The organism is Streptomyces sp. NPDC093018, from assembly GCF_040684035.1.
Classification (GTDB): Bacteria; Actinomycetota; Actinomycetes; order Streptomycetales; family Streptomycetaceae; genus Streptomyces; species Streptomyces murinus.
Genome location: NZ_JBFBFF010000008.1, coordinates 225417 through 279609, shown reverse-complemented (window position 1 = coordinate 279609; position 54193 = coordinate 225417). Strand labels below are relative to the sequence as shown.

At 71.2% G+C, this 54193-nt stretch carries 56 protein-coding genes (2 of these 56 only partly in view); 40 read left to right on the top strand and 16 right to left on the bottom strand.

Translation table 11 applies throughout. The features are described 5' to 3' along the window. The 13 genes from rpsE to truA all read left to right on the top strand — a co-directional run. Positions 1-578: the 3' portion of a 30S ribosomal protein S5 gene (gene rpsE / locus AB0N90_RS20515; protein ID WP_007494753.1), read on the top strand. Its footprint begins 28 nt before the window's first position; only the last 578 of its 606 coding nucleotides appear in the window; its start codon lies off the left edge, out of view; it ends in the stop codon at positions 576-578. Next, complete coding sequence (gene rpmD, locus AB0N90_RS20510) at positions 578-760, top strand: 50S ribosomal protein L30 (RefSeq protein ID WP_003974250.1); 183 nt, start codon at positions 578-580, stop codon at positions 758-760. The genes rpsE and rpmD overlap by 1 nt, the downstream gene beginning before the upstream one ends. Before the next feature lie 2 nt (positions 761-762). Further along, the gene (rplO, locus tag AB0N90_RS20505) at positions 763-1218 is read left to right on the top strand and encodes a 50S ribosomal protein L15 (RefSeq protein WP_037657572.1); all 456 of its coding nucleotides are present in this window, start codon (positions 763-765) and stop codon (positions 1216-1218) included. Between the two features lie 189 nt (positions 1219-1407). Next, positions 1408-2721 (top strand): preprotein translocase subunit SecY, encoded by a 1314-nt coding sequence (secY, locus tag AB0N90_RS20500; RefSeq protein ID WP_085566122.1) that lies wholly within the window; start codon positions 1408-1410, stop codon positions 2719-2721. Then, positions 2721-3386 carry an adenylate kinase gene (locus AB0N90_RS20495; protein WP_365198488.1) on the top strand — a complete coding sequence of 222 codons (666 nt, stop codon included), beginning with the start codon at positions 2721-2723 and terminating at the stop codon, positions 3384-3386. The genes secY and AB0N90_RS20495 overlap by 1 nt, the downstream gene beginning before the upstream one ends. 103 nt (positions 3387-3489) lie before the next feature. Further along, positions 3490-4326 carry a type I methionyl aminopeptidase gene (gene map / locus AB0N90_RS20490; RefSeq protein ID WP_365198610.1) on the top strand — a complete coding sequence of 279 codons (837 nt, stop codon included), beginning with the start codon at positions 3490-3492 and terminating at the stop codon, positions 4324-4326. A gap of 170 nt (positions 4327-4496) precedes the next feature. Continuing rightward, positions 4497-4718, top strand: a complete 222-nt coding sequence (gene infA, locus AB0N90_RS20485) for a translation initiation factor IF-1 (protein ID WP_004927214.1) — start codon at positions 4497-4499, stop codon at positions 4716-4718. Positions 4719-4778: 60 nt separating this feature from the next. Then, complete coding sequence (rpmJ, locus tag AB0N90_RS20480) at positions 4779-4892, top strand: 50S ribosomal protein L36 (RefSeq protein ID WP_003998809.1); 114 nt, start codon at positions 4779-4781, stop codon at positions 4890-4892. A gap of 191 nt (positions 4893-5083) precedes the next feature. Further along, positions 5084-5464: a 30S ribosomal protein S13 gene (rpsM, locus tag AB0N90_RS20475; protein ID WP_037657579.1), complete on the top strand. Its 381-nt coding sequence runs from the start codon at positions 5084-5086 to the stop codon at positions 5462-5464. A 66-nt stretch (positions 5465-5530) separates the two neighbouring features. Further along, a complete protein-coding gene (gene rpsK / locus AB0N90_RS20470; protein ID WP_003956432.1) occupies positions 5531-5935 on the top strand; it encodes a 30S ribosomal protein S11 in 405 nt (134 codons plus the stop codon). Between the two features lie 131 nt (positions 5936-6066). Further along, positions 6067-7089 (top strand): DNA-directed RNA polymerase subunit alpha, encoded by a 1023-nt coding sequence (locus AB0N90_RS20465; protein ID WP_003966937.1) that lies wholly within the window; start codon positions 6067-6069, stop codon positions 7087-7089. Between the two features lie 161 nt (positions 7090-7250). Beyond that, positions 7251-7706: a 50S ribosomal protein L17 gene (gene rplQ, locus AB0N90_RS20460; RefSeq protein ID WP_365198485.1), complete on the top strand. Its 456-nt coding sequence runs from the start codon at positions 7251-7253 to the stop codon at positions 7704-7706. A 148-nt stretch (positions 7707-7854) separates the two neighbouring features. Further along, positions 7855-8709, top strand: coding sequence for a tRNA pseudouridine(38-40) synthase TruA (truA, locus tag AB0N90_RS20455; protein WP_361676614.1), 855 nt, complete (start codon positions 7855-7857; stop codon positions 8707-8709). A 1-nt stretch (position 8710) separates the two neighbouring features. Here truA and AB0N90_RS20450 read toward each other — a convergent pair whose 3' ends face one another. Then, positions 8711-9607 (bottom strand): hypothetical protein, encoded by an 897-nt coding sequence (locus AB0N90_RS20450; protein WP_365198482.1) that lies wholly within the window; start codon positions 9605-9607, stop codon positions 8711-8713. Positions 9608-9883: 276 nt separating this feature from the next. Here AB0N90_RS20450 and rplM point away from each other — a divergent pair, with 276 nt between their 5' ends. From rplM to glmM, 3 genes are all read left to right on the top strand, one after another. Next, positions 9884-10327 (top strand): 50S ribosomal protein L13, encoded by a 444-nt coding sequence (rplM, locus tag AB0N90_RS20445; protein ID WP_361676607.1) that lies wholly within the window; start codon positions 9884-9886, stop codon positions 10325-10327. A gap of 41 nt (positions 10328-10368) precedes the next feature. Then, a complete protein-coding gene (rpsI, locus tag AB0N90_RS20440) occupies positions 10369-10881 on the top strand; it encodes a 30S ribosomal protein S9 (RefSeq protein WP_010036632.1) in 513 nt (170 codons plus the stop codon). Between the two features lie 194 nt (positions 10882-11075). Further along, entirely contained in the window at positions 11076-12434 is a 1359-nt protein-coding gene (glmM, locus tag AB0N90_RS20435) for a phosphoglucosamine mutase (RefSeq protein WP_361676599.1), read from the top strand. Positions 12435-12527: 93 nt separating this feature from the next. Here the strand turns inward: glmM and coaA are convergent, their stop codons facing one another. Both coaA and AB0N90_RS20425 read right to left on the bottom strand, forming a co-directional pair. Continuing rightward, a complete protein-coding gene (coaA, locus tag AB0N90_RS20430) occupies positions 12528-13496 on the bottom strand; it encodes a type I pantothenate kinase (protein WP_361676796.1) in 969 nt (322 codons plus the stop codon). Positions 13497-13654: 158 nt separating this feature from the next. Continuing rightward, a complete protein-coding gene (locus AB0N90_RS20425; RefSeq protein WP_365198478.1) occupies positions 13655-15202 on the bottom strand; it encodes an FG-GAP-like repeat-containing protein in 1548 nt (515 codons plus the stop codon). A gap of 208 nt (positions 15203-15410) precedes the next feature. Between AB0N90_RS20425 and glmS the strand changes: the two genes are divergently transcribed. Beyond that, the gene (glmS, locus tag AB0N90_RS20420) at positions 15411-17258 is read left to right on the top strand and encodes a glutamine--fructose-6-phosphate transaminase (isomerizing) (RefSeq protein ID WP_365198476.1); all 1848 of its coding nucleotides are present in this window, start codon (positions 15411-15413) and stop codon (positions 17256-17258) included. Positions 17259-17285: 27 nt separating this feature from the next. Here glmS and AB0N90_RS20415 read toward each other — a convergent pair whose 3' ends face one another. Continuing rightward, positions 17286-18077: an SDR family oxidoreductase gene (locus AB0N90_RS20415; RefSeq protein WP_365198474.1), complete on the bottom strand. Its 792-nt coding sequence runs from the start codon at positions 18075-18077 to the stop codon at positions 17286-17288. 214 nt (positions 18078-18291) lie between these two features. Between AB0N90_RS20415 and AB0N90_RS20410 the strand changes: the two genes are divergently transcribed. The 6 genes from AB0N90_RS20410 (at position 18292) to tsaE (ending at position 23729) form a co-directional block, all read left to right on the top strand. After that, positions 18292-18663: a holo-ACP synthase gene (locus AB0N90_RS20410; RefSeq protein WP_085566132.1), complete on the top strand. Its 372-nt coding sequence runs from the start codon at positions 18292-18294 to the stop codon at positions 18661-18663. A gap of 80 nt (positions 18664-18743) precedes the next feature. Then, positions 18744-20174, top strand: coding sequence for an NAD(P)H-hydrate dehydratase (locus tag AB0N90_RS20405; protein ID WP_365198471.1), 1431 nt, complete (start codon positions 18744-18746; stop codon positions 20172-20174). A gap of 313 nt (positions 20175-20487) precedes the next feature. Further along, positions 20488-20670, top strand: coding sequence for a hypothetical protein (locus AB0N90_RS20400; protein WP_365198468.1), 183 nt, complete (start codon positions 20488-20490; stop codon positions 20668-20670). Next, positions 20663-21841 carry an alanine racemase gene (alr, locus tag AB0N90_RS20395; RefSeq protein WP_365198465.1) on the top strand — a complete coding sequence of 393 codons (1179 nt, stop codon included), beginning with the start codon at positions 20663-20665 and terminating at the stop codon, positions 21839-21841. The genes AB0N90_RS20400 and alr overlap by 8 nt, the downstream gene beginning before the upstream one ends. 156 nt (positions 21842-21997) lie before the next feature. Then, entirely contained in the window at positions 21998-23236 is a 1239-nt protein-coding gene (locus AB0N90_RS20390; protein ID WP_365198462.1) for an alpha/beta hydrolase, read from the top strand. Continuing rightward, on the top strand, positions 23199-23729 hold the full coding sequence (tsaE, locus tag AB0N90_RS20385) for a tRNA (adenosine(37)-N6)-threonylcarbamoyltransferase complex ATPase subunit type 1 TsaE (RefSeq protein WP_037657605.1): 531 nt from the start codon (positions 23199-23201) through the stop codon (positions 23727-23729). Before AB0N90_RS20390 ends, tsaE begins: the two co-directional genes overlap by 38 nt. Positions 23730-24509: 780 nt before the next feature. On the opposite strand, the gene AB0N90_RS20380 is transcribed toward tsaE, so the two are convergent. Next, positions 24510-25070: a hypothetical protein gene (locus AB0N90_RS20380; RefSeq protein ID WP_365198459.1), complete on the bottom strand. Its 561-nt coding sequence runs from the start codon at positions 25068-25070 to the stop codon at positions 24510-24512. A gap of 113 nt (positions 25071-25183) precedes the next feature. Between AB0N90_RS20380 and tsaB the strand changes: the two genes are divergently transcribed. From tsaB to AB0N90_RS20360, 4 genes are read left to right on the top strand one after another with little or no spacing between them, the layout of a single operon-like run. Further along, positions 25184-25840 carry a tRNA (adenosine(37)-N6)-threonylcarbamoyltransferase complex dimerization subunit type 1 TsaB gene (gene tsaB, locus AB0N90_RS20375; RefSeq protein WP_365198457.1) on the top strand — a complete coding sequence of 219 codons (657 nt, stop codon included), beginning with the start codon at positions 25184-25186 and terminating at the stop codon, positions 25838-25840. Positions 25841-25857: 17 nt separating this feature from the next. Beyond that, positions 25858-26334, top strand: coding sequence for a ribosomal protein S18-alanine N-acetyltransferase (gene rimI / locus AB0N90_RS20370; RefSeq protein WP_051850281.1), 477 nt, complete (start codon positions 25858-25860; stop codon positions 26332-26334). Next, positions 26327-27415: a tRNA (adenosine(37)-N6)-threonylcarbamoyltransferase complex transferase subunit TsaD gene (gene tsaD, locus AB0N90_RS20365; RefSeq protein ID WP_128791326.1), complete on the top strand. Its 1089-nt coding sequence runs from the start codon at positions 26327-26329 to the stop codon at positions 27413-27415. Before rimI ends, tsaD begins: the two co-directional genes overlap by 8 nt. After that, a complete protein-coding gene (locus AB0N90_RS20360; RefSeq protein WP_365198454.1) occupies positions 27412-27669 on the top strand; it encodes a hypothetical protein in 258 nt (85 codons plus the stop codon). Before tsaD ends, AB0N90_RS20360 begins: the two co-directional genes overlap by 4 nt. Positions 27670-27895: 226 nt before the next feature. Here AB0N90_RS20360 and AB0N90_RS20355 read toward each other — a convergent pair whose 3' ends face one another. The 4 genes from AB0N90_RS20355 to AB0N90_RS20340 are packed head-to-tail and all read right to left on the bottom strand — an operon-like array spanning position 27896 to position 33422. Then, entirely contained in the window at positions 27896-30235 is a 2340-nt protein-coding gene (locus AB0N90_RS20355; RefSeq protein ID WP_365198452.1) for a glycoside hydrolase family 3 N-terminal domain-containing protein, read from the bottom strand. 34 nt (positions 30236-30269) lie between these two features. Beyond that, the gene (locus AB0N90_RS20350) at positions 30270-31142 is read right to left on the bottom strand and encodes a carbohydrate ABC transporter permease (RefSeq protein ID WP_365198606.1); all 873 of its coding nucleotides are present in this window, start codon (positions 31140-31142) and stop codon (positions 30270-30272) included. Positions 31143-31173: 31 nt separating this feature from the next. After that, complete coding sequence (locus AB0N90_RS20345; RefSeq protein ID WP_365198605.1) at positions 31174-32082, bottom strand: sugar ABC transporter permease; 909 nt, start codon at positions 32080-32082, stop codon at positions 31174-31176. Between the two features lie 2 nt (positions 32083-32084). Continuing rightward, positions 32085-33422 carry an extracellular solute-binding protein gene (locus tag AB0N90_RS20340; protein ID WP_365198449.1) on the bottom strand — a complete coding sequence of 446 codons (1338 nt, stop codon included), beginning with the start codon at positions 33420-33422 and terminating at the stop codon, positions 32085-32087. Between the two features lie 105 nt (positions 33423-33527). Between AB0N90_RS20340 and AB0N90_RS20335 the strand changes: the two genes are divergently transcribed. Both AB0N90_RS20335 and AB0N90_RS20330 read left to right on the top strand, forming a co-directional pair. Next, entirely contained in the window at positions 33528-34565 is a 1038-nt protein-coding gene (locus tag AB0N90_RS20335; protein WP_365198447.1) for a LacI family DNA-binding transcriptional regulator, read from the top strand. Positions 34566-34715: 150 nt separating this feature from the next. After that, positions 34716-35717 carry an LCP family protein gene (locus AB0N90_RS20330; RefSeq protein ID WP_365198602.1) on the top strand — a complete coding sequence of 334 codons (1002 nt, stop codon included), beginning with the start codon at positions 34716-34718 and terminating at the stop codon, positions 35715-35717. A 40-nt stretch (positions 35718-35757) separates the two neighbouring features. Here the strand turns inward: AB0N90_RS20330 and AB0N90_RS20325 are convergent, their stop codons facing one another. Then, entirely contained in the window at positions 35758-36993 is a 1236-nt protein-coding gene (locus tag AB0N90_RS20325) for a methyltransferase domain-containing protein (protein ID WP_365198599.1), read from the bottom strand. 91 nt (positions 36994-37084) lie between these two features. Here AB0N90_RS20325 and AB0N90_RS20320 point away from each other — a divergent pair, with 91 nt between their 5' ends. From AB0N90_RS20320 to groL, 4 genes are all read left to right on the top strand, one after another. Continuing rightward, entirely contained in the window at positions 37085-38002 is a 918-nt protein-coding gene (locus AB0N90_RS20320) for a polysaccharide deacetylase family protein (RefSeq protein ID WP_365198444.1), read from the top strand. Between the two features lie 276 nt (positions 38003-38278). Next, a complete protein-coding gene (locus tag AB0N90_RS20315; protein ID WP_365198442.1) occupies positions 38279-38893 on the top strand; it encodes a hypothetical protein in 615 nt (204 codons plus the stop codon). Positions 38894-39212: 319 nt separating this feature from the next. After that, positions 39213-39521 (top strand): co-chaperone GroES, encoded by a 309-nt coding sequence (groES, locus tag AB0N90_RS20310; RefSeq protein WP_037657627.1) that lies wholly within the window; start codon positions 39213-39215, stop codon positions 39519-39521. 122 nt (positions 39522-39643) lie between these two features. Then, positions 39644-41272 (top strand): chaperonin GroEL, encoded by a 1629-nt coding sequence (gene groL / locus AB0N90_RS20305; protein WP_085566147.1) that lies wholly within the window; start codon positions 39644-39646, stop codon positions 41270-41272. Between the two features lie 70 nt (positions 41273-41342). Here the strand turns inward: groL and AB0N90_RS20300 are convergent, their stop codons facing one another. From AB0N90_RS20300 to AB0N90_RS20285, 4 genes are all read right to left on the bottom strand, one after another. Continuing rightward, the gene (locus AB0N90_RS20300; protein WP_365198439.1) at positions 41343-41642 is read right to left on the bottom strand and encodes a hypothetical protein; all 300 of its coding nucleotides are present in this window, start codon (positions 41640-41642) and stop codon (positions 41343-41345) included. A 123-nt stretch (positions 41643-41765) separates the two neighbouring features. Next, positions 41766-42473, bottom strand: coding sequence for an ester cyclase (locus AB0N90_RS20295; RefSeq protein ID WP_365198436.1), 708 nt, complete (start codon positions 42471-42473; stop codon positions 41766-41768). Between the two features lie 89 nt (positions 42474-42562). After that, the gene (locus tag AB0N90_RS20290) at positions 42563-43336 is read right to left on the bottom strand and encodes an SDR family oxidoreductase (protein ID WP_365198433.1); all 774 of its coding nucleotides are present in this window, start codon (positions 43334-43336) and stop codon (positions 42563-42565) included. Positions 43337-43399: 63 nt separating this feature from the next. After that, positions 43400-44068: an MOSC domain-containing protein gene (locus AB0N90_RS20285; protein WP_365198430.1), complete on the bottom strand. Its 669-nt coding sequence runs from the start codon at positions 44066-44068 to the stop codon at positions 43400-43402. An 80-nt stretch (positions 44069-44148) separates the two neighbouring features. Here AB0N90_RS20285 and AB0N90_RS20280 point away from each other — a divergent pair, with 80 nt between their 5' ends. After that, positions 44149-45054: a LysR family transcriptional regulator gene (locus tag AB0N90_RS20280; protein ID WP_085566152.1), complete on the top strand. Its 906-nt coding sequence runs from the start codon at positions 44149-44151 to the stop codon at positions 45052-45054. A gap of 130 nt (positions 45055-45184) precedes the next feature. Here AB0N90_RS20280 and AB0N90_RS20275 read toward each other — a convergent pair whose 3' ends face one another. Further along, positions 45185-45514, bottom strand: coding sequence for a WhiB family transcriptional regulator (locus AB0N90_RS20275; protein WP_361676549.1), 330 nt, complete (start codon positions 45512-45514; stop codon positions 45185-45187). Positions 45515-45894: 380 nt separating this feature from the next. Between AB0N90_RS20275 and AB0N90_RS20270 the strand changes: the two genes are divergently transcribed. The 5 genes from AB0N90_RS20270 to AB0N90_RS20250 all read left to right on the top strand — a co-directional run bounded on the left by AB0N90_RS20270 (position 45895) and on the right by AB0N90_RS20250 (position 51156). Next, complete coding sequence (locus AB0N90_RS20270; RefSeq protein WP_003948568.1) at positions 45895-46506, top strand: response regulator transcription factor; 612 nt, start codon at positions 45895-45897, stop codon at positions 46504-46506. A 502-nt stretch (positions 46507-47008) separates the two neighbouring features. Then, positions 47009-47596, top strand: a complete 588-nt coding sequence (locus AB0N90_RS20265; RefSeq protein WP_085566153.1) for a sigma-70 family RNA polymerase sigma factor — start codon at positions 47009-47011, stop codon at positions 47594-47596. Positions 47597-47735: 139 nt separating this feature from the next. Further along, on the top strand, positions 47736-49238 hold the full coding sequence (gene guaB, locus AB0N90_RS20260) for an IMP dehydrogenase (protein WP_361676546.1): 1503 nt from the start codon (positions 47736-47738) through the stop codon (positions 49236-49238). A gap of 105 nt (positions 49239-49343) precedes the next feature. Then, positions 49344-50468: a GuaB3 family IMP dehydrogenase-related protein gene (locus AB0N90_RS20255; RefSeq protein ID WP_037657642.1), complete on the top strand. Its 1125-nt coding sequence runs from the start codon at positions 49344-49346 to the stop codon at positions 50466-50468. 175 nt (positions 50469-50643) lie between these two features. Next, the gene (locus AB0N90_RS20250) at positions 50644-51156 is read left to right on the top strand and encodes a hypothetical protein (RefSeq protein WP_365198424.1); all 513 of its coding nucleotides are present in this window, start codon (positions 50644-50646) and stop codon (positions 51154-51156) included. Positions 51157-51183: 27 nt separating this feature from the next. On the opposite strand, the gene AB0N90_RS20245 is transcribed toward AB0N90_RS20250, so the two are convergent. Then, entirely contained in the window at positions 51184-52392 is a 1209-nt protein-coding gene (locus AB0N90_RS20245; RefSeq protein ID WP_365198421.1) for a nucleotide sugar dehydrogenase, read from the bottom strand. Between the two features lie 280 nt (positions 52393-52672). On the opposite strand from AB0N90_RS20245, the gene AB0N90_RS20240 reads away from it, so the two are divergent. Then, positions 52673-54193, top strand: partial view of a glycerol-3-phosphate dehydrogenase/oxidase gene (locus AB0N90_RS20240; protein WP_361676535.1) — the 5' portion only. 189 nt of this gene lie beyond the right edge of the window; 1521 of the gene's 1710 nt are visible here — the first part of the coding sequence; its start codon is at positions 52673-52675; its stop codon lies beyond the right edge, outside the window.

Here is a 54193-nt window from a genome sequence, read left to right as displayed (position 1 = left end):
GTGCCGGTGGCGGCGAGCGGCGGGACCGGAAGGGCCGTGACGGCGGCGCTGCTGCCGCCGAGAAGACCGCGTACGTCGAGCGCGTCGTCGCGATCAACCGTGTCGCCAAGGTAGTGAAGGGTGGTCGTCGCTTCAGCTTCACCGCGCTGGTCGTGGTGGGCGATGGTGACGGCACCGTCGGTGTCGGTTACGGCAAGGCCAAGGAGGTGCCGGCCGCCATCGCCAAGGGTGTTGAGGAGGCCAAGAAGCACTTCTTCAAGGTCCCCCGTATCCAGGGCACCATCCCGCACCCGATCCAGGGTGAGAAGGCTGCCGGCGTCGTGCTGCTCAAGCCCGCGTCCCCGGGTACCGGTGTTATCGCCGGTGGTCCGGTGCGCGCCGTGCTCGAGTGCGCCGGTATCCACGACATCCTGTCGAAGTCGCTCGGCTCCGACAACGCGATCAACATCGTGCACGCCACGGTGGCGGCCCTCAAGGGTCTGCAGCGTCCGGAGGAGGTCGCGGCCCGCCGCGGTCTGCCTCTGGAGGACGTTGCCCCCGCTGCCCTGCTGCGTGCGCGTGCCGGGGCGGGTGCGTGATGGCTCAGCTCAAGATCACGCAGGTCAAGTCCTACATCGGCAGCAAGCAGAACCACCGTGACACCCTGCGCTCCCTTGGTCTCAAGGGCATCAACACGCAGGTCGTCAAGGAGGACCGCCCCGAGTTCCGCGGCATGGTGCACACCGTCCGCCACCTCGTGACGGTCGAGGAGGTCGACTGATCATGGCGGAGCAGAACCCGCTCAAGATCCACAACCTCCGTCCCGCCCCGGGCGCCAAGACCGCGAAGACCCGTGTCGGTCGTGGTGAGGCGTCGAAGGGTAAGACGGCCGGTCGTGGTACCAAGGGCACCAAGGCCCGTTACCAGGTTCCGGAGCGCTTCGAGGGTGGCCAGATGCCCCTCCACATGCGTCTCCCGAAGCTCAAGGGCTTCAAGAACCCGTTCAAGACCGAGTACCAGGTCGTGAACCTGGACAAGCTGGCCGCGCTCTACCCGCAGGGTGGAGAGGTCACCGTCCAGGACCTCGTCGACAAGGGTGCCGTTCGCAAGAACAGCCTCGTCAAGGTCCTCGGCCAGGGCGAGATCTCCGTGGCGCTGCAGGTGACGGTCGACGCCGTCTCCGGCTCCGCCAAGGAGAAGATCACCGCCGCCGGCGGTACGGTCACCGAGCTCGTCTGAGTCCTTCGGACGACGCCTCGATGACGTAAACGATCCCGACCGGGGGTACCTCACAATGAGGTATCCCCGGTTGGTCGTTCCAAGGGGGGCATGGTCGCCGGTAAGGTGGCCAACACTGTTCTCACTCGTATTCGTCGAACCTCAGACCGTCACCCTTGACGCAGTTGCGCGGGGGTCGCAGGAGGCACCGTGCTCACCGCGTTCGCCCGGGCGTTCAAGACGCCCGACCTGCGCAAGAAGCTGCTCTTCACGCTGGGCATCATCGTGGCCTACCGCGTGGGTACCCACATTCCGATCCCCGGCGTCAACTACAAGGCCGTCCAGCAGTGCGTGAGCGAGGCCGGGGCCAACCAGGGCCTGTTCGGCCTCGTGAACATGTTCAGCGGCGGTGCGCTGCTGCAGATCACGGTCTTCGCGCTCGGCATCATGCCGTACATCACGGCCAGCATCATTCTTCAGCTGCTGACCGTGGTCATCCCGCGCCTCGAAGCCCTCAAGAAGGAGGGCCAGGCCGGCACCACGAAGATCACGCAGTACACCCGATACCTCACCCTCGCCCTCGCGATCCTGCAGGGCACCGGCCTCGTCGCCACCGCCCGCAGCGGCGCGCTGTTCAGCGGCTGCTCGGTGGCCACCAGCATCGTGCCGGACCAGGCGATCTTCACGACCATCACCATGGTCATCTGCATGACCGCGGGCACCACGGTGGTGATGTGGCTCGGCGAGCTGATCACCGACCGCGGCATCGGCAACGGCATGTCGATCCTGATGTTCATCTCGATCGCCGCCACGTTCCCGTCCGCGCTGTGGGCCATCAAGAAGCAGGGCACCCTGGCCGGCGGCTGGATCGAGTTCGGCACCGTGATCCTGGTCGGCCTGGTCATGGTCGCGCTCGTGGTCTTCGTCGAGCAGGCCCAGCGCCGCATCCCGGTCCAGTACGCGAAGCGGATGATCGGGCGCCGGTCCTACGGCGGTACGTCCACGTACATCCCGCTCAAGGTGAACCAGGCGGGTGTGATCCCGGTCATCTTCGCCTCGTCCCTGCTGTACATCCCGGCCCTGGTCGCCCAGTTCGCGGGCGGCAACTCGGGCTGGAAGCAGTGGGTGCAGACGAACCTCACCAAGGGTGACCACCCGGTTTACATCACTGCGTACTTCTTGCTCATCGTTTTCTTCGCGTTCTTCTACGTGGCGATCTCCTTCAACCCCGAAGAAGTCGCCGACAACATGAAGAAGTATGGTGGCTTCATCCCGGGCATCCGGGCTGGCCGACCGACCGCTGAGTACCTGTCGTACGTGCTCAACCGGATCACCTGGCCGGGTTCGCTGTATCTGGGTCTGATCGCTCTCGTACCGACAATGGCGTTGGTCGGCTTCGGAGCAAGCCAGAACTTCCCCTTCGGCGGCACCAGCATCCTCATCATCGTGGGTGTCGGTCTCGAGACGGTGAAGCAGATCGAGAGCCAGCTCCAGCAGCGCAATTACGAAGGGTTCCTCCGCTGATGCGTATCGTCCTCGTCGGGCCGCCCGGTGCCGGTAAGGGAACGCAGGCCGTCCGGCTCGCTGAGAAGCTGGCCGTCCCGCACATCTCCACGGGCGACCTGTTCCGGGCCAACATCAGCCGGCAGACCGAGCTGGGCAAGCTCGCGAAGTCCTACATGGACGCCGGCAACCTCGTGCCCGACGAGGTCACCATCGCCATGGCCAAGGACCGCATGGAGCAGCCGGACGCCGTGAACGGCTTCCTGCTCGACGGCTTCCCGCGGAACGTCGCACAGGCCGAGGCGCTGGACGAGCTGCTGCGCACCGAGAAGATGACGCTCGACGCGGTGCTGGACCTGGAGGCCCCCGAGGACGAGGTGGTCAAGCGCATCGCCGGCCGCCGGATCTGCCGCAAGGACTCCTCGCACGTCTTCCACGTGGCGTACAACGCGCCGCAGCAGGAAGGCGTCTGCGACATCTGCGGCGGCGAGCTGTACCAGCGTGCGGACGACTCCGAGGACACGGTGCGTACGCGCCTGGAGGTCTACCACACGCAGACCGAGCCCATCATCGACTACTACAAGTCGCAGGGCCTGGTCCGTACGATCTCCGCGACGGGCCCGGTGGACGAGGTCACCGAGCGCGCCCTGGAGGCGCTGAAGAGCGAGCAGGCCGAGAACCACTGAGTCCGGCCGCCTTCCGGCCGCGGTGCCCTTCCGGGGGCGCCGCGGCCGTAGTGTTGTACAGGTAAACCCAGCCGACGTGAGTGACGGAGAGCGCAGGCCCCCCATGGTGCAGATCAAGACGCCCGAGCAGATCGCCAAGATGCGTGCGGCGGGCCTGGTCGTCGCCGCGATCCACGCGGCCACCCGGGAGGCCGCGGTGCCCGGCGCCTCCACGAAGGACCTGGACGAGGTCGCGCGCAAGGTGCTCGCCGAGCACGGCGCCAAGTCGAACTTCCTGGGGTACGGCGGCTTCCCCGCGACCATCTGCACCTCCGTGAACGACGTGGTCGTGCACGGCATCCCGTCCGACGAGGTCGTCCTCAAGGACGGCGACATCATCTCCATCGACTGCGGCGCGATCGTGGACGGCTGGCACGGCGACGCGGCGTACACCGCCTTCGTCGGCTCCGGCCACGCCCCCGAGCTGGTCGAGCTGTCCCGGGTGACCGAGGGCTCGATGTGGGCCGGCATCGCCGCGATGAAGCTGGGCAACCGGCTGGTCGACATCTCCCGGGCCATCGAGACGTACATCCGCCGCCAGCCGAAGCCGGGCGGCGGCAAGTACGGGATCATCGAGGACTACGGCGGCCACGGCATCGGCACCGAGATGCACATGGACCCGCATCTGCTGAACTACGTCGAGCGGCGGCGGGGCAAGGGCCCGAAGCTGGTCCCCGGCTTCTGCCTGGCCATCGAGCCCATGGTCTCCCTCGGCACCCCGCGCACCGAGGTCCTGGAAGACGACTGGACGGTCATCACGACCGACGGCACCTGGTCCTCCCACTGGGAGCACTCCGTCGCGCTGACGGAGGAGGGCCCGCTGGTGCTCACCGCGGTCGACGGCGGCAAGGCGAAGCTGGCGGAGTTCGGCATCGCGACGGCTCCCGACCCCCTGGCGTAGTGAACAGAGCTCGCATAGTGGTCGCTCTTGTGGGGAAGACTCCCTCGATTCGCGTTTCGGGGCCCTCCGACGTAGACTGACTCGTCGGCTCTCGTGCATCCGCATGTCCGCATGCACCCGTAAGGGGAAGCAGGGGAGTCGATCAAGGTAGTCGATTCGAAGGGCGAAGCGTGGCCAAGAAGCAAGGTGCCATCGAGATCGAGGGCACTGTCGTCGAGTCTCTGCCGAACGCCATGTTCAGGGTCGAGCTCCAGAACGGCCACCAGGTCCTGGCACACATCAGCGGCAAGATGCGTATGCACTACATCCGCATCCTCCCTGACGACCGGGTCGTGGTGGAGCTGTCTCCGTACGACCTGACGCGTGGCCGGATCGTCTACCGGTACAAGTAGATCTTGCCCGCGCCCCGGGCCCGCCCGGTGCGATGGCACTGACCCGGAGAACCTCACCCCATGAAGGTCAAGCCGAGCGTCAAGAAGATCTGCGACAAGTGCAGGGTGATCCGCCGTCACGGCCGGGTCATGGTCATTTGCGAGAACCCGCGCCACAAGCAGCGCCAGGGCTGACGCACGACCACCCTCTCTGCACCTCTATCGCAGAGTCTTCGCGCGACGCGAGCTGAATTGTTCATACGCAGAACCCGAGCCGATGGGCTCGACACCCCCGGCTCGGAGGCCGGGGACCCGGTTCGTACCTGGTACGGCGGCCGGGAGCCGGTTCTGCGGAAGACCTCCGAAGATTCACCAGGAGCCATTGAATGGCACGCGTTTCCGGTGTTGACATCCCGCGCGAAAAGCGCGTGGAGGTCGCCCTCACCTACGTGTTCGGCATCGGCCGGACCCTCTCGAAGGAGACGCTGGCTGCGACCGGCGTCGACCCGAACACCCGTGTTCGTGACCTGAGCGAAGAGCAGCTGGTCGCGATCCGCGAGTACGTCGACAGCAACATCAAGACCGAGGGTGACCTCCGTCGCGAGATCCAGGCCGACATCCGCCGCAAGGTCGAGATCGGTTGCTACCAGGGTCTCCGTCACCGTCGCGGTCTGCCCGTCCGCGGTCAGCGCACCAGCACCAACGCCCGCACCCGCAAGGGCCCGCGTCGCGCCATTGCCGGCAAGAAGAAGCCGGGCAAGAAGTAGTCCGCAGCGGACCACATTCCACGGTCTTCGCTGTAGGACCGACCACCTCCCTCTAGGAGTTTGTAGATGCCCCCCAAGGGTCGTCAGGGCGCTGCCAAGAAGGTGCGCCGCAAGGAAAAGAAGAACGTCGCTCACGGCCACGCGCACATCAAGAGCACGTTCAACAACACGATCGTCTCGATCACGGACCCCTCGGGCAACGTGATCTCCTGGGCCTCCGCCGGCCACGTCGGCTTCAAGGGCTCCCGGAAGTCCACGCCGTTCGCCGCGCAGATGGCCGCCGAGTCGGCTGCCCGCCGCGCCCAGGAGCACGGCATGCGCAAGGTCGACGTGTTCGTCAAGGGCCCGGGTTCCGGTCGTGAGACCGCGATCCGCTCCCTGCAGGCCACGGGTCTCGAGGTCGGCTCCATCCAGGACGTCACCCCGACCCCGCACAACGGCTGCCGCCCGCCGAAGCGCCGCCGCGTCTGACGCGCAGCGCTCCGCTGGTTTTTTGCGGTTTCGGGCGGTACGGCCTCTGTGAGGAAGCCGTACCGCCCGTACCCTTGCAGTACTGAGTCGGGCGTCAAATAGCGGGCGCCCCTGACTGAAGGATCTCCACCATGCTGATCGCTCAGCGTCCTTCGTTGACCGAAGAGGTCGTCGACGAGTTCCGCTCCCGGTTCGTGATCGAGCCGCTGGAGCCGGGCTTCGGCTACACCCTCGGCAACTCCCTCCGCCGTACCCTCCTGTCCTCGATCCCCGGTGCCGCTGTCACCAGCATCCGGATCGACGGTGTCCTGCACGAGTTCACCACCGTGCCGGGCGTCAAGGAGGACGTCACCGACCTGATCCTCAACATCAAGCAGCTGGTCGTCTCCTCGGAGCACGACGAGCCGGTCGTGATGTACCTGCGCAAGCAGGGCCCGGGTCTGGTGACCGCCGCCGACATCGCGCCCCCGGCCGGTGTCGAGGTGCACAACCCCGACCTCGTCCTCGCCACGCTCAACGGCAAGGGCAAGCTGGAGATGGAGCTGACCGTCGAGCGCGGTCGCGGCTACGTCTCCGCGGTGCAGAACAAGCAGGTGGGCCAGGAGATCGGCCGTATCCCGGTCGACTCCATCTACTCGCCGGTTCTCAAGGTCACGTACAAGGTCGAGGCCACGCGTGTCGAGCAGCGCACCGACTTCGACAAGCTGATCGTGGATGTCGAGACCAAGCAGGCGATGCGTCCGCGTGACGCCATGGCCTCCGCCGGTAAGACCCTGGTCGAGCTGTTCGGTCTCGCGCGCGAGCTGAACATCGACGCCGAGGGCATCGACATGGGTCCGTCCCCGACGGACGCCGCGCTCGCCGCGGACCTGGCCCTGCCGATCGAGGAGCTGGAGCTCACCGTTCGGTCGTACAACTGCCTCAAGCGCGAGGGCATCCACTCCGTGGGTGAGCTCGTGGCGCGTTCCGAGGCGGACCTGCTGGACATCCGCAACTTCGGTGCGAAGTCCATCGACGAGGTCAAGGCGAAGCTGGCCGGCATGGGCCTGGCGCTCAAGGACAGCCCGCCCGGATTCGACCCGACGGCCGCCGCGGACGCGTTTGGCGCGGACGACGACGCGGACGCCGGTTTCGTCGAGACCGAGCAGTACTAGGAACTCGGGCCTCAGGGTTCGATTTCGTCTGCCGGCCGGCTGCGGCTGGTCGCGCAGTTCCCCGCGCCCCTTCGGGGCGCGGGTCTCCGACAGACAACCGTCTGCTCGGATACTGACCCCGGTACCTGACACGGCCGGGGCAGACACACAGGAGAAGAACTATGCCGAAGCCCACCAAGGGTGCCCGTCTGGGCGGCAGCGCCGCGCACGAGAAGCTGCTCCTCGCGAACCTCGCGAAGAGCCTCTTCGAGCACGGCCGCATCACCACCACCGAGGCGAAGGCCCGCCGCCTGCGCCCGTACGCCGAGCGTCTGGTCACCAAGGCGAAGAAGGGCGACCTTCACAACCGCCGTCAGGTGCTCCAGGTGATCACGGACAAGAGCATCGTGCACACGCTCTTCACCGAGATCGGCCCGCGCTACGAGAACCGTCCCGGTGGCTACACCCGCATCACCAAGATCGGTAACCGCCGTGGCGACAACGCGCCCATGGCTGTCATCGAGCTGGTCGAGGCGCTGACGGTGCAGCAGAAGGCTGTCGGCGAGGCCGAGGCCGCGACGAAGCGCGCGGTGAAGGAGGCCGACGAGGCCCCCGCCGAGGAGTCGAAGGACGCGTAAGCGTTCTGCCGGGGGACTGCGCGTCGGCGGCTGCGGCTGTTGTTGTGGCTGGTCGCGCAGTTCCCCGCGCCCCTTCGGGGGCGCGTTCGCGGGTCCGTTCCCTTCCCAGGGGCGGGCCCGCTTTTTTGGTACCTGAGAGGATCTGTGTGTGAGTGACGAAGCGCTGCCCGGGCATGTACGTATCCGCCTCGATCTCTCCTACGACGGCACCGATTTCCATGGCTGGGCCAAGCAGGCCGGCGGGAAGCGGACCGTGCAGGGGGAGATCGAGGACGCGCTGCGCACGGTGACGCGGTCCAAGGAGACGTACGAGCTGACCGTGGCCGGGCGCACCGATGCCGGGGTGCACGCGCGCGGGCAGGTGGCGCACGTCGATCTGCCGGCCGAGCTGTGGGCGGAGCACCGCGAGAAGCTGCTCAAGCGGCTCGCCGGACGGCTCTCCAAGGATGTGCGGATCTGGCGGCTGACCGAGGCGCCGGAGGGGTTCAACGCCCGGTTCTCGGCGATCTGGCGGCGGTACGCGTACCGGGTCACCGACAATCCCGGGGGCGTGGACCCGCTGCTGCGTGGCCATGTGCTCTGGCACGACTGGCCGCTCGACGTGGACGCCATGAACGAGGCCGCCCGGACGCTGCTCGGCGAGCACGACTTCGCGGCGTACTGCAAGAAGCGGGAGGGCGCGACCACCATCCGCACGCTCCAGGACCTGAGCCTGGTGCGGGGCGCGGACGGGGTCGTCACGGCGACGGTCCGGGCGGACGCGTTCTGCCACAACATGGTCCGCTCGCTGATCGGCGCGCTGCTGTTCGTCGGCGACGGGCACCGGGGCCCCGAGTGGCCCGGAAAGGTGCTGGCCGCCGGGGTGCGCGACTCCGCCGTCCATGTCGTACGACCGCACGGGCTGACCCTCGAAGAGGTCGGCTACCCCGCCGACGAGCTGCTGGCCGCCCGTAACAAGGAGGCCCGCAACAAGCGCTCGCTGCCCTCGGCGGGGTGCTGCTGAGCTACCGGTTCGCGGCCGCCGACGCCTGGGCCTGGCCGCGGCGGTGGATCTGCTGGAAGGTGAACTCGGCCACATCGTCACCTGCGCGGAAGACCGCGGTGTCCTTGGTGGTGACGTTCTTGCCGTTGGTGAAGCCGGCGAGGGTGAAGTAGGCGTAGCGGCCGTAGGCGTTGCGGGTCGAGCGGCAGGTCGCGCCGTCGCAGAAGGCGGCGACGCCGTTGCCCGCCAGCGCGCGCACGATGCTGTGGTCGTCCGTCTGCTGCCGGGCCTTCGTGGCCTGGGCCTCGGTGTCGAACAGGGCGACGCCGACGGTGACCGCGATGTCGCCGTTGGTGTACGTGGCGCGCATCACCCGGGTGCAGCCGTCGGCGGTGAGGATCTTGGGCAGCGAGCCGCCGGCCGCCGCCGCGCAGCTGGTGGTGTCGCCGGTGGCGCCCTTCTTGTACACCGTGCTGCCCATGGTGAGCCGCGCGCCCGGGAACAGGGTGGCGGGGCTCAGCGGAGCGGTGTCCTTCTTGGCGCTGGATATGAAGACCTTCGGGTCCAGCGGCGGCGGGGCGCTGGTGGGCGCGAAGGACGGCGCGGTGGGGGAGCCGTCGGGCAGCGAGGCGCTGGGCACCTTGGTGGGGTGCCCCGAGGCGTCGTTGTGGCCGCCCGCGGAGACGACGGCGAGGGCGACCGCGGCGCCGATGGCGACCGTGGCGAGCGCGCCGCCGCCGATGAACAGCAGCTTGCGCCGCTTGCCGCGGGTCTCCGAGGCGTCCGCGAGCGCGGCCCAGTCGGGTGTCCCCTCGTCGCCGCCGCCGCTCCAGGGCTGCTGAGGCTGCTGCTGGGGCTGCTCTGATTGCGGTTTCCAGGGATCCCACTGAGACTGGGGTCCCCCCTGCCCATAACTCATGGGGCGCATCTTAGACGCGGGGGATCACGGCGCGTACCGAGCGGCGGCCCGCCGGGCGGCCTGCCTCGTTTTGACCCGTCCGGGGCCCGCCAGGTAACCTGCTTCTTCGTTGTGTATTGGCTTGCTCATTCTCACGGGACGGGCCCTTACACCGGTCCACCGGGCCGATGACCAGCGATCAGCACGCGGTTTGCGTCACCGCGGTGCGGTCGAGGCTGTCGTGATCGTTTCGGTGACCTGTTCAGGACCATTCACTCGAAGCGAAGGCTACGAACCGTGCGTACGTACAGCCCCAAGCCCGGCGATGTGACGCGCCAGTGGCACGTCATTGACGCTCAGGACATCGTCCTGGGTCGTCTCGCCACCACTGCCGCGTCCCTGCTCCGGGGCAAGCACAAGGCGATCTACGCGCCTCACGTCGACACCGGTGACTTCGTCATCATCATCAACGCCGACAAGGTGCACCTGTCCGGCAACAAGCGGACCCAGAAGATGGCGTACCGCCACTCCGGCTACCCGGGTGGTCTGCGTGCGGTCCGCTACGACGACCTGCTGGCGAACAACCCCGAGAAGGCCGTCGAGAAGGCCGTCAAGGGCATGCTCCCCAAGAACACTCTGGGCCGTCAGATGCTCTCGAAGCTGAAGGTCTACAAGGGTGACCAGCACCCGCACGCTGCCCAGCAGCCGGTGCCGTTCGAAATCACCCAGGTCGCGCAGTAATTCCGGCCACCCCCAAAGCTGAAGAGAATCTGAGGAGAATCGTGGCCGAGACCACTGCCGAGCAGCCGCTCGAAGAGCTTGACATCGACAGCTACACCACCGAGTCCGAGGTCCCCGTCGAGGGTGAGTACACCTCGGAGTCCATGGCCTCCCGCTTCGGCGAGCCCCAGCCGGCCGCCGGCCTGGGCCGTCGCAAGAACGCCATTGCCCGCGTCCGGATCGTTCCGGGCACCGGCAAGTGGAAGATCAACGGCCGCACCCTCGAGGACTACTTCCCGAACAAGGTGCACCAGCAGGAGGTCAACGAGCCCTTCAAGGTGCTCGAGCTCGAGGGCCGTTACGACGTCATCGCCCGCATCGCGGGTGGCGGCGTCTCCGGTCAGGCCGGTGCGCTCCGTCTCGGTGTCGCCCGTGCGCTGAACGAGGCGGACGTCGACAACAACCGTGGTGCCCTGAAGAAGGCCGGCTTCCTGCGCCGCGACGACCGCGCGGTCGAGCGGAAGAAGGCCGGTCTGAAGAAGGCCCGTAAGGCTCCGCAGTACAGCAAGCGCTAAACAGCGGGAGCTGCTGCTCGTACTCCGAACGCCCCGGCGGCACGCCACATGTGCCGTCGGGGCGTTCGTTTATCCCAGCCAAGGGCGTATAACGACACAAGACGCTCAAAGGCTTGTGTGATCGGATGGCGAGGCGCCCCCCATCGCTGCGGCGCCCGTCCGTTTACGCCATCGACGCTTCCTCAGGAGGACAAGTGGGACGACTCTTCGGCACGGACGGCGTGCGCGGTGTCGCCAACGCGGATCTGACCGCGGAGATGGCCCTCGGCCTCTCCGTGGCCGCGGCGCATGTGCTGGCCGAGGCGGGTACCTTCGCGGGCCATCGGCCGAAGGCCGTGGTCGGTCGGGACCCGCGTGCGTCCGGGGAGTTCCTGGAGGCCGCGGTGGCGGCGGGCCTGGCGAGCGCGGGCGTGGACGTCCTGCTGGTCGGCGTGCTGCCGACGCCGGCGGTGGCCCATCTCACCGGCGCGCTCGGCGCCGACCTCGGTGTGATGCTCTCCGCCAGCCACAACGCCATGCCGGACAACGGCATCAAGTTCTTCGCGCGCGGCGGTCACAAGCTCGCCGACGAGCTGGAGGACCGGATCGAGGCGGTCTACGAGTCCCACCGGCACGGCGAGCCCTGGCAGCGCCCGACGGGCGCCGGGGTGGGGCGGCTGCGGCCGTACGACGAGGGTTTCGAGCAGTACGTCGGCCATCTGCTGTCGGTGCTGCCCAACCGGCTCGACGGGCTGAAGATCGTCCTGGACGAGGCGCACGGCGCGGCCGCGGGGGTCTCGCCGGAGGCGTTCACCCGGGCCGGTGCCCAGGTCGTCACGATCGGCGCGGAGCCGGACGGACTCAACATCAACGACGGCTGCGGCTCGACCCATCTCGGGCTGCTGAAGGCGGCGGTTCTCGAACACGGCGCGGATCTCGGCATCGCGCACGACGGTGACGCCGACCGGTGCCTCGCGGTGGACCACACCGGCGAGGAGGTCGACGGCGACCAGATCCTCGCGGTGCTGGCGGTGGCGATGCGGGAGCGCTCCGCGCTGCGGGCCGACACCGTGGTGGCGACCGTGATGTCCAACCTCGGCTTCAAGCTGGCGATGGAGAAGGCCGGGATCCAGCTGGTGCAGACCGCGGTCGGCGACCGGTATGTGCTGGAGGAGATGAAGCAGCACGGGTACGCGCTCGGCGGTGAGCAGTCCGGGCATGTGATCATCCTCGACCACGCGACGACGGGTGACGGGACGCTGACGGGGCTGCTGCTGGCGGCGCGGGTCGCGCAGAGCGGTCGTAGCCTGCGTGAACTGGCGTCCGTGATGGAGCGGTTGCCGCAGGTGCTGATCAATGTGCCGGACGTGGACAAGGCGCGGGTGCGGACCTCCGCCGACCTGGCCGCGGCGGTCTCCGAGGCGGAGCGGGAACTCGGGTCCACGGGGCGGGTGTTGCTGCGGCCGTCCGGGACCGAGCCGCTGGTGCGGGTGATGGTCGAGGCGGCGGACATCGAGCAGGCTCGGTCGGTCGCGTCGCGGCTCGCCGATGCGGTGAAGTCGGCCCTGGGATAGGGATGTTGCGGGGTCGGGGCGCGGGGGGCTGTGCGTCGCGGGCCGCGGCTCTCGTCGTGGCTGGTCGCGCAGTTCCCCGCGCCCCTGACGGGGCTACAGCTTGCGCAGGCGCAGGCGCTGGACCTTGTGGTCCGGGCCCTTGCGGACGATCAGGGTGGCGCGGCCCCTGGTCGGGGCGATGTTCTCGGTCAGATTGGGTTTGTTGATCGTGCGCCACAGGGTGCGGGCGTAGTCCAGGGCCTCCTCCTCGGAGACCTGGGTGTACTTGCGGAAGTACGAGTCCGGGTCCTGGAAGGCCGTCTGGCGCAGTTTGCGGAAGCGGTTGAGGTACCAGCGCTCGATGTCCTCGCCGCTCGCGTCGACGTACACGCTGAAGTCGAAGTAGTCGGCGAGACCCACGCGGGTGCGGCCGTCCTTGCCGGGCAGGGCGGGCTGGAGGACGTTCAGGCCCTCCACGATCAGGACGTCGGGGCGGCGGACCGTGAGCTTCTGCTCCGGGACGATGTCGTAGATGAGGTGCGAGTAGACGGGGGCCGTCACCTCGCTCTTGCCGGCCTTGATGTCGGCGACGAAACGGGTCAGCGCGCGGCGGTCGTAGGACTCGGGGAAGCCCTTGCGGGACATCAGGCCGCGGGCCTCCAGCTCCCTGGTCGGCAGCAGGAAGCCGTCGGTGGTGACCAGCTCCACGTGCGGATGCTCGGGCCAGCGGGACAGCAGGGCCTGGAGGAGACGGGCGACGGTGGACTTGCCGACGGCGACCGAGCCGGCGACGCCTATCACGAACGGCGTGCCGGACTGGGAGCCCTGCTCACCGAGGAACGTGTTCAGCGCGCCTCTGAGGCCGTCGGTCGCGCCGACGTAGAGGTTCAGCAGGCGCGACAGCGGGAGGTAGATGTCGCGCACCTCGTCCAGGTCGATCACATCGCCCAGACCGCGCAGCTTCTCCACCTCCTCGGCGGTGAGCGGCAGCGGCGTCTTGTCGCGCAGCGCGCTCCACTCGGCTCGGGTGAGGTCGACGTAGGGAGTCGCCTCCGGCCTGTGCCGGTGGGCGCTCCGGGGCATCGAGGGGACCGGTGAGATCACATTCCATTGTTAACGGAGTTTGAACGGGGTGGCGGGGTGGGGTACGTCACGCCGACAGTGGTGTGCGTCACGCCCCCGCCCCCGCCCCCGTACCGGCCGGTGCCTCGGGCGCCGGTCAGGGGTGGATCAGGGGTGGATCAGGTGTTGATCAGGGACACCTGACGGGAGTTCTGGAGGATGCTGCCGAACTGCGGGATGGCGTTGAGGATCTCCATCCCGACCTGACCGGGCTTGAACAGCTGGGCCCCCGCGGTGCCGATCCGGCGCGTGCCGTCCGCCGCGATGCCGGAGGGCAGCACGGTGACGGTGCCGTCGCCGTTGTCCGCCCACGGGGTGCCGGCGATCAGGTCGGCGCCGCCGTCGTGGTCGAGGTCGGTGAGCAGCACGGCCGTACCGAAGTTGCCGTTCGGGTCGCCGGGGACGTCGTGGTTGCCCTGGTAGAAGTACTGCGGCGCGGCGCTGGTGTCGACGCCCGACTTCGAGCCGTACAGCACGGTGACGGTGCCCATGTTGTAGTACATGTGCCCCCACAGCCGCATGTTCTCCTGCGGGGCGCCGATGGCCAGGTCGAGCAGGCCGTCGCCGTTGATGTCGCCGAGGGCGACCGACTGGCCGAACTTGTCCCAGCTCTCGGAGTCGCCGGGAACGGTGCCGGACTCCTGGGTGATGGTCTGGACGCGGCTGGAGGGGCCCGCGGCGGAGCCGTAGGTGACGACGACCTTGCCGCCGATCGGACCGTTCGCGGTGTTCCTGCCCCAGTAGACGCCGGTGACGATGTCGCCGCGGCCGTCGCCGTCGAGGTCGCCGATGGCGCCGGCGACCCCGCCGGGCATCTTCTTGGCGCTGGTGGTGGAGGGGCCGGTGGCGGTGCCCGGCACGAAGTAGTTGACGTTGTAGTACGTGCCGTCGGCGCCCTTGGTCGGGTTCAGGCCGTTGACCATCAGGTCCGCGCGGCCGTCGCCGGTGACGTCCCCTGTGGTGAGGTTGATGATCCCGGCCTCCGGCGCGGCGCGCAGCGGCAGGGCGCGGGTGGCGAGGGCGCCGGCCCTGCCGCTCCGGGAGATGCCCTTGCGGAAGGTGTAGAGGGTGGAGCCGTTGGTGCCGACGGCCAGGTCGGTGCGGCCGTCGCCGTCGAAGTCGCCGGCCGCGAGCGCGGCGCCGAAGCGGTCGTGGGCGGCCGGGGCCGGGTCGGGGATCGTGGTGGCCGAGGTCAGGCCCTTCGGGGAGCCCCACATGATCTGCACCAGGCCGCCGTTGACGTCCGTGCCCACGTCCTCCAGCGGGGTGCCGACGGCGAGGTCGGTGTAGCCGTCGTGGTCGAAGTCGCCCGCGGTGGTCGCGGCGCCGAACAGATCGCCGTTCTCGGCCGCGCCCGGCACCCAGGAGGCGTCCTGGGTGATGGTGGTGCGCCGGTCCGCCGAGGCGCCCCGGGCGGAGCCGTAGAGGACGGTGACCGCGCCCACCCGCCACTTGCCGTTCAGCCGGGCGGCCGGGGCGGTGACGGCGAAGTCGCCGTATCCGTCGCCGTTGAAGTCGGTCAGGGGCCGCTTCGCGGCCACCGCGCCCGCGCCGGTCGTCGTGCCCGAGCCGGCCGCGGTGGCAGGTCCGGTCAGCCCTACGGTCAGACCCCCGGCCAGCGTCGCGGCGACGGCCGTGGCCAGGACGGTGCGATGTCTACGCTTCACCTGTGTGTCTCCCGGTGTTCGCTTACGGCGTTCAGCCGGTAGACCTCCGACCCGGTCGCACGGTTGTGCGGATGACCCGGATACGCGAGGGACAGGCGACGGATGCGCCACGAATGCGCCGCGGATGTGCTCTGAACGGGCCCAGGATTTCCGAAATCGGGCACGCGGCGCCACTTTTGACAGTCGATCGGCCCGTAGGCTGCGGCTCATGTGCGGAATCGTGGGATACGTAGGGTCGCAGTCGGCGCTCGATGTCGTGATGGCCGGGCTGAAGCGACTGGAGTACCGGGGATACGACTCGGCGGGCGTCGCCCTGCTGGCGGACGGCGGTCTGGCCGCCGCGAAGAAGGCCGGGAAACTGGTCAACCTGGAGAAGGAACTGGTCGAACGGCCGCTGCCGGCCGGTTCGACGGGCATCGGACACACCCGCTGGGCCACCCATGGCGGACCCACGGACGACAACGCGCACCCGCATCTGGACAACGCGGGCCGGGTCGCCGTCGTCCACAACGGCATCATCGAGAACTTCGCGCTGCTGCGTGCCGAACTCGCCGAGCGCGGCCATGAGCTGAACTCCGAGACGGACACCGAGGTCGTCGCGCATCTGCTGGCCGAGGAGTACTCGGTGGCCGGCGATCTCGCTGAGGCGATGCGGCTGGTCTGCCGGCGTCTGGAGGGCGCGTTCACGCTGGTCGCGGTGCACGCGGACGCCCCGGACGTGGTGGTCGGCGCGCGCCGCAACTCCCCGCTGGTGGTCGGCGTCGGCGAGGGCGAGGCGTTCCTCGCCTCCGACGTCGCCGCGTTCATCGCGCACACCCGCTCGGCGATCGAGCTGGGCCAGGACCAGGTGGTGGAGCTGCGCCGGGACGGGGTGACCGTGACCGGCTTCGACGGGCTGCCCGCCGAGGTGCACTCCTACCACGTGGACTGGGACGCCTCGGCCGCCGAGAAGGACGGCTACGACTACTTCATGCTCAAGGAGATCGCCGAGCAGCCCAAGGCGGTCGCCGACACCCTGCTCGGCCGGATCGACCCGTCCGGCTCGCTCACCCTGGACGAGCTGCGGATCACCCCCGCCGATCTGCGCCAGATCGACAAGGTCGTGATCGTGGCCTGCGGTACGGCCTTCCACGCCGGGCTGATCGCCAAGTACGCCATCGAGCACTGGACGCGGATCCCCTGCGAGGTGGAGCTGGCCAGCGAGTTCCGCTACCGGGACCCGATCCTCGGCGGCCGCTCCCTGGTGATCGCGATCTCCCAGTCGGGCGAGACCATGGACACCCTGATGGCGCTGCGGCACGCCCGTGAGCAGGGCTCCAAGGTGCTGGCCATCTGCAACACCAACGGCTCCACGATCCCGCGCGAGTCGGACGCGGTGCTCTACACGCACGCCGGGCCCGAGGTCGCGGTCGCCTCCACCAAGGCATTCCTGACCCAGCTGGTCGCCTGCTACCTGGTCGCCCTGTACCTGTGCCAGGTGCGCGGCACCAAGTGGGGCGACGAGATCCAGGCGGTGATCAAGGACCTGTCCAAGATCTCCGAGGAGGTCGAGCGGGTCCTGGAGACCATGGAGCCGGTACGGGCGCTGGCGCGCACCCTGGCCGGCAAGGACACCGTGCTCTTCCTGGGCCGGCACGTCGGCTACCCGGTCGCCCTCGAAGGCGCGCTCAAGCTCAAGGAACTCGCCTATATGCACGCCGAGGGCTTCGCGGCGGGCGAGCTGAAGCACGGGCCGATCGCGCTGGTCGAGGAGGACATGCCGGTGGTGGTCGTCGTACCGTCGCCGCGCGGCCGCTCGCTGCTGCACGACAAGATCGTCTCCAACATCCAGGAGATCCGGGCGCGCGGGGCGCGCACCATCGTGATCGCGGAGGAGGGTGACGAGGCGGTCGTCCCGTACGCCGACCACCTGATCCGCATCCCGGCCACGCCGACCCTGCTCCAGCCGGTGGTGGCCACGGTGCCGCTCCAGGTCTTCGCCTGCGAGCTGGCCGCGGCCCGGGGCAACGAGGTGGACCAGCCGCGGAACCTGGCGAAGTCGGTGACCGTGGAGTGAGCCGCCTCTAGGGTCTTTCGAGAGGCCCTAGTGCACCGAGAAGCCTCCGTCGACGCGGATCGACTGGCCCGTGACGTAGGCGGAGGCGCGGCTCGCGAGGAAGACGGCGGCGCCCGCGAAGTCCCCGGCGAGGCCGTTGCGCCCGGTCATGGTGCGCGCGGCCAGCGCCGCGACCTTCTCCGGGTCGGCGGACAGCCGCGCGTTGAGCGGGGTCATCACAAAGCCCGGCACCAGGGTGTTGCAGGTGACCCCGTACGGCGACCACGCCTCCGCCTGGGAGCGGGCGAGCGACTCCAGCGCGCCCTTGGAGACGCCGTACGCGCCGCTGCTGACGAAGGCCCGGTGCGCCTGCTGGGAGCTGATGTGGATGATCCGGCCGAAGCCGCGCTCGGCCATGCCGGGCCCGAACCGCTGCCCCAGCAGGAAGGGTGCCTCCAGGTTCACGGCCATGGTGGCGTCCCAGACGTCCTCGGCCAGCTCGTCCATCGGGGGCCGCAGATTGATCCCGGCCGAGTTCACCAGGATGTCCGGCTCCCCGAACACCTCCGCCGCCGCCTCCGCCGCCGCCCGGACGCCCGCCCGGCTGCCGAGGTCCCCGGCGACCCCGGCCGCCCGGCAGCCGTCCTCCGTCAACTCCTCGACGACGGCCGTCCTTTGCTCCTCGCCCCGGGCCACGACCACCACGCTCGCCCCGGCCCGCGCCAGCGCCCCGGCGACGGCCCGGCCGATGCCGGAACTGCCCCCGGTCACCACGGCGACACGGCCGTCCAGCGAGAACAGATCGGTGAGATAGCCCTGTTGGGGCGTGGTGCTCGTCATGCCGGAAGCGTAGAGGGGATGCGCGGGGCGCCACCCGCCTAGGGCCTCTCGTTTGGATCATGCCGGGCTCGCGGGCCCTGGCACCGCGCCTCGCGGCGTTGTCGTCGGTTGCCATGGCTCCGCCATGTCGCCCTCCTCCGCCTTGCGATGCACGGCACCAGACCCCGCTCCCTGATCCGACCTGATCCAAACGAAAGACCCTAGGGTGCTGCCCATGAGCATCATCGGAGTCGGGATCGACGTGGCGGAGATCGACCGCTTCCGGGCGTCCCTGGAGCGGACCCCGCAGCTGGCCGACCGGCTGTTCGTGGCCGCGGAGTTGCTGCTGCCCAGCGGCGAGCGGCGCGGCATCGCCTCGCTGGCGGCCCGGTTCGCGGCGAAGGAGGCGCTGGCCAAGGCGCTCGGGGCACCGCCGGGGCTGCTGTGGACGGACGCCGAGGTGTACGTCGAGGACAACGGGCGGCCGCGGCTGCGGGTGCGGGGCACGGTCGCCGCGCGCGCCGCCGAGCTCGGAGTGCGGTCCTGGCACATCTCCCTCAGCCATGACGCGGGCATCGCCTCGGCCGTGGTGGTCGCCGAGGGCTGACCGGCTCCGGTGCGGGCGTCCGGGGCCGACCGGCCGGGCCCGGGTGTGGGCGGTGGGGGTTACGGGGCAGACTCGGTGCCATGCGGAGTGCGTACAGCGTGGAGACGGTGCGGGCGGCCGAGCGGGCCCTGATGGCGCGGCTGCCCGAGGGGGCGCTGATGCAGCGGGCGGCCGCCGGACTGAGCGCCGCCTGCGCCGATCTGCTGGGCCGGGTGTACGGCAGCCGGGTGGTCCTGCTGATCGGCAGCGGCGACAACGGCGGCGACGCCCTGTACGCCGGTGCCCGGCTGGCGCGACGGGGGGCCGGAGTGACGGCCGTCCTCCTGTCGCCCGAGCGGACGCACGCTCAGGGGCTGGCCGCGCTGCGGCGGGCCGGGGGCGTGAGCGTGGTGCCCGGGGCGGCCGACGACGCGATCGGGCGGGCCGACCTCGTGGTGGACGGCATCGTCGGGATCGGCGGCAAGGGCGGGCTGCGGCCCGACGCCGAGCGGCTGGTGGAGGCCGTGGCGCGAACCCGGGCCGCAGTGGTCGCCGTGGACCTGCCCAGCGGGGTCGAGGCGGACAGCGGGGAGGTGCGGGGCGCGGCCGTACGGGCGGATGTCACCGTCACCTTCGGCACGTACAAGCCCGGACTGCTGGTGGACCCGGCGCGGGAGTACGCCGGGGTCGTACGGCTGGTCGACATCGGCCTGGAACTTCCCGCCGAGCCCGAACTGGAGGCGCTGCAACACGCGGACGTGGCGCGCCTGCTGCCGCGTCCGGCCGCCGAGAGCGACAAGTACCGGCGGGGCGTGGTCGGCGTCGCGGCCGGCTCCGGGCGCTACCCGGGCGCCGCGGTGCTCGCCGTCTCCGGGGCGCTGCGCGGCGGCGCGGGAGCGGTGCGCTACGTCGGCCCGGCCGCGGAGGCGGTCATCGCCCGCTTCCCCGAGACCCTGGTCTCCGACCGGGGCCCGGCCGAGGCGGGCCGGGTGCAGGCCTGGGTCACCGGTCCCGGCGCGGGCGACGACGCGGCGACCGTCGCCGAGGTGCTGGCCGCCGAGGTGCCGGTGCTGCTGGACGCGGACGGGCTGCGGCTCGCGGACCGGGACACCGTTCGCGGGCGTACCGCGCCCACCCTGATGACACCGCACGCGGGCGAGGCCGCGGCGCTGCTCGGGGTGGCGCGCGAGGAGGTCGAGGGCGCCCGGCTGGCCGCGGTGCGCGAACTGGCGGCGGTGTACCGGGCGACGGTGCTGCTGAAGGGCTCGACCACGCTGGTCGCGGACGCGGCGGGCGGCGCGGTACGGGTCAACGCCACCGGTACCCCCTGGCTGGCCACCGCGGGCAGCGGCGATGTGCTCTCCGGCCTCGGCGGCTCGCTGCTCGCCGCGGGCCTGTCCGCCCTGGACGCGGGCAGTGTCGCCGCGTATCTGCACGGCCTGGCGGGCCGGTTCGCGGCACAGGGCGCGCCGGCCGGTGCGCATGACGTGGCGGAGTGCGTGCCGGAGGCGTGGCGGGACGTGCGGGACTGAGGCGGCGGGGCGTGCGGGCTGAGAGGGGCGGGGCGTGCGGGGTTGAGAGGGGCGGGGTGCGTGGGGCTGAGGTGGCGGGGCGTGCGGGGTTGAGAGGGGCGGGGTGCGTGGGGCTGAGGTGGCGGGGCGTGTGGGGCTGAGGCGGTGGGGTGCGTGGGGCTGAGGTGGCGGGACGTGCGGGACTGAGGCGGCGGGGCGTGCGGGCTGAGAGGGGCGGGGCGTGCGGGGCTGTGGCGGTGGGGTGCGTGGGATCGAGGCGGTGGGGCGTGCGGGGCTGTGGTGACGGGGCGTGCGGGGCTGAGGCGGCTGGGCGGTGTGCACCGCCGATGCCGAGGAGGTCCAGGCCCGCCTGCTCTCCGCGATGCGGGGCGTCGCGGAGACCGGCGCCGGTCAACTGCCGTGCCCGTACCGCCCGCTGCGCCCGCGCGGTGGCCGTACCCGCACCGCCGCCGGGGGCCGGGCGCGCGCTCTGAGAGACTGGGGGCGCCATGACTGAGACTGCGACTGTGCCGACCGTCCCCCCGCGCGCCCGTGCCGAGATCGATCTGGGCGCGCTGCGCGCCAATGTGCGGACCCTGCGTGCCCGGGTGGGGGACGCGGCCGTGATGGCCGTCGTCAAGGCCGACGGATACGGCCACGGCGCGCTGCCCTGCGCCCGCGCCGCCGTCGAGGCCGGGGCCACCTGGATCGGCACCGCGCTGCCCGAGGAGGCCCTCGCGCTGCGCGCGGCCGGGCTGACCCAGCGCGTCCTGTGCTGGCTGTGGGTGCCCGGCGGGCCCTGGCGGCAGGCGATCGAGGCCGACATCGACATGTCCCTCAGCGGGATGTGGGCGCTGCGGGAGGTCACCGAGGCCGCCCGCGCCGCAGGCCGGACCGCGCGCGTCCAGCTCAAGGCCGACACCGGGCTCGGCCGCAACGGCTGCCAGCCCGGGGCCGACTGGGCGGAGCTGGTCGCCGCCGCGCTGCGCGCCGAGGCCGAGGGACTGGTCCGGGTCACCGGACTGTGGTCGCACTTCGCCTGCGCCGACGAGCCGGGCCACCCCTCCATCGCCGCCCAGCTCACCCGCTTCCGGGAGATGGTGGCGTACGCCGAGGAGCAGGGGGTGCGTCCCGAGGTGCGGCACATCGCCAACTCGCCCGCCACGCTCACCCTTCCGGAGACCTATTTCGACCTGGTCCGTCCCGGTATCGCCATGTACGGCCTCTCGCCCAGCCCCGAGGTCGGCACCCCGGCGGACTTCGGACTGCGCCCGGTGATGACGCTCAGCGCCTCGCTGGCCCTGGTCAAGCGGGTGCCGGGCGGACACGGCGTCAGCTACGGCCACCACTACGTCACCCCCGGCGACACCACCCTCGGCCTCGTCCCGCTCGGCTACGGCGACGGTGTCCCGCGGCACGCCTCCGGCGCCGGGCCCGTGCTGGTCGACGGCAAGTGGCGGACGGCCGCCGGGCGGGTCGCCATGGACCAGTTCGTGGTGGACCTCGGCGGCGACGAACCGCCGGTCGGCGCCGAGGCCGTGCTCTTCGGCCCCGGCGACCGGGGCGAGCCCACCGCCGAGGACTGGGCGACGGCCTGCGGCACGATCGTGTACGAGATCGTCACGCGCATCGGAACCCGGGTGCCGCGCGTCTATGTCGATGACGTCAACGAGGACGTGCGCGGATAACCCGTCCGAGGAGGACCGCGACCGGCTGCCCCACATCACGTGTAACAACGGTCACATCCGCGCACCCGGTCGCACCTGTCTCGGCGAACATCGGTACGGCGAATCGTTCGGTGAGCCGGTTCGGTGAGTCGGTACGACGGCGAGGAGGAGCGGCACATGAGCGACAGCAGGGCGGACGCGATGACGGACGCCGTCGCCTCGGCGGCCGGGAGCTGGCGCAGGGCGACGGGCATCGCCGGTGCCGCGATAGGCGTCCTCGCCGCGGGCGCGGCGGCCGGGGTCGCCGTCGAGCGGATGACGGTGGGCCGCGCGGTGCGCCGCAAGGCACGTCTCGCCCTGGACTCCGCGGGGCCCTACGGCACCCTGCGCGGGACCCCGGGCAAGGCGTACGCGGATGACGGCACCGAGCTGTACTACGAGGTCGACGAGGTGGCGCCGGACGCGGGCGGGCCGCCCTCCGCGCGCCGGCTCCGGCTCTTCGGCCGCAAGGCGCCCGCTCCGGTGACCGTCGTCTTCTGCCACGGCTATTGCCTCAACCAGGACTCCTGGCACTTCCAGCGGGCGGCCCTGCGCGGGGTCGTCCGCACCGTGCACTGGGACCAGCGCAGCCACGGCCGATCCGGGCGGGGCGTGGCCCAGAGCCGGGACCGGGAGCCGCTGACCATCGATCAGCTCGGCCGCGATCTGAAGGCGGTCCTCGACGCCGCCGCGCCCGAGGGGCCGCTCGTGCTGGTCGGCCACTCGATGGGCGGGATGACCGTGATGGCGCTCGCCGCGCAGTACCCGGAGCTGATCGCGGAGCGGGTGGTCGCCACCGCGTTCGTGGGCACGTCCTCGGGGCGGCTCGGCGAGGTGAACTTCGGGCTGCCGGTGGCCGGCGTCAACGCGATACGCCGGATCCTGCCGGGGGTGCTCAGGGCGCTCGGGCAGCAGGCGGAGCTGGTGGAGAAGGGGCGCCGGGCGACGGCGGAGCTGTTCGCCGGGATCATCAAGCGGTACTCGTTCGCCGGGCGGGACATCGATCCGGCGGTGGAGCGGTTCGCCGAGCGGATGATCGAGTCCACGCCCATCGATGTGGTCGCCGAGTTCTATCCGGCCTTCACCGACCACGACAAGACGGGGGCGCTGGCCCGCTTCCGGCAGCTGCCGGTGCTGGTGCTCGCGGGGGTGCAGGATCTGGTGACGCCGAGCGGGCACAGCGAGGCCATAGCCGACGAGCTGCCGGACGCCGAGCTGGTGCTGGTGCCGGACGCCGGGCACCTGGTGATGCTGGAGCACCCGGAAGTGGTCATAGACCGCCTCGCCGATCTGCTCACCCGCGCGGGAGCGGTGCCCGCAGCGGCTACCGTAAGTTCCTATGGAACGTCCAGCAGCAGCACCGTACGACCCCGCTGAGCACGACCGGGCCGAGACCCGGCTGACGATCACCTCGCCCGAGCAGATGCGCGAGCTGGGGCGGCGCCTCGCCAAGCTGCTGCGCGCCGGGGACCTGGTGATGCTGTCCGGGGAACTGGGCGCGGGCAAGACCACGCTGACCCGGGGCCTGGGGGAGGGGCTCGGGGTGCGGGGCGCGGTCACCTCGCCGACCTTCGTGATCGCCCGGGTGCATCCGTCCCTCGGTGACGGCCCGCCGCTCGTGCATGTGGACGCCTACCGGCTCGGCGGCGGTCTGGACGAGATGGAGGACCTGGACCTCGATGTCTCGCTGTCCGATTCGGTGATCGTGGTGGAGTGGGGCGAGGGCAAGGTCGAGGAGCTGACCGACGACCGGCTCCAGCTCGTCATCCACCGCGCGGTCGGCGACACCACGGACGAGGTACGCCATGTGACCCTCACGGGCCTCGGCGCGCGCTGGGCCGAGGCGGGCCTGGAGACCCTCACGGCCTGAACCCGGCCGGGTTTTCCGACAGGCCGTCGGCAAGATGTTGCGTGGCCATCGCGGGCGTGATGACATGGTGTCCAGCCCGTAGTCAGGCATGCCTAACTACGCCGCCGCACCTCAGGAGGCGCCCATGCCCGCCCCCCACCCCCCGAAGCCCCCCGTCCCGGTCCCCATGCACATCCTCCTGGCGTCCTGCGCCGCCGCGGCCCAGCTCTCCAACCCGCCGCGCCCTCCGGAGCCCCGGGCCCCTCAGCAGACGGACAGCCCGAGACGAGCGGCGTAGGCCTCCGGCGGCCGGGCCGTAGGTCACCGAAACGGTTCCCGCGGGGGTCGCTCCCGGCAAGCACGTGCGAGGCCCGACAAGCGCGTGCGCGGCCGCCCGGCGCCAAGGACGCGAGTCGCCGGTCCCGGCGGGCTCGGCCGCCCGCGACGGGGCTCGGCGCTGCCGGTGTCCGGTCCGGGCTCGCCTGTGCTGTCCGGTCCGGGCGCGCCTGCGCTGTCCGGTCCGGTCTCGCCCGTCCGCCGGGCGGAGGCCGGTTCCCGGCGCGCTGCCACCTCCGGCGCGGCCGGACCGTCCATCGGCGGGCGGGTCGCTCCCGGGTGCCGGTGCCCCCGCGAGATCGTCGGCCCGCAGGGTCACCTCGCCCATGTGAGCGCGTCGTTCCCCACAGGGGCCCAGGGCCGTCCCGCAGGCAGGGCCGTCCGGCTCTCGGACCCCCGTCCCGGGGGCTGCCGGCTCTGAAATGTCGCCGGTTCCCAAAGGTGTCGGTGTCCCCGGCGGAGCCCTCAGCGGATGACCATGACCCGTTCGCCGATCGTCGCGAATTTCCACATCGCGTCGCCGTCCGCGCGGGTCTCGCGGATGCCGCCCGTCCTGGTGCCCGCGTCGGGGGCCGGGACGGCGTCGGCGGTGGCGGGGGCGGAGAAACCGATGGTGACGCCGTCGACCGTGGTGAAGCGGACCACGTGTTCGATGGGGATGCCGTCCGTGCCGGTGACGGCGTGCGAGCGGGAGGTGACCCAGTACGTGCCGGTGGGCGGGTCCACGGTGCCCGGGTGGACGCGGAAGGTGCGCAGCACCCGGTTGCCGGTGCCGACCAGCCAGACCCGGTCGTCGTCCACCGAGTACACCACCCGTTCACCCTTGCCGGAACCGCTCGGCAGGGCGGTCGGGTGACGCCGGTCCCGGGGCGCCTTCGTGGCCTGCCCGCCGGGCGAGCCGTTCGCCGCGGGACGGGCGCCCAGCCCCGCCGGTACCGTCGCGTACGCCTCGTAGGCCAGGAAACCGACCACGCCGACGGCCGCCGCGGTGAGGCCGGCCACGATTCCCGAGCTGGTCCCTGCCACCTGCTTCCACCTCCGCCGTGCGCGATATGTCGTACTTCGTACAGACCGTAGCAGCCGGTGACCGTCCGCCCCGGGCGGCCGTGCGGGAGGCGCGGGCGCCGTAGGCTGTTCGCGTGCTCTTGCTCGCTCTGGATACCGCAACGCCCGCCGTCACCGTCGCCCTGCACGACGGCACGGACGTCATCGCCTCGTCGAAGCAGGTGGACGCGCGCCGGCACGGGGAGCTGCTGCTGCCGGCCGTCGACCGGGTCCTCACCGAGGCCGGACTCAAGCTGGAGGCGGTCACCGGGATCGTCGTCGGCACCGGACCCGGCCCCTACACCGGACTGCGCGTCGGCCTGATGACCGCCGACACCTTCGGCCTGGCGCTCGGCGTCCCCGTGCACGGCGTGTGCACCCTGGACGGCCTCGCCTACGCCGCCGACATCGAGAAGGGCCCCTTCGTCGTGGCGACCGACGCCCGGCGCAAGGAGGTCTACTGGGCGACGTACGCCGACTCCCGCACCCGGCTGACCGGCCCGACCGTCGACCGCCCGGCCGACATCGCCGAGCAGGTCGCCGGGCTCCCGGCGGTCGGCGCGGGCGCCCTGCTCTACCCGGACACGTTCCCGAGCGCCCATGAGCCCGAGCATGTGTCCGCCGCCGCGCTGGCCGCGCTCGCCGCCGAGCGGCTGGCCGCCGGGGAGGAACTGCCCGAGCCGAGGCCGCTGTATCTGCGCCGCCCGGACGCCCAGGTCCCCAAGAACTACAAGGTGGTCACCCCGAAGTGACCGTCGAACTGCGCGAGATGCGCTGGTGGGACATCGACCAGGTGCTGGAGCTGGAGAAGGACCTGTTCCCCGAGGACGCCTGGTCCCGGGGCATGTTCTGGTCCGAGCTGGCCCACTCCCGGGGCGCCACGGCCACCCGCCGCTATGTCACCGCCGAGGACGGCACGGGCCGGGTCGTCGGCTACGCGGGCCTCGCCGCCTCCGGCGACCTCGCCGACGTCCAGACCATCGCCGTCGCCCGCGACCTCCAGGGCTCGGGGCTCGGCGGCCGGCTGCTGACCGATCTGCTGCGGGCGGCGACCGCCTTCGAGTGCCATGAGGTGATGCTCGAAGTCCGGGTGGACAACCTCCGCGCGCAGAAGCTGTACGAGCGCTTCGGCTTCGCCCCCATCGGGTTCCGGCGCGGCTACTACCAGCCGGGGAACGTGGATGCCCTGGTGATGCGCCTGACCGACCCTTCCGCATCTGTTCAAGGAACCGAGATCAATGGCTGACGAACCCCTCGTCCTCGGCATCGAGACCTCCTGCGACGAGACCGGCGTCGGCATCGTGCGCGGCACCACCCTGCTGGCCGACGCCGTCGCCTCCAGCGTGGACGAGCACGCCCGCTTCGGCGGCGTCGTCCCCGAGGTGGCGTCCCGCGCCCATCTGGAGGCGATGGTCCCGACCATCGACCGCGCCCTGAAGGAGGCCGGGGTCAGCGCCAAGGACCTCGACGGCATCTCGGTGACCGCGGGTCCCGGTCTCGCGGGCGCCCTCCTGGTCGGCGTCTCCGCCGCCAAGGCGTACGCCTACGCGCTCGGCAAGCCCCTCTACGGCGTCAACCACCTCGCCTCCCACATCTGCGTGGACCAGCTGGAGCACGGCCCGCTGCCCGAGCCGACGATGGCGCTGCTGGTCTCCGGAGGCCACTCCTCGCTGCTGCTGTCCTCGGACATCACCTCCGACGTCCGGCCGATGGGCGCGACCATCGACGACGCGGCGGGCGAGGCCTTCGACAAGATCGCCCGGGTGCTGAACCTGGGCTTCCCCGGCGGCCCGGTCATCGACCGGTACGCCAAGGAGGGCGACCCGGCCGCGATCAGCTTCCCGCGCGGTCTGACCGGCCCGCGCGATCCGGCGTACGACTTCTCCTTCTCCGGCCTCAAGACCGCCGTGGCCCGCTGGATCGAGGCGAAGCGCGCGGCGGGCGAGGAGGTCCCGGTGCGCGATGTGGCCGCCTCCTTCCAGGAGGCCGTGGTGGACGTGCTCACCCGCAAGGCCGTGCGCGCCTGCAAGGACGAGGGCGTCGACCATCTGATGATCGGCGGCGGGGTGGCGGCCAACTCCCGGCTGCGCGTCCTCGCCCAGGAGCGCTGCGAGGCGGCCGGCATCCGGCTGCGGGTGCCGCGCCCCAAGCTGTGCACGGACAACGGCGCGATGGTGGCCGCGCTCGGCGCCGAGATGGTCGCCCGGGGCCGGGCCGCCTCCAGCTGGGACCTGTCGGCCGACTCCTCCCTGCCGGTCACCGACCCGCATGTGCCGGGCAATCACGACCATGTGCACGAGGTCAGCAAGGAGAACCTGTACTCATGACGGTCGCGCTGATGTGGGAGGCGCGCGCGGTCGAGGGCCGGGGCGGGGAACTCCTCGCCTGGGCCCGCGAACAGCGGCTCGACCGGGAGCCGTTGCGCCGCGAGACCTTCCGCGCGCCGCAGGACCGGGTGCTGGTCATCACATGGTGGGCGGAGCCGTACGACGCGACGCTGCCGGAACTTCCGGAACCGCACCCGGAGTTGGTGACGCGGGCCGTGCACCGCTGGCGTTTTGAGGCGGTCGCGTCCGACTAGGGGTGGCTGAGTCCCCTTTGTCTCGGGCGAGTTTGCGACCGCCGCACGCATCGGTCTATGATCATCACACAGCGAACGGCCGGAAAGCCGGTACGAACGCAGTGCGTTGGTGGTCCAAGGAAAGACGTCCCGCTTCCTGCGGGGAGATGCAGGTGCAAGGCCTGCCCGGCGCTCCACTCACACCCCGTCTCCGGTATTCCGGAGGCGGGGTGTTCGCGTTGCCCGGTCAGACCTCCGTCTCCGTCACCTCGCACCGCAGGCGCCGCCCCGCGCCCACCGGACGCACCGGCCCGGTCAGCCGCAGCCGCGCCCGGTGCCGTACGTCCGTGCTGGCCGCGGCCAGACGCAGCTCCAGCTCGCCCGGCTCCACGATCCGGGTGCCCGCGCGGTCCGGGAAGGAGGAGAGGTCGGTGTGGAAGCGGAAGGTGAGGCGGCGGGCCTCGCCGGGGGAGAGTTCCACCCGCCGGTAGCCGATCAGGCGGATGTCCGGGCGGGTCACCGAGGCCACCGGGTCGTGCAGATACAGCTGGACGACCTCGGCGCCCGCGCGCTCACCCGTGTTGCGGACGGTGAGCGAGAGGTCGTACCCGCCGTCCGTCGGGATCTGTGCCCCGGACCCGGTGAAGTCGTCCCAGGCGAACGCGGTGTACGAGCCGCCGTGCCCGAACGGGTACAGCGGCGTCGGATCCAGGTTGCTGACCTCCCCGGCCAGGCCGAGCGGGGGCTGGAGGTAGGTCCAGGGCTGGCCGCCGGGCCGGTGCGGCACGCTCACCGGGAGCCGCCCGGAGGGGTTCACCCGGCCGGACAGCACCCCGGCGAGCGCCGGACCGCCCTCCTCGCCCGGGAAGAACGCCTGGACGACCGCGGCGAGCCGGCCCTGCCAGCGGCCCAGCGCGTAGGGGCGCCCGGTCAGCAGCACGAGCACCACCGGGACGCCGGTCGCGACCAGCGCGTCCAGCAACTCCGCCTGGGCGCCCGGCAGTCGCAGGTCCTCCGCGTCGCAGCCCTCGCCCGAGGTGCCGCGCCCGAACAGCCCGGCCCGGTCGCCGAGGACGGCCACGCACACCTCGGACTCGGCCGCCCGCGCCACCGCCTCGGCGAAACCGGAGGTGTCCGGATCGGAGACCGCGCAGCCCTCCGCGAACGCCACCTCGGCGCCCGGGAGTTCGGCCCGCAGGGCGTCGAGAACGGTCGGGATGTCGATGCCCAGCGGCACCTCGGGGTGGTGGGTGAGCACATGGGACGGGAAGGAATAGCAGCCCAGCATCGCCAGCGCGTCCGCCGCGCGCGGCCCGACCACCGCGATCCGCGCGTCCGGGGCCAGCGGCAGCGCCCCGCCCGGGTTGTCCAGCAGCACCACCGACCCCTCGGCGAGGCGCCGGGCCAGCGCCCGGTTGCCGGCCGAGTCCAGGTCGGTCTTCTCGCCGGTCTCCGGCGTCCAGTCGGGATCCAGCAGGCCCAGCTCGCACTTCTGGAGCAGCACCCGGCGCGCGGCCCGGTCCACCAGCGCCTCGGGGATCCGCCCGTCGCGCACGGCCTCCACCAGCGGCTTTCCGTAGCAGCTCAGGGTGGGCAGCTCCACGTCGATGCCCGCCTCCAGCGCGATGTGCGCGGCCTCGGCGGGGTCACCGGCCACCCGGTGCAGCGACTGGAGGAAGCCGATGCCGAAGTAGTCGGCGACGACCGTGCCGGTGAACCCCCACTCCTCGCGCAGCAGTCCGGTCAGCAGCCGGGGGTCGGCCGAGGCCGGGACGCCGTCCGTCTCGGTGTAGGCCGCCATCACCGAGCGGGCGCCGCCCTCGCGCAGCGCCATCTCGAACGGCGGCAGCGTCACCTCCGCCAGCTCCCGCCCGCCCGCGCGCACCGGCGCCAGATTGCGGGCGCCCGCCGAGGACGCGTACCCGGCGAAGTGCTTGAGCGTGGCGACGACCCCGGCCGACTCCAGGCCCCGGACGTACGCCGTGCCGATGGTGCCGACCAGGTACGGGTCCTCGCCGATGGTCTCCTCCACCCGGCCCCAGCGCAGATCCCGCACCACGTCCAGGACGGGGGCGAGGCCCTGATGGACGCCGGCCGCGCGCAGGTCCCGGCCGATGCGCCCGCCCAGCTCCTCGACGAGCGCCGGGTCGAAGGTCGCGCCCCAGGCCAGCGGCACCGGGTACGCGGTCGCCTGCCAGGCGGTGAAGCCCGCCAGGCACTCCTCGTGGGCCATGGCCGGGATGCCGAAGCGGCCGGCCCCGGCGATCCGGCGCTGGGCGCGGGCCAGTGCCTGCGCGCCCAGCGCCGGGTCCACGGGGGCGGTGCCGAAGGAGCGGGTCAGCTGGCCGAGGCCGAGGGTGATCAGCTCGTCCCAGTCGTGGTCCGCGGCCATCTCGCGCTGGAGCGGGGCGACCCCGTCGCCGTCCGTGGCCGCGCCCACCCAGACGCCGTACAGCTGGGCGGTCTTCTCCTCCAGGGTCATCCGGGCCAGGAGGTCGTCGACGCGGACGGCGGCGGGCAGGGCGGGGTCGCGCCAGGGGGCGGCACTGGGGGCGGCGCCGGGCGCGGTGCCGGGGGTGGTGCTCATGAAACTCCTGTCGAGAAGGGGGCGCGGGCGGCGGTCACTTGCCGCCCACACCCATCAGGCCGCCCACCAGGGCGCGACGGGCCACCAGATACACGGCGAAGATCGGGATGCCGGAGAGGACGACCGAGGCGAGCAGGGCGGGGATGTCCACACCGAACTGGCTCACGTAGTTGAAGAGTCCGAGGGTCAGCACCCGCGGCCCCTCGGACTGGGTGAAGATCAGCGGGAAGAGGAAGCCGTTCCACGCCTGGAGCGCCGAGTAGATCCCGACGGTGCTGATACCGCCCTTGGACATCGGGATGACCAGCTGGAACAGCATCCGCAGCGGCGAGGCGCCGTCCAGGGCCATCGCCTCGTACACCTCCTCGGAGATGTCCCGGAGGGAGCCGGTGAGCACCAGGATGGCCACCGGCATGGCGAACGCGGCCGTCGGCAGGATGATCGCGAGCAGGCTGTCGTAGAGGTTCAGCTTGGCGATCATCAGATACAGCGGTACGACGACGGCCTGCGCCGGGATCGCCACGCCGAGCAGGAACAGCCGGAAGGCGGCCCCGGACCAGAAGCCCCGGGTGCGCACGGCCACATAGGCGAGCGGCACGCACAGCACCAGCACGATCGCCACGACGGCCACCGCCGCCAGCACGGTGTTCCACAGATAGTGGAAGAACCCGTTGTGCAGCACGGTGCTGTAGTTGGCCAGCGTCGGATGGGCGGGCGGCTTCAGGGCGTTGTTGCCCAGCGCCTCGTCCCGCGGGGTGAGCGAGGCCGTGATCATCGCGTAGACGGGCACGATGACGACGACCAGCCAGACGACCGAGCCGAGGCCGGCCAGCGGATCGGGCCGCCGGGTCCAGTGCCGGCGGCGGCGCCCGCCCGGCCGGGCCGCGGGCGCGGCGCCGGTCTTCACGGGGTGGGGCAGCGTGTCGTGTGACACCTCGTCACATTCCTTCCCGGGTACTGCGCATCGTGCCGAAGCCGGACAGCCGCACCAGCAGCAGCGACAGCGCGGTCGCGGCCACCACCAGGAAGGAGGCGATGGCGCTGGCGTAGCCGAAGTCGTAGCTCTTGAAGCCGGCCTCGTACATCAGGTACGGCAGGATCGCCGTGTCGGTGCCGGGGCCGCCCTGGGTGAGGATCAGGACGGTCTCGAAGTAGGTGAGCGAGCCGACGACCATCAGTACGCCGGAGGTGGTCGCCGTGTTGCGCAGCTGGGGCAGCGTGATGGAGAAGAACCGGCGGTAGCGGCCCGCGCCGTCGATGGCCGCCGCCTGGTAGAGGACCTCGGGGATCTGCCGGGCCCCGCCCTGGTAGATCAGGGTGTGGAAGGGGATGAACTGCCAGCCGCCGACGAACACGATGGCGAGGAAGGCGCCGTCGGTGGAGCCGAGGGTGTCGCCGCGGATGATCCCGAAGTTGGGGTCGAGCAGGGCGTAGAACAGCAGCGAGATCGCCGTCGAGGACAGCAGGAACGGCACGAAGAAGATCGCCGACAGGATCGCGCGGTTGCGCTGGCGGCCCGCAGCCCAGACGCCGAGCAGGATCGAGACGACCGTCTGGAAGGCCCAGCTGACCACCGTGAGCAGCACGGTGACCGTGAGGGACTGGGTGAGCCGGTCGTCGTCGAACAGCTTGCGCCAGTTGGCGAGTCCGGCGGGCCGCGGGTTGCCGAGGCCGTTCCACTCGGTGAAGGACAGACAGAAGGCCAGCACCATCGGGACGGCGGCGAAGAACAGGAAGAACAGGACGCCGGGCAGCGCCAGGGCGGCGTGCGGGCGGCCCGCGTTCGCCCCGGTGCCCCGGCGGGGGCGGCCCGCACTGCTGCGCGAGCCGCCCTCGGTCGTGCCGATGCTCACTTCAGCCCCTGGAGCGCCGAGACGAACTGGCTCGGCGAGGACTTGCCGACGAACAGCTTGTTGACCTCGGTGAGCATCGGCGTCGACACGTTCGGGTCGACGGCCTGGTCCCAGCTCAGCGTGAACGCCGGGGCGTCCTGCACCATCTTGTACTGGAACTTGGCGAACGCCGGGTTCGGCGAGGCGTCGAGCAGGCTCTCGGCGTTGGTCGTGGTCGGGATGTCCCCGTTGGCGATCAGCGCCTTGGCGTACGTCTCGGAGGCGCAGTCGCGCAGGAAGGCGAGCGCCGCGTCCTTGTTGGACGTACGGGCGTTGATCGACCAGTAGTTGGTGGGGTTGCCGACGACATTGCGGATGTCGCCCGCGCCGCCCTCGATGGTCGGGAACGCGGTCCAGCCGAGGTCCTTGCGGGCGAAGTCCGGGAACTTGCCGAGCTGGGTGGAGTACTCCCACGAGCCCATCAGATGCATCGCGGCCTTGCCCTTGGCGAATACGGCCGGGGCGCCGCCGTTGGTGTAGGCGACCGAGTTGAAGCCCTTGCCGAAGGCGCCGTCGTCGATGAGCTGCTTGACCGTCTGGGCGGCCTTCAGGACGGCCGGGTCGCCCCAGCCGGAGGCGTCGCCGTTCTTGATCCGGTCGAAGACCTGGGGCCCGCCGATCCGGTCGACCAGGTACTCCAGCCACATCAGCTCGGGCCAGATGTCCGCGCCGCCGAGCGCGAACGGGGTGATCCCGGCCTTCTTCAGCTTGGTGTTGATGTCCAGCAACTGGTCCCAGGTGGTGGGCGGCTGGAGCTTCCGCTCGGCGAAGAGGGACTTGTTGTAGAAGAGGATCACGGGCTGCATGCCGCGCATGGGTATGCCGTAGTTGTGCCCGCCGATGCCGCCGGCCGTGATCACCGAGGGCAGGAAACCGCTCTTGAGGACCGGGTCGGAGGTGATGGTGCCGGTGAGGTCCACCAGCTGCTTGGCGTCGCGGTACGCCTTGATCGAGCCGCCGCCCCAGTTGAAGAAGATGTCGGGCGCGTTGGGGGAGCCCATCGCGGTGCGCAGCTTCGCCGGGTACTCGGAGCCGGGCACCTTCTCCAGCTTGATCGTGCCCTTGGCCTTCTTCGCGGCGGCCGAGGAGTTGAACCGGTCGATCGCCGCGACCTGGATCTTGGCCGCGTCGTCGCCGTACACGAACGCGGTCAGGGTGCCACCGCCGCCCGACCCCCCGGAGGAGCCGCAGGCCGTGAGTCCGGCGGTGCCGGCGGCGACAAGTGTGGTGGCACCGGCGCCGAGCACCCAGCGCCTGCTGAACGCGCGCCCGCCGTTGGACGTGGTGGACTCCATGACCCTGGCCCTCGCAATGTTTCGAGTGGGGTTCCGAATGTTCCGGGAACGTATGGCGGAACAGGGGCTTCGTCAAGGGGTCGCGCAGGGATTACGATCGCGGGCATGAAGCCTGGGAAGTCCGTGGAAACGCAGACCGCGACGCTCGCTGAGATCGCCCGCGAGGCCGGGGTGTCCGCTCCGACTGTTTCGAAGGTCCTCAACGGCAGAGCCGATGTCGCGCCCTCGACGCGCACTCGCGTCGAGGAGCTGCTGCGCGCCCACGGCTACCGGCGCAGGCGCGCCGAGGCCTCCCGCTCCCCACTGATCGACCTGGTCTTCCACGAGCTGGAGAGCGCCTGGGCGATGGAGGTCATCCGGGGCGTGGAGAACGTGGCGCAGTCCGCGGGGCTCAGCGTGGTGCTGTCCGAGTCCGCCGGTCGGCTCACCCCCGGCCGCTCCTGGGCCGACCAGGTCGCCGCCCGCCGCCCGCACGGCGTGGTGCTCGTCCTGTCCGAGCTGGACGGCGCCCAGCAGGCGCTGCTGACCAGCAGGTCCATCCCGTTCGTGGTGGTCGACCCGGCCGGCGACCCGGGCCCGGACGTGCCCTCCATCGGCGCCACCAACTGGCAGGGCGGGCTCGCGGCCACCCGGCATCTGGTGGAGCTGGGCCACACCCGGATCGGCGCGATCAGCGGCCCGTCCCGGATGATGTGCAGCCGCGCCCGCATCGACGGCTACCGCGCCGCCCTGGAGACGGCCGGGCTGCCCGTCGACCCCTCGCTGATCGTGGCCGGGGACTTCCACCACGACGCCGGCTACCGCCTGGGCATGGAGCTGCTGCGCCGCCCCGACCGGCCGACCGCGGTCTTCGCGGGCAACGACCTGCAGGCCGTGGGCCTGTACGAGGCCGCGCGCGAGCTGGGGCTGCGCATCCCGGAGGACCTCAGCGTGGTCGGCTTCGACGATCTGCCGGTGGCCCGCTGGGTGGGGCCGCCGCTGACGACCGTACGGCAGCCGCTGACCGAGATGGCCGAGGCCGCGGCCCGCCTGGTGCTCGAACTGGGCAGCGCGCAGGAGGAACGCGCCGCCACCCGGCTGGAGTTGGCGACCAGTCTGGTGGTGCGTTCCAGCACGGCGGAGGTGCGGCGGCCGTCCGCGTGATCGAAACTTTCGAGCGGGTGCCGGCGGACCGCATCCGATGAGAATTTCGGAAGAAAACCCCTCCGTGCGGCTTCCGCTAACAGTCCCCTAATAATTCGGACTTACGTTCCTGCCGTGACGCGACACGAGGAGCACGGCCGGCGTTCGAGAGTGCTGCGGATCGCCGGACTCACCCTGGCGGCGGCCCTGGTACTGGGCGTGGCCACGGCCGGTTACGCCTACTGGCATCTGAACAACAACATCAAGGGCGTCGACATCGACAGCGCGCTCGGCGACGACCGCCCCGCGCACGCGATGATCGCGCCCTCCCCGAGCGCCTCCACGGCCGCGGCCGCCCCGCTGCCCGCCGGGTCGCTCAACATCCTGGTGCTGGGCTCTGACTCGCGCAGCGGCAAGGCCGACAAGGAGCTGGGCGGCGGCGACAGTTCGGGCGCCCGCTCGGACACCGCGATGGTGGTGCACCTCGACGCGGGCCGCACCCGCGCCACCGTGGTCAGCATCCCGCGCGACACCCTCGTCACCCGCCCCTCCTGCCCGCTGCCCGACGGGGGTTCGACGGCGGTGGCGTACGGCTCGATGTTCAACAGCGCCTTCTCGGTGGGCGGTCCGGTGTGCGCGGTCAAGACGGTCGAGTCGATCACCGGGGTGCGCATGGACCACTTCGTCGAGATCGACTTCTCCGGCTTCGCCAAGCTGGTCGACGCGCTCGGCGGGGTCGATGTCACCACGACCCAGGACATCGACGACGACAAGAGCCATCTCCATCTGGCGGCCGGCCCCCACCACCTGGACGGCAAGCAGGCGTTGGCCCTCGCCCGCACCCGGCACGGCATCGGCGACGGCAGCGACCTCGGCCGCATAGGTCTGCAACAGCTGCTGGTGAAGGCCCTGTTGGAGCGGATATCCGGCACGAACCTGCTCACCGATCCGGCCAAGCTGTACACGGTCGCCGACGCGGTCACCAAGAGCCTCACCACCGACACCGGCCTCGACTCCCTGACCGAGCTGACCGAGTTGGGCAAGAGCCTGAAGGGGCTGAGCGCGGACCAGGTGAAGACCGTGATGATGCCCGTCGTCACGGCGCCCTCGGACCCCAACCGGGTGATCGCGAAGGAGCCGGACGCCGAGAACCTGTGGGCGACCCTGCGCTGACCGCCGGGCGCGCCGGGCGCAGGATGCGTCGGCCGCCGGGTCAGGGGCCCTCGGGCGGCCGTGCGGGCCCGCCGACCAGCATCGTCGGCGCCCCCGCGACCCGGGTGAGGAACACGGTCGCCGCGTTCGGACCCTGCGGCTTGACCTTGCGCCGCAGCTCCTCCGGCTCGACCGCCGACCCGCGCTTCTTCACGGTCAGCGTCCCGACCTCGCGCTCGCGCAGCAGCGCCTTCAGCTTCTTCAGGTTGAACGGGAGTTGGTCGGTGATCTCGTAGGGAGTGGCGTACGGGGTCGGGTGCAGCTCGTCGGCGGTGATGTACGCGATGGTCGCGTCGATCAGCCCGCCTGCGACCTCCTCGGCCACCTCGGCGACCAGATGCGCGCGGATCACGGCGCCGTCCGGCTCGTACAAGTACCGCCCCACCGGGCGTACTTCGGGATCCGGCAGGCCCCGCCCGAGCAGGGTGCGCGGGCCGGGCAGCAGGGTGGCGCGCACCGCGCCCGGCGCCCCGGTCCCGAACCAGAGCACCGCCTCTTTCACATCGCCGCCGTCCGAGATCCACTCCGCCTCGGCCTCCGGCGGCACCGCCTCGTGCGGGATGCCGGGCGCGATCTTCAGCGCGGCGTGCGGTGCCCGGCGGGCGGCCCCGACGGCCCAGGACAGCGGCGGCGAGTACGCCTCGGGATCGAAGATCCGCCCACCCGTCGCCCGGCCACCACCCCTCATCGACGCGCTTCGCGCGCCTCCTCTTGATTGCCCGCCCCGCCTGGCCGGATCCACGAACACCGCGTCGTACCCGGCGGTGTCCACCTCCGTGACATCGGCCTCCCGCACCTCCATCAGGCCGGTGAGCCCCAGCGCCTCGGCGTTCGCCCGCGCCACGGCCGCCGTCAGCGGGTCCCGGTCCACCGCGAGCACCCGGATCCCGGCCCGCGCCAGCGCGATGGCGTCACCGCCGATCCCGCAGCACAGGTCCGCCACCGAGGTCACCCCGAGATCGGTCAGCCGCCGCGCCCGGTACGCCGCCACGCTCGCCCGCGTCGACTGCTCGACCCCGTTCGGCGTGAAGAACATCCGCTCCGCGTCCGCCGCCGCGAACTTGGCCGCCGCGCGCTGCCGCAGCCGGGCCTGGCCGAGCGCGGCCGACACCAGGTCGGCGGGGTGGTCGCGGCGCAGCCGGGTGGCGACGGCCAGTTCATCGGCCGGGGCGGTGCCGCGGACCTCTTCGAGGAGGGCCCGGCCTTCGGGGGTGAGGAGAGGAGCGAGGTCGTTCACCGGGTCATTGTGGGCCAGTCGGTGGATGGTGCGCGTCAGGGCGGCGTTGCCGACCGGGGAGCGGGGCTGGTGCCTGCGAAGATCCAGCACCATGCGACTAGTAGTACAAAATGACAAAAGTCGGGCACGGGTCGCCCTCGGCTGTGCCGCCGCCGTCCTCGCCTCGACCGCCCTCGTCACCGGCTGCTCCGGTTCCGGCTCCGGCGCGGGCACCGCCCGCCCGGCCGCGGGCCAGGGCGCGGCCGGTCACGCCGCCCCCGACCCGCGCGCGGCCCAGGCCGCGGAACACACCCGCATGGTCGCCGCCGCGAAACGCTGGGGCCTGGACGAGGTCCCGATCGCGCCCCCGGCGCCGCCCAAGGTGAAGCCCCGCATCACCGCGCGCGCCGGCTTCGAGGTGGACCACCAGGAGGACTGGGGCCTGCCGCCGGTCTTCACCACCGTCCCGACCAAGAACAAGGTCGTCTTCCTCACCATCGACGACGGCTCGGAGAAGGACCCCCGGTTCCTCCAGATGATGCGGGACCTGAAGATCCCGTACACCGCCTTCCTCAGCAACTACCTGGTCAAGGACGACTACGGCTACTTCCGCAAGGCCCAGTCCTACGGCAACACCCTCAACAACCACACCCTCACCCACCCCTATCTGCCGGGGCTGTCCTACGAGCAGCAGAAGCACGAGATCTGTGACATGCAGGACATCATGCAGAAGCAGTTCGGTAAACGCCCGACCGTCCTGCGCCCGCCCTACGGCAACTACAACCAGGACACCCTGGTCGCCGCCAAGTCCTGCGGCATCAAGTACGCCCCGATCTGGAACGAGGAGGTGTACGTCGACCACTGGGAGTTCCGCGAGGACGACCAGCAGCTGCGCCGGGGCGACATCGTCCTCACCCACTTCCGCGGCCGCAGCGACTGGGACGGCACGATGGTCGACGACATGCGCCGCTTCCTGAACAAGGTGACGCGCGAGGGGTACGCGGTGGCACGGCTGGAGGACTACCTGTGAGTCGGCCGCCTCGGTCACGGGGGGCGCGGTGAGGTGTCCGACGACGGGGCGCCGCCGGGGCGCCCGGCCGGTGGATCGCCGGTGAGCCGTACGGCCGGTGGACGGCGCGTCGGGCGGACGGCCGGGGCGTCGCCGCCGGGGCACGGGGCCGCCGCCGGCCGGGCGAAGGCGAGGGGCCCGGCCGGTGGAGCGGTGGTGGGTGGGGCGGCCGGTGGGGCGACGGCAGTCCGGCCGGCCGGAAGGACGCCGGTGCGGCGCCGGGCCGATGGGCGGTCGGTGCGGCGGCGTTCGCGAGGTGCGGCGCTGCTGTCCGTCCCGGCCGGCGTCCTCGCCGCGGTCCTGTTCCTCGCCGGGTGCGCCCAGCCCGTCGTACCCATCGAACGCCTCGGCAGGAAGGCGGCGGAGGGGGTGCGACCGCACGTCCGGCCGCTCGCCGCGCCGCCGTCCCGGCTGCCCCTGCCCCCGGTCGTGGACCACGTCCCCACCCGCGACCGGGTCGTCTTCCTCACCTACGACGCCACCGACCGCCCCACCGTGCTCCGCGAACTGCGCCTCCCGGTGCGCCGGTTCACCCCCGGGCTCCGCCCCCTGGCGGGAAGGCCGTACGCCACCCAGCGCGCCGCGCTCTGCGCCCGCCGCACCCGTCTCCTGCGCCCACCCCGGGGCGGGTACGACCCGACGACCCTGCGCGCGGCCGCCGACTGCGGCGTCACCACCGTCGTCCTGTGGCGCGCCACCCTCACCCCGACGGGCCTCACCTACCCCCGGGGCCCGCACCACCTCCGCCGGGGCGACATCATCCGCCTCCTCCCGGACGCCCCCACGGCCCCCCTCTTGGACGCCATGCACAGACGAAACCTGACGGCGGCACGGCTGGAGGATTACCTGTAGTCCTTCCCGCCCGTCCGGCGCTTGAGGACGGAGGCCGAAGGCCGACAGCGGGGGTCCGGGGGCGCAGCCCCTGGTACGGCGCGCCCGGTATCGCCCGCCGACCAACGCTCCCGCACCCGCGTTTTCGGCCGACGCGCCGGGCGTCATTGGCACTCCGCTTGACCGAGTGCTAATCCCGGTCATAGTCTCGGCTCTGGCACTCCCCACTGGAGAGTGCCAACAACGCGACGGGCAGGTCCGGCACCCGCGACGACGGATCGACCTGGTCGCCACCTCAGACAGTTAACCCCGTGAGATCTCCGAAGGGGGAGGTCGGATCGTGACGACCGCCAGCACCAAGGTTGCCATCAAGCCGCTCGAGGACCGCATCGTGGTCCAGCCGCTCGACGCCGAGCAGACCACGGCCTCTGGCCTGGTCATCCCGGACACCGCGAAGGAGAAGCCCCAGGAGGGCGCCGTCCTCGCCGTCGGTCCGGGTCGCTTCGAGAACGGCGAGCGCCTGCCGCTCGACGTCAAGGTCGGCGACGTCGTTCTGTACAGCAAGTACGGCGGCACCGAGGTGAAGTACAACGGCGAGGAGTTCCTCGTCCTCTCGGCTCGCGACGTGCTCGCGATCATCGAGAAGTAATTCACCCCGAGCAAACCTCTGCTCTGAGCTGCGCCCCTGGCCCCCGCGACCGATAACGAAGCCGGGCGTCCGGGGCGCAGTTCGTCTTTTATCCACAAGATTTCGAGAGGGCTCCCGCTGTCATGGCGAAGATCCTGAAGTTCGACGAGGACGCCCGTCGCGCCCTCGAGCGCGGCGTCAACAAGCTGGCCGACACGGTGAAGGTGACGATCGGCCCCCGGGGTCGCAACGTCGTCATCGACAAGAAGTTCGGCGCCCCCACCATCACCAACGACGGTGTCACGATCGCCCGTGAGGTCGAGATCGAGGACCCGTACGAGAACCTCGGTGCGCAGCTGGTGAAGGAGGTGGCGACCAAGACCAACGACATCGCGGGTGACGGCACCACCACCGCCACCGTGCTCGCCCAGGCGCTGGTCCGCGAGGGCCTGCGCAACGTCGCCGCCGGTGCCTCCCCGGCCGCCCTGAAGAAGGGCATCGACGCCGCCGTCAAGGCGATCTCCGAGGACCTGCTCGCCACGGCCCGCCCGATCGACGAGAAGTCCGACATCGCCGCCGTCGCCGCGCTGTCCGCCCAGGACCAGCAGGTCGGCGAGCTGATCGCCGAGGCCATGGACAAGGTCGGCAAGGACGGTGTCATCACCGTCGAGGAGTCCAACACCTTCGGTCTGGAGCTGGACTTCACCGAGGGCATGGCCTTCGACAAGGGCTACCTGTCCCCGTACTTCGTGACGGACCAGGAGCGTATGGAGGCCGTCCTCGACGACCCGTACATCCTGATCCACCAGGGCAAGATCTCCGCCATCGCGGACCTGCTGCCGCTCCTGGAGAAGGTCATCCAGTCCGGCTCCAAGCCGCTGCTGATCATCGCCGAGGACGTCGACGGCGAGGCCCTGTCGACCCTGGTCGTCAACAAGATCCGCGGCACCTTCAACGCCGTCGCGGTGAAGGCCCCCGGCTTCGGCGACCGCCGCAAGGCGATGCTCCAGGACATGGCCGTCCTCACCGGCGCCACCGTCATCTCCGAAGAGGTCGGCCTCAAGGTCGACCAGGTCGGCATCGACGTGCTCGGCTCCGCCCGCCGCGTCACCGTCACCAAGGACGACACCACGATCGTCGAGGGTGCCGGCAAGTCGGAGGACCTGAGCGGCCGCGTCGCGCAGATCAAGGCCGAGATCGAGAACACCGACTCCGACTGGGACCGCGAGAAGCTCCAGGAGCGCCTCGCGAAGCTGGCCGGCGGCGTGTGCGTGATCAAGGTCGGCGCCGCCACCGAGGTGGAGCTGAAGGAGAAGAAGCACCGTCTGGAGGACGCCATCTCCGCGACCCGCGCCGCGGTCGAGGAGGGCATCGTCTCCGGTGGTGGCTCCGCCCTGGTGCACGCCTCCAAGGTCCTTGAGGGCAACCTCGACAAGACCGGCGACGAGGCCACCGGTGTCGCCGTGGTCCGCAACGCGGTCGTCGAGCCGCTGCGCTGGATCGGCGAGAACGCCGGCCAGGAGGGCTACGTCATCGTCTCCAAGGTCAAGGACCTGGAGAAGGGTCAGGGCTACAACGCCGCCACCGGTGAGTACGGCGACCTGGTCAAGGCCGGCGTCATCGACCCGGTCAAGGTGACCCGCTCCGCCCTGGAGAACGCCGCCTCCATCGCCTCCCTGCTGCTCACGACCGAGACCCTGGTCGTCGAGAAGAAGGAAGAGGAGCCGGAGGCCGCCGCGGGCCATGGCCACAGCCACGGCCACGCCCACTGAGCCTCGACGCTCTGACCGAAGGCCCGGCACCCCTCAGGGGGCGCCGGGCCTTCGCGCTGCCGCACTCCCCTCAGCCGCGCCCGGCCTCATCCCGCTTCTCGGCCTCGGACCCCCCGAAGACGTACCGCATCAGTTCCGCGTCCTTCTTCGGCACGATCAGGTCGTACGTCCCGTTGCCCCGGCCGATCGACGTCATCACCGCCCCGCCGATGCTCTTGGTGAACCCGACGACCCGCAAGGGCTGTCCGCCCCTGAAGTCGGCTATGTCCTGAGCGGATGAGCGCCGCCGGATCCGTGCCCATCGCAGCAGCACGTCCACCCCGGTCTCGGTGCCCGCGGACCGCCGCGCCGAGAGACCCCCCTGTGCCATCTTTTCCTCTTCCTTCGGCCGCCCCGGGCCGGTGTTCGAACAGAGTTCCCCATGGGAACCGCGAGGCCGCAGACTGTCCGCCGGATCAGCCGGTACCGCCCGGGCGGGAATCCCGGTCGCCCGTTAGTTCTCCAACTCGTCCAGTGCGCCCAGCTGTTGCATCAGGCCCAGCTGGTCGTGCTGCCACCAGGTTTCGGTGATCTTGCCGTCGGGGGCGAGGCGGAAGAGGGTGGTGCCGGTCATGGTGACGGCGCGGCCGGTCGCGGGGATGCCGAGGAAGTCGCCCCGGTGGGTGGCCCGCCAGGTCCAGCGGGCGCAGGCGCGGTCGTCCTGGACGAGGACGTCCTCGACGCTGAAGGCGCCCTCGAAGGCGGAACGCCACATGCGGTACTCGGCGCGCGCGTTGTCCAGGCCGATGGTGTCCTGCGGGTTCACCGGGTCGTGGCTGTGCACGTCCTCGGCCAGCAGATCGTTGAGCGGGAGCAGTTCGCCGGGGGCCGCGAGGGTGGTGAAGAAGCGTCGTACGGTGTCCTCGGCCGGCCGCTCGGCCCGCACCACGTCGAGGTCCATGAGCACGGGCGCCTCGTCGCACAGGGCGGCCATCTCCCGGAAGACCCGGTCGCTCTCCGGCCGGCCGGAGCCGCGCATCGCGTCCTCGTACGACGGGAACTCCACGACCTCCACCAGGTGCGCGGCGTCCGAACGGTCCTGGCCGACCAGGGTGTGCGTCGCCGTCCGCCGCCCCCTGGCCTGTGCGACCCAGTCGTCCATGAGCCGGTTCATCTCGTCCGGCCGGCTCGTCCTGCACTCGATGAGCTGTACGAAGGTCATGGCGCCGCCTCCGGCCCCCCTGATCCGGTCGTCTCCTCCCATTTTCCCACCGGACCGCCGTCGGCACCCGCCCGCGGGCCGCGCCGTGCCTACTGCGGGCCGTACTTGCGCCCAGTGCGGGAGGTGACCCCGCCGAGGAGCCCGCGCGGGGTGACCTTCACCAGACCCATCAGCGCCTTGTAACGGGGGTCCGGGACCGACAGCGACTTGCCGCGCGCCAGGTCGGCGAGGGCCGCCGCGACCAGCTTGTCGGCGTCCAGCCACATCCAGCCGGGGATGTTGTCCGTGCCCATCCCGGCCCGCTGATGGAACTCGGTGCGCACGAAGCCGGGGCACAGCACCATCAGCCGCACCCCGGTACCGGCCAGGTCCCGCGCCGCGCCCTGGGTGAACTGCACGACCCACGCCTTGGACGCGCCGTAGGTGCCCCGGGGCACGAAGGCCGCCACCGAGGCGACATTGACCACCCCGCCCCGGCCGCGCTCGCGCATCGCCCCGGCCGCCGCCGACGTCAGCCGCAGCACCGCCTCGCAGTGCACCTTGAGCATCGTCAGCTCGTCCGCCATGGAGACTTCCAGATAGCGGCCCTTGTTGCCGAAACCGGCGTTGTTGATCAGCAGGTCGACCGGGTTCTTGCGGTCGCCGAGCCGGTCGGCGACGGTCTCGATGCCCTTGTCCCCGGAGAGGTCGGCGGGCAGCACCTCCGCCTCGATGCCGTGCCGGTCGTGCAACTCGGTCGCCTGTTCGCGCAGCCGCTTGGCGTCCCGTGCCACCAGGACGAGGTCATGCCCGTCAGCCGCCAGCCGCCGCGCGAAGGCGGCGCCGATCCCCGCGGTCGATCCCGTAATCAGAGCCGTTGTCATGACCCAAGGTTAGTGATCGCGGGCGATCCGGACATGCGGTGTCCGCCATGCGGTGACGGCCTCTCAGCGGGCCTGATCCGCGACGTACTTGCGGGCTGCGGCCAGCGCCTCCGGGTGCAGGTCCTCGCCCGCCGCGAGCAGCCGGGGCAGCAGCTCCCGCTCGGTGGTGGTCGCGCGGAACTCCATCGCCGCCGTCACTCCGTGGCCGGGCCGGTGCAGGATCTCGACGGCGTCGCCCGCGCGTATCTCGCCGGGCTCGATCACCCGGAGGTAGGCACCCGTCGCCGCCTTCCGGGTGAACCTGCGGACCCAGCCCGGCTCGCCCAGATGGCCCTGGAAGGTGCGGCACGGGATACGGCCCGAGGTCACCTGGAGCACCACCGCCGGACCGATCCGCCAGCGCTCGCCGATCAGCGCCCCGGAGACATCGAGCCCGTCGGTCGTGATGTTCTCCCCGAAGCAGCCGTTGGCCAGGGTGCGGCCCAGCTCGCGCTCCCAGTCGTCCAGGTCCTCGCGCGCGAACGCGTACACCGCCTGGTCGTCGCCGCCGTGATGCTTCAGGTCGCACACCGCGTCCCCGGCCAGCCCGCTGCCCGCGGTCCCCTTCGGACCCGGCGCGGACACCATGACAGGCCCCTCGACCGGCCTCTTGTCGATGCCCGTCAGGCCGTCCGGCTGGCTCGTGTACGGCGCCGGGCGGGCCTGCCCGACGTTGACGGAGAGAAGCTTCATGCCCGCACCGTACGGGATCGTTACTCAAAGCGTCGAGCGAATTTAGGACGTCGACCCCAAGATTGCCTTATGCTTGAGGGGTGATCGAGGCCCGTCATCTCCGTGTCCTGCGCGCCGTCGCCGCCACCGGTTCCTTCTCGGCGGCCGGGCGCGAACTGGGCTGCACCCAGCCCGCCGTCAGCCAGCAGATGAAGGCCCTGGAGACCTCCGTCGGCACCCCGCTGCTGATCCGCGCGGGCCGTGAGATGCGGCTGACCCAGGCGGGCGAGGCCCTGGTCAGGCACGCCTCCGGCATCCTCGCCGGGCTCACCGCCGCCGAGGAGGAGGTCGCCGCCATCGCGGGCCTGCGGGCCGGCCGGGTCCGGCTGGTCTCCTTCCCGAGCGGCAGCTCCACCCTGGTCCCCACCGCCCTGGCCGCCCTGCGCGCCGCGCACCCCGGCACCCGGGTCTCCCTGGAGGAGGCCGAACCCCCGCGCTCCGTCGAGCTGCTGCGCGAGGGCGACTGCGATCTCGCCCTGGCCTTCCGCTACGAGGGCGCGGCGGTCACCGAGGACTGGGACGACCTGGTGGTACGCCCCCTGCTGACCGACCGTCTGGTGGCCCTGGTGCCCGAGCGGCACCGGCTCGCGCGCGCCGAGACCGTCGCCATCGGAGAGCTGGCCGAGGAGCCCTGGATCGCGGGCTGCCCGCGCTGCCGGGGCCAGCTGGTGGAGGTCTGCCAGGGCGCCGGGTTCGCGCCGCGCATCGACTTCGCCACCGACGACTATCCGGCGGTCGCCGGCCTGGTGGGCGCGGGTCTGGGCGTGGCCGTACTGCCGCAGCTCGCGGTGGAGTCGGTACGGCCGCGAGGGGTGCGCGCGGTGCGCCTGGAGCCGGCGGTGCGGCGGGAGATCGTCGCGCTCACCCTGCCCGATCTGGCGCAGGTGCCGGCGGTGGCGGCGACGCTGGAGCAGCTGGCCCGGGCGGCCGGGCGCACAGCTCAGTAGGGCAGCCCGGCAGGGACTCCGGGCGGCGCCGGGGCGTGAAACCGCGCGGAGTCGCGGGCACGCGCGCGGTGTGCCCGGAGGGACGGAGATATCGGCGCACCCGACGGGCCCCGGGTGCAGAAACGTTCCTTCAGTGGCTCTGGGCGGTGTCCCCGCCGGTGGCCGAGGCGGCCACCAGACGGTTGCGTGCCCGCCCCATCAGCTCCTCGCGCTCGTCCTCGGTCAGGCCGCCCCAGACGCCGTACGGTTCGCGCACGGCAAGCGCGTGCGCCGCGCACTCCGCACGGACCGGGCACCTCATGCAGACCTCCTTGGCCGAGTTCTCGCGAGCGCTCCGAGCCGCCCCGCGCTCGCCCTCCGGGTGAAAGAAGAGCGAGCTGTCCACCCCGCGGCAAGCAGCCAGCAGCTGCCAGTCCCACAGGTCCGCGTTCGGTCCGGGAAGGCGGGAGAAATCTGCCATTACGTGACCCCTTGTAGCCGTTCTGGGCGGATACGGTGCCAACGACCGTACATCTCCGGTCTAAGGAGATGTAAATATGACTCATTGCGAATCTAGCCCCGAACACTACGAAACGGGAAGAAAAGCAGCTGAATGGGGCATAGGTTGTGATGAAAAGTTGAGGGTCCGTTGGGCATGTCTGCACCGTGTCGGTGCCCTCACGTAGAGTGCCGATGACGGCGTGCAGCCCCGTAACTCTTTCGAGTGACCGTCGTTGAGAGTGCGGAGGCGGTTGAAAACACAAGCGCTCGGGCAGGCGTCCGAGACGGTCGACCGCACAGGTGAGATTCCGTACCAGCCTGGAGGCTCAAGGTGACGCGCATCAGCTGCGGAGGGCGGTCATGACATCCGTCCTCGTCTGCGACGACTCCCCGCTTGCCCGAGAAGCGCTCCGCCGCGCGGTCGCGACCGTGCCCGGTGTCGAGCGTGTGACGACGGCGGCCAACGGCGAGGAAGTCCTCCGCCGCTGGGGCGCCGATCGCTCCGACCTCATCCTGATGGATGTCCGCATGCCCGGCCTGGGCGGCGTCGAGACGGTCCGCCGATTGCTGTCCGCCGATCCCGGCGCGCGCATCATCATGCTGACCGTCGCCGAGGACCTGGACGGCGTGGCCCTCGCGGTCGCCGCCGGTGCCCGGGGCTATCTGCACAAGGACGCCTCGCGCGCCGAACTGCGGGCCACGGTCACGCAGGCCCTCGCCGACCCGACCTGGAGGCTGGCCCCGCGCCGGCTGCGCTCGGCCGAGATGGGCGCCGCGCCCACGCTCACCGCGCGCGAGATCCAGGTCCTGGAGGGCATGAGCCACGGCCGCTCGAACGCCGAGATCGGTCGTGAGCTGTTCCTCTCCGAGGACACCGTCAAGACCCACGCCCGGCGCCTGTTCAAGAAGCTCGGTGCCTCGGACCGTGCCCACGCGGTGGCCCTCGGCTTCCGCTGGGGCCTGGTCAGGTAGGACCCGGCGGGCCCCGCGCGCCGTGCCGCGCGGGGCCGGGCGAGCCCTGGCTCTCGGGAGCCGTCGCGAAGACGCCCCGGGTGCCCGGGATCCTCGCCGGTCCGGCGGGCGGATCCGGAGCAGACCCCCTGGTCGGCGCGGCGCGCCCCGCTCGCGGCGGCACCGTCCGTGTCGCGTCGTGGGTCCTCGGCGGCTTCCCGTGCCCGGTGCCCGTCCCTGCGGGTTCCCGGGGGCAGGTGTCCTTCCGGCCGGCCGGAAGATACCGCGTACGCTCCGCCAGGACGTGCCGTACGGCGGCGTGCAAGGCGGCCCACCGGACGGGCGCTGCTCGTTTCGGCGCGGATGCCGCATCCTTGAGGGTGTGGAGTCTCTCGGGGACGAGTCGGTCGAGCGGAAGGGGAGGGCGCAGGGGATGAGTGCCGGCGCACCTGCTCATAACGCTTCGGTGCACAACCATCAGCACGATGCGACGGACCGGACGGCCACAGGGCACCATGGACCGATGCGCGAGGACGAGGCGGGCACGGCCCAGGGGGCGATCGGTGCCCTCGTGCTTCGTGCCGTCGACGGCGACGAACAGGCCACGCACGACCTGCTCGCGCACGTCCATCCGCTGGCGCTGCGCTACTGCCGCACCCGGCTGTCGCGACTGCCCGGCGACGCGCGCCACTTCGTGGAGGACCTCGCCCAGGAGGTCTGTGTCGCCGTCCTGCTCGCGCTGCCCCGCTACCGGGACACCGGGCGGCCCTTCGAGGCGTTCGTCTTCGCCATCGCCTCGCACAAGGTCGCCGATCTCCAGCGCGCCGCGATGCGCCATCCGGGTTCGACCGCCGTGCCCTCCGACGAGATGCCCGAGCGGCCCGACGACTCGCTCGGCCCCGAGGAGCGCGCCCTGCTCAGCAGCGATGCCGAGTGGGCCAAGAAACTGCTGGCCAACCTCCCCGAGAACCAGCGCGAACTGCTGCTGCTGCGCATCGCGGTGGGCCTCACGGCGGAGGAAACCGGACAGATGTTGGGAATGTCACCCGGAGCGGTCAGGGTCGCCCAGCACCGGGCCCTGAGCCGGCTGCGGGCCCTGGCCGAGCAGTAGCGGCATCGCCGTAGGACGTCTTCGCGAACACCGTATGAACATACGAAGCCGAAGGTGATCTTCCGCCGTGGAATTTGCTGGCCACGCCTGCCGTTAGCATGGACATCCGCACCGAGCAAGGCCATTTGGGGAAGGTGTCATGACTGCCAACGTCGACGGAGTGCCCGGAAAATTCGCGACACTCGGGCTGACCTACGACGACGTGCTGCTGCTGCCGGGGGCCTCCGAGGTGCTCCCCAACGCGGTCGACACCTCGTCCCGCATCTCCCGCAACGTCCGGGTGAACATCCCGATGCTCTCGGCGGCGATGGACAAGGTGACCGAGTCGCGCATGGCCATCGCCATGGCCCGCCTCGGTGGCGTCGGCGTCCTGCACCGCAACCTCTCCGTCGAGGACCAGGTCAACCAGGTCGACCTGGTGAAGCGGTCCGAGTCCGGCATGGTCACCGACCCGATCACGGTGCACCCGGAGGCCACGCTCGCCGAGGCCGACGCCCTGTGCGCCAAGTTCCGCATCAGCGGTGTCCCGGTCACCGACCCGGCCGGCAAGCTGCTCGGCATCGTGACCAACCGCGACATGGCCTTCGAGAGCGACCGCAGCCGTCGGGTGCACGAGGTCATGACCCCGATGCCGCTGGTCACCGGCAAGGTCGGCACCTCCGGCCCGGAGGCCATGGAGCTGCTGCGCAAGCACAAGATCGAGAAGCTGCCGCTGGTCGACGAGGCGGGCGTCCTCAAGGGCCTCATCACGGTCAAGGACTTCGTCAAGGCCGAGCAGTACCCGAACGCCGCCAAGGACGCCGAGGGCCGCCTGCTCGTCGGTGCCGCCGTCGGCGCGAGCCCCGAGGCGCTGGAGCGCGCCCAGGCGCTCGCCGAGGCCGGCGCGGACTTCCTGGTCGTCGACACCTCGCACGGCCACAACAGCAACGCCCTCAGCTGGATGGCGAAGATCAAGGCCGGCGTGAGCGTGGACGTGATCGGCGGCAATGTCGCCACCCGTGACGGCGCCCAGGCGCTCATCGACGCCGGTGTCGACGGCATCAAGGTGGGTGTCGGACCCGGCTCGATCTGCACCACCCGGGTGGTCGCCGGTATCGGTGTCCCGCAGGTCACGGCCATCTACGAGGCGTCCCGCGCCGCCCGCCAGGCGGGCATCCCGCTGATCGGCGACGGTGGCCTCCAGTACTCCGGCGACATCGGCAAGGCCCTCGCGGCCGGCGCCGACACCGTGATGCTGGGCAGCCTCCTGGCCGGCTGCGAGGAGTCGCCGGGCGAGCTGCTGTTCATCAACGGCAAGCAGTTCAAGTCGTACCGCGGCATGGGCTCGCTGGGCGCCATGCAGTCCCGCGGCCAGGGCCGGTCGTACTCGAAGGACCGCTACTTCCAGGCCGAGGTGGCGTCCGACGACAAGCTCGTGCCCGAGGGCGTCGAGGGCCAGGTGCCCTACCGCGGCCCGCTCGCCAACGTGCTGCACCAGCTGGTCGGCGGTCTGCGCCAGACCATGGGCTACGTGGGCGCGGCCACCATCGAGGAGATGGAGTCCAAGGGCCGCTTCGTGCGGATCACCTCCGCGGGCCTCAAGGAGAGCCACCCGCACGACATCCAGATGACGGTCGAGGCGCCGAACTACAGCGCCAAGTAGTCACCAGAGCGTGCCGAAGGCGGTCCCGGAACATCCGGGGCCGCCTTTGTCGTACCCGTCGGCGATACTGGAAGGCGCTGAACGCAACAGGGAAAGGCCACAGACGTGACTGAGATCGAGATCGGGCGCGGCAAGCGCGGCCGCCGGGCGTACGCCTTCGACGACATCGCCGTCGTCCCCAGCCGCCGTACGCGGGACCCGAAGGAGGTCTCGATCGCCTGGCAGATCGACGCCTACCGCTTCGAGCTGCCCTTCCTGGCGGCTCCCATGGACTCCGTGGTCTCCCCGGCCACCGCGATCCGCATCGGCGAGCTGGGCGGCCTCGGCGTGCTCAACCTCGAAGGCCTGTGGACGCGGTACGAGGACCCGCAGCCGCTGCTGGACGAGATCACCGAGCTGCCGGCCGAGCGCGCCACCCGCCGCCTCCAGGAGATCTACGCGGCGCCCATCAAGGAGGAGCTGATCGGCGCCCGCATCAAGGAGGTGCGCGACTCCGGTGTGGTCACGGCCGCCGCGCTCTCCCCGCAGCGCACCGCCCAGTTCTCCAAGGCGGTCGTGGACGCGGGCGTGGACATCTTCGTGATCCGCGGCACCACGGTCTCCGCGGAGCATGTGTCCTCCTCGCACGAGCCGCTGAACCTGAAGCAGTTCATCTACGAGCTGGACGTCCCGGTGATCGTCGGCGGCTGCGCCACCTACACCGCCGCCCTGCACCTGATGCGCACCGGCGCGGCCGGCGTCCTGGTCGGCTTCGGCGGCGGCGCCGCGCACACCACCCGCAATGTGCTGGGCATCCAGGTCCCGATGGCCACCGCCGTCGCCGATGTGGCCGCGGCCCGCCGTGACTACATGGACGAGTCCGGCGGCCGCTATGTGCACGTGATCGCGGACGGCGGTGTCGGCTGGTCCGGCGACCTGCCCAAGGCGATCGCCTGTGGCGCCGACGCGGTGATGATGGGCTCCCCGCTGGCCCGCGCCACGGACGCGCCCGGCAAGGGCCACCACTGGGGCATGGAGGCGGTCAACGAGGAGCTGCCGCGCGGCAAGAAGGTCGACCTCGGCACCGTCGGCACCATCGAGGAGGTCCTCACCGGCCCGTCCCACACCCCGGACGGCTCGATGAACCTCTTCGGCGCCCTGCGCCGCGCCATGTCCACCACCGGCTACAGCGAGCTCAAGGAGTTCCAGCGGGTCGAGGTGACGGTCGCGGACAGCCAGCACAAGCGCTGATCCCCGTCTTTCTCTGTGGGGCCCTGACCACTCCGACCGAGTGGTCAGGGCCCCGTTTCATGCTGCGGAGAAACACAGCTCAGATTTTGATCAAATGCGAAACGCTTGTCTGCGGGTGTACCTCACTAGGGGTGACATGTACGTGCCGCTTCTACTCAGTGATGAGAAGGTACCGATGCGATCGACCGCTGTCCGAGCCGGACGCTATTCCTCCGTTGCCTTGGCCGTGCTCGTGGGCACGCTGGGGCTGACGGGGCAGGCGCACGCCGCTTCGAAGACGCCGTGCGCGAGCATGAAGCTCAAATTCAACCCTGCCTTCTGTGGCGTCAAGAGCGTTAAGTACGTCGGCGAGGTACAGGGCAAGAGCGCTATTGCGGAAGTGCAGGGTAGAGGCCCCATGACGCTCACGCTGACGGCTATGGAGACTGTGAGCAACACAAAGAGCGCTACGATCACCGTGACCGCAGACGCAGTGTCGGGTGCTGTGGGCTTCGACGTCACGAAGTCACGCACGAAGAGCATGTCGGGCAGCTGGAATGTGCCGAAGGGCAAGTTCGGGACTCTGAAGGCATACCCGCTCTACCAGCAGTACACCTTCAAGGTGTACAGCAAGATCACCGGCGGTTACGTGGGTCAGGGAACGGCCAACAAGGCGATTGGCTACCGCTACCAGCATTCCGCGAAGTAGCCTTCTGGCGTGGCCCGTGGGGGCTCCTCAGAGCCGGTTCGCCGCGCCCGTCGGGGTTGCTCCCCTCGTGTCCAGGAGGAGTTGGGCCTTCACCGACAGGCCCTGGAGGTCGTACGTGCGGTGCTGCTGGAGCAGGATCGTCAGGTCGGCGGCCGCGGCGGCCTCGTAGAGGGAGTCGACGCGCGGGACCGGGCGGTCCAGGACGCTCCAGGCGGGCACGTAGGGGTCGTGGTAGCTCACGGACGCGCCGAGCTCCATCAGGCGTGCGGCGATCTCCCGGGCCGGGGCGCCCTGCTGGTCGGGGAGGTCCGCCTTGTAGGTCACGCCGAGCAGCAGCACGCGCGCACACCGGGCGGACTTGCCGTGCTCGTTGAGCAGGGTCGCGGCGCGCTGTACGACGTATCCGGGCATCCGGCTGTTGACCTGCTGGGCCAGCTCCACCATGCGCAGGGCGCGGCTCGCGTGTCCGGTGAGGTCCTGCGGGGCGGCGTGGCCGCCGACGCCGGGGCCCGGCCGGAATGCCTGGAAGCCGAACGGCTTGGTCTCGGCGCAGCGGATGACGTCCCACAGGTCGACGCCGAGTTCGTGGCAGAGCACGGCCATCTCGTTGACCAGCGCGATGTTGACGTGCCGGAAGTTGGTCTCCAGGAGCTGCACCGCCTCCGCCTCGCGCAGCCCGCGCGCGCGGACCACCTTGTCGGTGAGCCGGCCGTAGAAGGCGGCGGCCGACTCGGTGCAGGCGGGGGTGAGGCCGCCGATGACCTTGGGGGTGCCGGCCGGGGTGTGCGCGCGGTTGCCGGGGTCGACCCGGCTGGGCGAGTAGGCGAGATGGAAGTCGCGGCCCGCGCGCAGCCCGGAGCCCTCCTCCAGGAGGGGGCGCAGGAATTCCTCGGTCGTGCCCGGCGGTACCGGCGACTCCAGGATGACCGTGGTGTTCGGGCGCAGCCGTCCGGCCAGGGTGCGGGCGGCGGCCTCGACCTGGCCGAGGTCCAGGCCGCCGTCGGCGCCGAGCGGGGTGGGCGCGCAGATCACCGCGGTGCGCACCCGGCCGAGCTGGGCCGGGTCGGTGGCGCGCCGGAACCCGGTCGCGTGCATCCGGCGCAGCTCGGCGGGGCTCAGCGGCCCCGCCTCGGGTCCGGTGGCATAGCCGAGGGTGGGGATGCCGGCGGCCACCGCGGCCTGGGCGAGCGGCAAACCGTAGGGGCCGAGTCCGATGACGGCGAGGTCTGCGGGCATGGCGTGGGCCGTCCTTCCCAGTAACCGAAGTGGAACCGATGCGCAACCGCTGTGGACAGGATGAACGAGCGCACTGTCACACTAGGAGTAAATATGACCGTTATGTGGGATTCTGTTCGTGTGTCTCCCGGGGGATGTGCGCCGGTTGTCCACAGGTCGCGGGCGCGTGGTGGCTGAAGTCGGGCATGCCGGTCAGAATTTGGGCATGAGGTGGTGATGAACCGGCCTCGCCCTCCGGGTGCGGCCGGCGCGAGCGAGTCAGCGACAGCGGGAGGCAGCGGTGAGGACAGCGACCCTGGGACCGGTGCAGCGCGCCGAGGCACTGGCGGCGATGGCCGAGCACGAGCTGGACGTACTGGTGATCGGCGGCGGAGTGGTCGGCGCGGGCACCGCGCTGGACGCCGTCACCCGCGGACTGTCCACCGGCCTGGTCGAGGCCCGTGACTGGGCGTCCGGCACCTCCAGCCGCTCCAGCAAGCTCATCCACGGCGGACTGCGCTATCTGGAGATGCTCGACTTCGCACTGGTCCGCGAGGCGCTGAAGGAGCGCGGCCTGCTCCTGGAGCGGCTCGCCCCGCACCTGGTCAAACCGGTGCCGTTCCTCTACCCGTTGCAGCACCGCGGCTGGGAGCGGCTGTACGCGGGTTCGGGCGTCGCGCTCTACGACGCGATGTCCATGGCCCGCGGCCATGGCCGGGGCCTGCCCGTGCACCGCCATCTGAGCCGCGGTCAGGCCCTGCGCGTGGCGCCCTGCCTGCGCAAGGACGCCCTGGTCGGCGCCCTTCAGTACTACGACGCCCAGGTGGACGACGCCCGGCTCGTGGCCACCCTGGTGCGCACGGCGGCGTCGTACGGCGCGCGGGTCGCCAACCGGGCGCGCGTCACCGGGTTCATACGCGAGGGCGAGCGGGTCGTCGGCGCCCGGGTGCAGGACGTCGAGGGCGGCGGGGAGTACGAGGTGCGCGCCCAGCAGGTCGTCAACGCCACCGGGGTGTGGACCGACGACACCCAGGCCATGGTGGGCGAGCGCGGCCAGTTCCACGTCCGCGCCTCCAAGGGCATCCACCTGGTCGTGCCCAAGGACCGCATCCACTCCACCAGCGGGCTGATCCTGCGCACCGAGAAGTCCGTCCTCTTCGTCATCCCCTGGGGCCGGCACTGGATCGTCGGCACCACCGACACCGGCTGGGACCTCGACAAGGCCCATCCGGCCGCCTCCAGCGCCGACATCGACTACCTGCTGGAACACGTCAACTCGGTGCTGGCCGTGCCGCTGCGCCGGGACGATGTGCAGGGGGTGTACGCGGGGCTGCGGCCGCTGCTGGCCGGCGAGTCCGACGCCACCAGCAAGCTCTCCCGCGAGCACACGGTGGCCCATCCGGCGCCGGGTCTGGTGGTCGTGGCGGGCGGCAAGTACACCACCTACCGGGTGATGGCGAAGGACGCCGTCGACGAGGCGGTGCACGGCCTGGACCGGCGGGTGGCCGACTGCGTCACCGAGGAGACCCCGCTGCTCGGCGCGGAGGGTTACCAGGCGCTGTGGAACGCGCGGGCCCGCATAGCCGCCCGCACCGGACTGCACACGGTCCGGGTGGAACACCTGCTGAACCGGTACGGCTCGATGGCCGAGGAGATCTTCGACCTCGTCGAGGCGGACCCCGCGCTCGGCGAACCGCTGCGCGCCGCCGACGACTATCTGCGCGCCGAGGTCGTCTACGCCGCCTCGCACGAGGGCGCCCGCCACCTGGACGACGTCCTCACCCGGCGCACCCGCATCTCCATCGAGACCTTCGACCGCGGC

Excerpts from the sequence above, each read along its gene's own strand:
- rpmD (WP_003974250.1), top strand. The coding sequence starts at position 578 with ATGGCTCAGCTCAAGATCACGCAGGTCAAGTCCTACATCGGCAGCAAG.
- rplO (WP_037657572.1), top strand. The coding sequence starts at position 763 with ATGGCGGAGCAGAACCCGCTCAAGATCCACAACCTCCGTCCCGCCCCG.
- AB0N90_RS20495 (WP_365198488.1), top strand. The coding sequence starts at position 2,721 with ATGCGTATCGTCCTCGTCGGGCCGCCCGGTGCCGGTAAGGGAACGCAG.
- map (WP_365198610.1), top strand. The coding sequence starts at position 3,490 with ATGGTGCAGATCAAGACGCCCGAGCAGATCGCCAAGATGCGTGCGGCG.
- rpmJ (WP_003998809.1), top strand. The coding sequence starts at position 4,779 with ATGAAGGTCAAGCCGAGCGTCAAGAAGATCTGCGACAAGTGCAGGGTG.
- rpsM (WP_037657579.1), top strand. The coding sequence starts at position 5,084 with ATGGCACGCGTTTCCGGTGTTGACATCCCGCGCGAAAAGCGCGTGGAG.
- rpsK (WP_003956432.1), top strand. The coding sequence starts at position 5,531 with ATGCCCCCCAAGGGTCGTCAGGGCGCTGCCAAGAAGGTGCGCCGCAAG.
- AB0N90_RS20465 (WP_003966937.1), top strand. The coding sequence starts at position 6,067 with ATGCTGATCGCTCAGCGTCCTTCGTTGACCGAAGAGGTCGTCGACGAG.
- rplQ (WP_365198485.1), top strand. The coding sequence starts at position 7,251 with ATGCCGAAGCCCACCAAGGGTGCCCGTCTGGGCGGCAGCGCCGCGCAC.
- AB0N90_RS20450 (WP_365198482.1), bottom strand. The coding sequence starts at position 9,607 with ATGAGTTATGGGCAGGGGGGACCCCAGTCTCAGTGGGATCCCTGGAAA.
- coaA (WP_361676796.1), bottom strand. The coding sequence starts at position 13,496 with ATGCCCCGGAGCGCCCACCGGCACAGGCCGGAGGCGACTCCCTACGTC.
- glmS (WP_365198476.1), top strand. The coding sequence starts at position 15,411 with ATGTGCGGAATCGTGGGATACGTAGGGTCGCAGTCGGCGCTCGATGTC.
- AB0N90_RS20415 (WP_365198474.1), bottom strand. The coding sequence starts at position 18,077 with ATGACGAGCACCACGCCCCAACAGGGCTATCTCACCGATCTGTTCTCG.
- AB0N90_RS20410 (WP_085566132.1), top strand. The coding sequence starts at position 18,292 with ATGAGCATCATCGGAGTCGGGATCGACGTGGCGGAGATCGACCGCTTC.
- AB0N90_RS20405 (WP_365198471.1), top strand. The coding sequence starts at position 18,744 with ATGCGGAGTGCGTACAGCGTGGAGACGGTGCGGGCGGCCGAGCGGGCC.
- alr (WP_365198465.1), top strand. The coding sequence starts at position 20,663 with ATGACTGAGACTGCGACTGTGCCGACCGTCCCCCCGCGCGCCCGTGCC.
- AB0N90_RS20390 (WP_365198462.1), top strand. The coding sequence starts at position 21,998 with ATGAGCGACAGCAGGGCGGACGCGATGACGGACGCCGTCGCCTCGGCG.
- tsaE (WP_037657605.1), top strand. The coding sequence starts at position 23,199 with ATGGAACGTCCAGCAGCAGCACCGTACGACCCCGCTGAGCACGACCGG.
- rimI (WP_051850281.1), top strand. The coding sequence starts at position 25,858 with ATGCGCTGGTGGGACATCGACCAGGTGCTGGAGCTGGAGAAGGACCTG.
- tsaD (WP_128791326.1), top strand. The coding sequence starts at position 26,327 with ATGGCTGACGAACCCCTCGTCCTCGGCATCGAGACCTCCTGCGACGAG.
- AB0N90_RS20360 (WP_365198454.1), top strand. The coding sequence starts at position 27,412 with ATGACGGTCGCGCTGATGTGGGAGGCGCGCGCGGTCGAGGGCCGGGGC.
- AB0N90_RS20355 (WP_365198452.1), bottom strand. The coding sequence starts at position 30,235 with ATGAGCACCACCCCCGGCACCGCGCCCGGCGCCGCCCCCAGTGCCGCC.
- AB0N90_RS20340 (WP_365198449.1), bottom strand. The coding sequence starts at position 33,422 with ATGGAGTCCACCACGTCCAACGGCGGGCGCGCGTTCAGCAGGCGCTGG.
- AB0N90_RS20335 (WP_365198447.1), top strand. The coding sequence starts at position 33,528 with ATGAAGCCTGGGAAGTCCGTGGAAACGCAGACCGCGACGCTCGCTGAG.
- AB0N90_RS20320 (WP_365198444.1), top strand. The coding sequence starts at position 37,085 with ATGCGACTAGTAGTACAAAATGACAAAAGTCGGGCACGGGTCGCCCTC.
- groL (WP_085566147.1), top strand. The coding sequence starts at position 39,644 with ATGGCGAAGATCCTGAAGTTCGACGAGGACGCCCGTCGCGCCCTCGAG.
- AB0N90_RS20300 (WP_365198439.1), bottom strand. The coding sequence starts at position 41,642 with ATGGCACAGGGGGGTCTCTCGGCGCGGCGGTCCGCGGGCACCGAGACC.
- AB0N90_RS20295 (WP_365198436.1), bottom strand. The coding sequence starts at position 42,473 with ATGACCTTCGTACAGCTCATCGAGTGCAGGACGAGCCGGCCGGACGAG.
- AB0N90_RS20290 (WP_365198433.1), bottom strand. The coding sequence starts at position 43,336 with ATGACAACGGCTCTGATTACGGGATCGACCGCGGGGATCGGCGCCGCC.
- AB0N90_RS20285 (WP_365198430.1), bottom strand. The coding sequence starts at position 44,068 with ATGAAGCTTCTCTCCGTCAACGTCGGGCAGGCCCGCCCGGCGCCGTAC.
- AB0N90_RS20275 (WP_361676549.1), bottom strand. The coding sequence starts at position 45,514 with ATGGCAGATTTCTCCCGCCTTCCCGGACCGAACGCGGACCTGTGGGAC.
- AB0N90_RS20270 (WP_003948568.1), top strand. The coding sequence starts at position 45,895 with ATGACATCCGTCCTCGTCTGCGACGACTCCCCGCTTGCCCGAGAAGCG.
- AB0N90_RS20265 (WP_085566153.1), top strand. The coding sequence starts at position 47,009 with ATGCGCGAGGACGAGGCGGGCACGGCCCAGGGGGCGATCGGTGCCCTC.
- guaB (WP_361676546.1), top strand. The coding sequence starts at position 47,736 with ATGACTGCCAACGTCGACGGAGTGCCCGGAAAATTCGCGACACTCGGG.
- AB0N90_RS20250 (WP_365198424.1), top strand. The coding sequence starts at position 50,644 with ATGCGATCGACCGCTGTCCGAGCCGGACGCTATTCCTCCGTTGCCTTG.
- AB0N90_RS20245 (WP_365198421.1), bottom strand. The coding sequence starts at position 52,392 with ATGCCCGCAGACCTCGCCGTCATCGGACTCGGCCCCTACGGTTTGCCG.